68 protein-coding genes and 2 pseudogenes (1 of these 70 only partly in view) are annotated in these 53,943 nt (G+C 63.4%); 3 read left to right on the forward strand and 67 right to left on the reverse strand.

Features of this window, described 5'->3' with window-relative positions; genetic code table 11:
- Positions 1 to 1,062: 1,062 nt before the first annotated feature.
- Together IMW82_RS13280 and IMW82_RS13285 are read left to right on the forward strand one after the other, a co-directional pair.
- Entirely contained in the window at positions 1,063 to 1,836 is a 774-nt protein-coding gene (locus IMW82_RS13280) for a hypothetical protein (RefSeq protein WP_211004827.1), read from the forward strand.
- A 351-nt stretch (positions 1,837 to 2,187) separates the two neighbouring features.
- Positions 2,188 to 2,628: a hypothetical protein gene (locus IMW82_RS13285; RefSeq protein WP_211004828.1), complete on the forward strand. Its 441-nt coding sequence runs from the start codon at positions 2,188 to 2,190 to the stop codon at positions 2,626 to 2,628.
- Positions 2,629 to 2,705: 77 nt separating this feature from the next.
- Here IMW82_RS13285 and csrA read toward each other — a convergent pair whose 3' ends face one another.
- The 8 genes from csrA to IMW82_RS13325 form a co-directional block, all read right to left on the reverse strand.
- A complete protein-coding gene (gene csrA / locus IMW82_RS13290) occupies positions 2,706 to 2,906 on the reverse strand; it encodes a carbon storage regulator CsrA (RefSeq protein ID WP_211004829.1) in 201 nt (66 codons plus the stop codon).
- Positions 2,907 to 2,981: 75 nt separating this feature from the next.
- A complete protein-coding gene (locus tag IMW82_RS13295) occupies positions 2,982 to 3,656 on the reverse strand; it encodes a hypothetical protein (protein ID WP_211004830.1) in 675 nt (224 codons plus the stop codon).
- A gap of 59 nt (positions 3,657 to 3,715) precedes the next feature.
- The gene (locus tag IMW82_RS13300; RefSeq protein ID WP_211004831.1) at positions 3,716 to 3,976 is read right to left on the reverse strand and encodes a hypothetical protein; all 261 of its coding nucleotides are present in this window, start codon (positions 3,974 to 3,976) and stop codon (positions 3,716 to 3,718) included.
- Between the two features lie 36 nt (positions 3,977 to 4,012).
- Positions 4,013 to 4,507, reverse strand: coding sequence for a DUF1643 domain-containing protein (locus IMW82_RS13305; RefSeq protein ID WP_211004832.1), 495 nt, complete (start codon positions 4,505 to 4,507; stop codon positions 4,013 to 4,015).
- 324 nt (positions 4,508 to 4,831) lie between these two features.
- On the reverse strand, positions 4,832 to 5,134 hold the full coding sequence (locus tag IMW82_RS13310) for a hypothetical protein (protein ID WP_211004833.1): 303 nt from the start codon (positions 5,132 to 5,134) through the stop codon (positions 4,832 to 4,834).
- Positions 5,131 to 5,571 (reverse strand): hypothetical protein, encoded by a 441-nt coding sequence (locus tag IMW82_RS13315; RefSeq protein WP_211004834.1) that lies wholly within the window; start codon positions 5,569 to 5,571, stop codon positions 5,131 to 5,133. The genes IMW82_RS13310 and IMW82_RS13315 overlap by 4 nt, the downstream gene beginning before the upstream one ends.
- A gap of 388 nt (positions 5,572 to 5,959) precedes the next feature.
- A complete protein-coding gene (locus tag IMW82_RS13320; protein ID WP_211004835.1) occupies positions 5,960 to 6,577 on the reverse strand; it encodes a hypothetical protein in 618 nt (205 codons plus the stop codon).
- A 69-nt stretch (positions 6,578 to 6,646) separates the two neighbouring features.
- Complete coding sequence (locus IMW82_RS13325) at positions 6,647 to 8,290, reverse strand: ankyrin repeat domain-containing protein (RefSeq protein ID WP_211004836.1); 1,644 nt, start codon at positions 8,288 to 8,290, stop codon at positions 6,647 to 6,649.
- 387 nt (positions 8,291 to 8,677) lie between these two features.
- On the opposite strand from IMW82_RS13325, the gene IMW82_RS13330 reads away from it, so the two are divergent.
- Entirely contained in the window at positions 8,678 to 8,881 is a 204-nt protein-coding gene (locus IMW82_RS13330) for a hypothetical protein (protein ID WP_211004837.1), read from the forward strand.
- A gap of 99 nt (positions 8,882 to 8,980) precedes the next feature.
- Here IMW82_RS13330 and IMW82_RS13335 read toward each other — a convergent pair whose 3' ends face one another.
- The 59 genes and pseudogenes from IMW82_RS13335 to IMW82_RS13625 all read right to left on the reverse strand — a co-directional run.
- Positions 8,981 to 10,237: a DNA methyltransferase gene (locus IMW82_RS13335; protein WP_211004838.1), complete on the reverse strand. Its 1,257-nt coding sequence runs from the start codon at positions 10,235 to 10,237 to the stop codon at positions 8,981 to 8,983.
- On the reverse strand, positions 10,234 to 11,448 hold the full coding sequence (locus IMW82_RS13340; RefSeq protein ID WP_211004839.1) for a phosphoadenosine phosphosulfate reductase family protein: 1,215 nt from the start codon (positions 11,446 to 11,448) through the stop codon (positions 10,234 to 10,236). Before IMW82_RS13340 ends, IMW82_RS13335 begins: the two co-directional genes overlap by 4 nt.
- 58 nt (positions 11,449 to 11,506) lie before the next feature.
- Positions 11,507 to 12,454 carry a hypothetical protein gene (locus IMW82_RS13345; RefSeq protein WP_211004840.1) on the reverse strand — a complete coding sequence of 316 codons (948 nt, stop codon included), beginning with the start codon at positions 12,452 to 12,454 and terminating at the stop codon, positions 11,507 to 11,509.
- A gap of 66 nt (positions 12,455 to 12,520) precedes the next feature.
- The gene (locus IMW82_RS13350; RefSeq protein WP_211004841.1) at positions 12,521 to 12,763 is read right to left on the reverse strand and encodes a hypothetical protein; all 243 of its coding nucleotides are present in this window, start codon (positions 12,761 to 12,763) and stop codon (positions 12,521 to 12,523) included.
- Positions 12,764 to 12,795: 32 nt separating this feature from the next.
- Positions 12,796 to 13,311 (reverse strand): hypothetical protein, encoded by a 516-nt coding sequence (locus tag IMW82_RS13355; protein WP_211004842.1) that lies wholly within the window; start codon positions 13,309 to 13,311, stop codon positions 12,796 to 12,798.
- Between the two features lie 83 nt (positions 13,312 to 13,394).
- A complete protein-coding gene (locus IMW82_RS13360) occupies positions 13,395 to 13,835 on the reverse strand; it encodes a hypothetical protein (protein WP_211004843.1) in 441 nt (146 codons plus the stop codon).
- Positions 13,836 to 13,967: 132 nt separating this feature from the next.
- Positions 13,968 to 14,174: a hypothetical protein gene (locus IMW82_RS13365; protein ID WP_211004844.1), complete on the reverse strand. Its 207-nt coding sequence runs from the start codon at positions 14,172 to 14,174 to the stop codon at positions 13,968 to 13,970.
- Position 14,175: 1 nt separating this feature from the next.
- The gene (locus IMW82_RS13370) at positions 14,176 to 14,574 is read right to left on the reverse strand and encodes a hypothetical protein (RefSeq protein ID WP_211004845.1); all 399 of its coding nucleotides are present in this window, start codon (positions 14,572 to 14,574) and stop codon (positions 14,176 to 14,178) included.
- A 2-nt stretch (positions 14,575 to 14,576) separates the two neighbouring features.
- A complete protein-coding gene (locus IMW82_RS13375) occupies positions 14,577 to 14,906 on the reverse strand; it encodes a hypothetical protein (RefSeq protein ID WP_211004846.1) in 330 nt (109 codons plus the stop codon).
- 54 nt (positions 14,907 to 14,960) lie between these two features.
- The gene (locus IMW82_RS13380) at positions 14,961 to 15,290 is read right to left on the reverse strand and encodes a hypothetical protein (protein WP_211004847.1); all 330 of its coding nucleotides are present in this window, start codon (positions 15,288 to 15,290) and stop codon (positions 14,961 to 14,963) included.
- Between the two features lie 440 nt (positions 15,291 to 15,730).
- Positions 15,731 to 16,759, reverse strand: a complete 1,029-nt coding sequence (locus tag IMW82_RS13385) for an ATP-binding protein (RefSeq protein WP_211004848.1) — start codon at positions 16,757 to 16,759, stop codon at positions 15,731 to 15,733.
- A 39-nt stretch (positions 16,760 to 16,798) separates the two neighbouring features.
- Complete coding sequence (locus IMW82_RS13390; RefSeq protein ID WP_211004849.1) at positions 16,799 to 17,278, reverse strand: hypothetical protein; 480 nt, start codon at positions 17,276 to 17,278, stop codon at positions 16,799 to 16,801.
- Positions 17,279 to 17,319: 41 nt separating this feature from the next.
- A complete protein-coding gene (locus tag IMW82_RS13395; RefSeq protein ID WP_211004850.1) occupies positions 17,320 to 19,272 on the reverse strand; it encodes a hypothetical protein in 1,953 nt (650 codons plus the stop codon).
- A gap of 2 nt (positions 19,273 to 19,274) precedes the next feature.
- A complete protein-coding gene (locus tag IMW82_RS13400; RefSeq protein WP_211004851.1) occupies positions 19,275 to 20,219 on the reverse strand; it encodes an ATP-binding protein in 945 nt (314 codons plus the stop codon).
- On the reverse strand, positions 20,216 to 20,770 hold the full coding sequence (locus IMW82_RS13405) for a hypothetical protein (protein WP_211004852.1): 555 nt from the start codon (positions 20,768 to 20,770) through the stop codon (positions 20,216 to 20,218). The genes IMW82_RS13400 and IMW82_RS13405 overlap by 4 nt, the downstream gene beginning before the upstream one ends.
- Before the next feature lie 216 nt (positions 20,771 to 20,986).
- Positions 20,987 to 21,712, reverse strand: a complete 726-nt coding sequence (locus IMW82_RS13410; RefSeq protein ID WP_211004853.1) for a hypothetical protein — start codon at positions 21,710 to 21,712, stop codon at positions 20,987 to 20,989.
- A gap of 275 nt (positions 21,713 to 21,987) precedes the next feature.
- Entirely contained in the window at positions 21,988 to 22,209 is a 222-nt protein-coding gene (locus IMW82_RS13415) for a hypothetical protein (protein WP_211004854.1), read from the reverse strand.
- Positions 22,210 to 22,279: 70 nt separating this feature from the next.
- Positions 22,280 to 22,639 (reverse strand): hypothetical protein, encoded by a 360-nt coding sequence (locus IMW82_RS13420; RefSeq protein WP_211004855.1) that lies wholly within the window; start codon positions 22,637 to 22,639, stop codon positions 22,280 to 22,282.
- Positions 22,640 to 22,774: 135 nt separating this feature from the next.
- Positions 22,775 to 23,014, reverse strand: a pseudogene (gene thyA / locus IMW82_RS13425) (thymidylate synthase); the annotation flags it as partial.
- Positions 23,015 to 23,094: 80 nt separating this feature from the next.
- On the reverse strand, positions 23,095 to 23,364 hold the full coding sequence (locus tag IMW82_RS13430) for a hypothetical protein (RefSeq protein WP_211004857.1): 270 nt from the start codon (positions 23,362 to 23,364) through the stop codon (positions 23,095 to 23,097).
- 69 nt (positions 23,365 to 23,433) lie between these two features.
- Positions 23,434 to 23,529, reverse strand: a pseudogene (locus IMW82_RS13435) (thymidylate synthase); the annotation flags it as partial.
- Between the two features lie 442 nt (positions 23,530 to 23,971).
- Positions 23,972 to 24,505: a DUF2786 domain-containing protein gene (locus tag IMW82_RS13440; RefSeq protein WP_211004858.1), complete on the reverse strand. Its 534-nt coding sequence runs from the start codon at positions 24,503 to 24,505 to the stop codon at positions 23,972 to 23,974.
- The gene (locus tag IMW82_RS13445) at positions 24,502 to 24,666 is read right to left on the reverse strand and encodes a hypothetical protein (protein ID WP_211004859.1); all 165 of its coding nucleotides are present in this window, start codon (positions 24,664 to 24,666) and stop codon (positions 24,502 to 24,504) included. The genes IMW82_RS13440 and IMW82_RS13445 overlap by 4 nt, the downstream gene beginning before the upstream one ends.
- A 120-nt stretch (positions 24,667 to 24,786) precedes the next feature.
- Positions 24,787 to 25,329, reverse strand: a complete 543-nt coding sequence (locus IMW82_RS13450) for a hypothetical protein (protein WP_211004860.1) — start codon at positions 25,327 to 25,329, stop codon at positions 24,787 to 24,789.
- Between the two features lie 2 nt (positions 25,330 to 25,331).
- Positions 25,332 to 26,393, reverse strand: coding sequence for a hypothetical protein (locus tag IMW82_RS13455; RefSeq protein WP_211004861.1), 1,062 nt, complete (start codon positions 26,391 to 26,393; stop codon positions 25,332 to 25,334).
- Positions 26,394 to 26,484: 91 nt separating this feature from the next.
- Positions 26,485 to 27,228: a class I SAM-dependent methyltransferase gene (locus IMW82_RS13460; protein WP_211004862.1), complete on the reverse strand. Its 744-nt coding sequence runs from the start codon at positions 27,226 to 27,228 to the stop codon at positions 26,485 to 26,487.
- A gap of 455 nt (positions 27,229 to 27,683) precedes the next feature.
- Positions 27,684 to 28,304 carry a hypothetical protein gene (locus IMW82_RS13465; protein WP_211004863.1) on the reverse strand — a complete coding sequence of 207 codons (621 nt, stop codon included), beginning with the start codon at positions 28,302 to 28,304 and terminating at the stop codon, positions 27,684 to 27,686.
- Between the two features lie 2 nt (positions 28,305 to 28,306).
- On the reverse strand, positions 28,307 to 28,882 hold the full coding sequence (locus IMW82_RS13470; protein WP_211004864.1) for a hypothetical protein: 576 nt from the start codon (positions 28,880 to 28,882) through the stop codon (positions 28,307 to 28,309).
- A 20-nt stretch (positions 28,883 to 28,902) separates the two neighbouring features.
- On the reverse strand, positions 28,903 to 29,646 hold the full coding sequence (locus tag IMW82_RS13475; protein WP_211004865.1) for a hypothetical protein: 744 nt from the start codon (positions 29,644 to 29,646) through the stop codon (positions 28,903 to 28,905).
- A 243-nt stretch (positions 29,647 to 29,889) separates the two neighbouring features.
- Entirely contained in the window at positions 29,890 to 30,153 is a 264-nt protein-coding gene (locus IMW82_RS13480) for a hypothetical protein (RefSeq protein ID WP_211004866.1), read from the reverse strand.
- Between the two features lie 128 nt (positions 30,154 to 30,281).
- Positions 30,282 to 30,545: a hypothetical protein gene (locus IMW82_RS13485; protein ID WP_211004867.1), complete on the reverse strand. Its 264-nt coding sequence runs from the start codon at positions 30,543 to 30,545 to the stop codon at positions 30,282 to 30,284.
- Positions 30,542 to 30,916, reverse strand: a complete 375-nt coding sequence (locus IMW82_RS13490; RefSeq protein ID WP_211004868.1) for a hypothetical protein — start codon at positions 30,914 to 30,916, stop codon at positions 30,542 to 30,544. The genes IMW82_RS13485 and IMW82_RS13490 overlap by 4 nt, the downstream gene beginning before the upstream one ends.
- 219 nt (positions 30,917 to 31,135) lie before the next feature.
- Positions 31,136 to 31,420, reverse strand: a complete 285-nt coding sequence (locus tag IMW82_RS13495; RefSeq protein WP_211004869.1) for a hypothetical protein — start codon at positions 31,418 to 31,420, stop codon at positions 31,136 to 31,138.
- Between the two features lie 64 nt (positions 31,421 to 31,484).
- Positions 31,485 to 32,672: a site-specific DNA-methyltransferase gene (locus IMW82_RS13500; RefSeq protein ID WP_211004870.1), complete on the reverse strand. Its 1,188-nt coding sequence runs from the start codon at positions 32,670 to 32,672 to the stop codon at positions 31,485 to 31,487.
- Between the two features lie 22 nt (positions 32,673 to 32,694).
- The gene (locus IMW82_RS13505; RefSeq protein WP_211004871.1) at positions 32,695 to 33,033 is read right to left on the reverse strand and encodes a hypothetical protein; all 339 of its coding nucleotides are present in this window, start codon (positions 33,031 to 33,033) and stop codon (positions 32,695 to 32,697) included.
- A 40-nt stretch (positions 33,034 to 33,073) separates the two neighbouring features.
- Complete coding sequence (locus tag IMW82_RS13510; protein WP_211004872.1) at positions 33,074 to 33,439, reverse strand: hypothetical protein; 366 nt, start codon at positions 33,437 to 33,439, stop codon at positions 33,074 to 33,076.
- A gap of 153 nt (positions 33,440 to 33,592) precedes the next feature.
- Entirely contained in the window at positions 33,593 to 34,279 is a 687-nt protein-coding gene (locus IMW82_RS13515) for a hypothetical protein (RefSeq protein WP_211004873.1), read from the reverse strand.
- Positions 34,280 to 34,387: 108 nt separating this feature from the next.
- Positions 34,388 to 35,488, reverse strand: a complete 1,101-nt coding sequence (locus IMW82_RS13520; protein WP_211004874.1) for a glyoxalase superfamily protein — start codon at positions 35,486 to 35,488, stop codon at positions 34,388 to 34,390.
- 225 nt (positions 35,489 to 35,713) lie between these two features.
- A complete protein-coding gene (locus IMW82_RS13525; protein WP_211004875.1) occupies positions 35,714 to 36,118 on the reverse strand; it encodes a DUF3037 domain-containing protein in 405 nt (134 codons plus the stop codon).
- An 18-nt stretch (positions 36,119 to 36,136) separates the two neighbouring features.
- Positions 36,137 to 36,811, reverse strand: coding sequence for a hypothetical protein (locus IMW82_RS13530; protein ID WP_211004876.1), 675 nt, complete (start codon positions 36,809 to 36,811; stop codon positions 36,137 to 36,139).
- Positions 36,811 to 37,332 carry a hypothetical protein gene (locus tag IMW82_RS13535; RefSeq protein ID WP_211004877.1) on the reverse strand — a complete coding sequence of 174 codons (522 nt, stop codon included), beginning with the start codon at positions 37,330 to 37,332 and terminating at the stop codon, positions 36,811 to 36,813. The genes IMW82_RS13530 and IMW82_RS13535 overlap by 1 nt, the downstream gene beginning before the upstream one ends.
- A 299-nt stretch (positions 37,333 to 37,631) precedes the next feature.
- On the reverse strand, positions 37,632 to 38,321 hold the full coding sequence (locus IMW82_RS13540; RefSeq protein ID WP_211004878.1) for a hypothetical protein: 690 nt from the start codon (positions 38,319 to 38,321) through the stop codon (positions 37,632 to 37,634).
- Positions 38,322 to 38,416: 95 nt separating this feature from the next.
- Positions 38,417 to 39,454: a hypothetical protein gene (locus tag IMW82_RS13545; RefSeq protein WP_211004879.1), complete on the reverse strand. Its 1,038-nt coding sequence runs from the start codon at positions 39,452 to 39,454 to the stop codon at positions 38,417 to 38,419.
- Positions 39,455 to 39,463: 9 nt separating this feature from the next.
- Positions 39,464 to 39,880, reverse strand: a complete 417-nt coding sequence (locus tag IMW82_RS13550) for a hypothetical protein (RefSeq protein WP_211004880.1) — start codon at positions 39,878 to 39,880, stop codon at positions 39,464 to 39,466.
- Between the two features lie 107 nt (positions 39,881 to 39,987).
- Positions 39,988 to 40,569, reverse strand: a complete 582-nt coding sequence (locus IMW82_RS13555) for a hypothetical protein (RefSeq protein ID WP_211004881.1) — start codon at positions 40,567 to 40,569, stop codon at positions 39,988 to 39,990.
- Positions 40,570 to 40,622: 53 nt separating this feature from the next.
- A complete protein-coding gene (locus tag IMW82_RS13560) occupies positions 40,623 to 40,853 on the reverse strand; it encodes a hypothetical protein (protein WP_211004882.1) in 231 nt (76 codons plus the stop codon).
- A gap of 49 nt (positions 40,854 to 40,902) precedes the next feature.
- A complete protein-coding gene (locus IMW82_RS13565) occupies positions 40,903 to 41,160 on the reverse strand; it encodes a hypothetical protein (protein WP_211004883.1) in 258 nt (85 codons plus the stop codon).
- Between the two features lie 86 nt (positions 41,161 to 41,246).
- Positions 41,247 to 41,687: a hypothetical protein gene (locus tag IMW82_RS13570; protein WP_211004884.1), complete on the reverse strand. Its 441-nt coding sequence runs from the start codon at positions 41,685 to 41,687 to the stop codon at positions 41,247 to 41,249.
- 466 nt (positions 41,688 to 42,153) lie between these two features.
- Positions 42,154 to 42,348 carry a hypothetical protein gene (locus IMW82_RS13575; RefSeq protein WP_211004885.1) on the reverse strand — a complete coding sequence of 65 codons (195 nt, stop codon included), beginning with the start codon at positions 42,346 to 42,348 and terminating at the stop codon, positions 42,154 to 42,156.
- Positions 42,349 to 42,606: 258 nt separating this feature from the next.
- Positions 42,607 to 43,113: a hypothetical protein gene (locus IMW82_RS13580; RefSeq protein WP_211004886.1), complete on the reverse strand. Its 507-nt coding sequence runs from the start codon at positions 43,111 to 43,113 to the stop codon at positions 42,607 to 42,609.
- Between the two features lie 102 nt (positions 43,114 to 43,215).
- Entirely contained in the window at positions 43,216 to 44,211 is a 996-nt protein-coding gene (locus IMW82_RS13585; protein WP_211004887.1) for a hypothetical protein, read from the reverse strand.
- Between the two features lie 83 nt (positions 44,212 to 44,294).
- Complete coding sequence (locus IMW82_RS13590) at positions 44,295 to 45,695, reverse strand: hypothetical protein (protein WP_211004888.1); 1,401 nt, start codon at positions 45,693 to 45,695, stop codon at positions 44,295 to 44,297.
- A gap of 191 nt (positions 45,696 to 45,886) precedes the next feature.
- Positions 45,887 to 49,090 (reverse strand): DEAD/DEAH box helicase, encoded by a 3,204-nt coding sequence (locus IMW82_RS13595; protein WP_211004889.1) that lies wholly within the window; start codon positions 49,088 to 49,090, stop codon positions 45,887 to 45,889.
- 295 nt (positions 49,091 to 49,385) lie between these two features.
- Positions 49,386 to 50,030, reverse strand: coding sequence for a hypothetical protein (locus IMW82_RS13600; RefSeq protein ID WP_211004890.1), 645 nt, complete (start codon positions 50,028 to 50,030; stop codon positions 49,386 to 49,388).
- Positions 50,031 to 50,089: 59 nt separating this feature from the next.
- Positions 50,090 to 50,755, reverse strand: coding sequence for a hypothetical protein (locus IMW82_RS13605; RefSeq protein WP_211004891.1), 666 nt, complete (start codon positions 50,753 to 50,755; stop codon positions 50,090 to 50,092).
- Positions 50,756 to 50,857: 102 nt separating this feature from the next.
- A complete protein-coding gene (locus IMW82_RS13610) occupies positions 50,858 to 51,928 on the reverse strand; it encodes an ATP-binding protein (protein WP_211004892.1) in 1,071 nt (356 codons plus the stop codon).
- Between the two features lie 306 nt (positions 51,929 to 52,234).
- Positions 52,235 to 53,062 (reverse strand): hypothetical protein, encoded by an 828-nt coding sequence (locus IMW82_RS13615; RefSeq protein WP_211004893.1) that lies wholly within the window; start codon positions 53,060 to 53,062, stop codon positions 52,235 to 52,237.
- 144 nt (positions 53,063 to 53,206) lie between these two features.
- Entirely contained in the window at positions 53,207 to 53,773 is a 567-nt protein-coding gene (locus tag IMW82_RS13620) for a hypothetical protein (RefSeq protein WP_211004894.1), read from the reverse strand.
- 31 nt (positions 53,774 to 53,804) lie between these two features.
- Positions 53,805 to 53,943 carry the final stretch of a hypothetical protein gene (locus tag IMW82_RS13625; protein ID WP_211004895.1) on the reverse strand. The gene runs 500 nt beyond the window's last position, so the window shows 139 of its 639 coding nt (coding positions 501–639); its start codon lies off the right edge, out of view — the gene reads right to left on this strand; the stop codon is at positions 53,805 to 53,807.

Here is a 53,943-nt window from a genome sequence, read left to right on the forward strand (position 1 = left end):
GGTGGAGGGTCGCCGAGCCTGCCTGCATCAGCCTGGAAGTCAAAGTGGAACAGCAGGCCCCAGGGCGGCTGCAATCTTGGCCCTGCTCCCGCCAGCGTGGTCTGTCGTGGTTCTTGCCGCCCGTTGGAAGGTCATGGTCATCGCGCTGCGGCAGGCGTCGACACCGCCGCATGGCAACCCTGCCACGTGACCCGGCCCGGGTCACTCACGGGTCAAGCGTTTCGGTTGAGTCGGTACAGGTCGCTCGGACGTACCGATCTGGACTACGTGTTTCCGCCTGACCCGGCCCGGGTCAGCACCCCAATCCAGGGAGGGTTCGCCATGACGTAGCGCAGATCGCTCGACAACAACTGGCGTACCCCAGAAAACGAAAAAACCCCCAGGCGCCAACCAAGGGGTTCATCGAAGGCGGTATCCAGGTGGAGCAGGGAAAGGACAACGCACAGGTGACACTTGCGACCTTACTCTGACCCATCCGGGCCGTCAACGGGTGCGCTCTGCCTATCAATTTAGGAGAGCCCCATGTTGAACTCATCAGCACGGCAATCAGCCCGTGTGCAAACGCTTCCATCCCCGGTGCAAAGCGCCGGCGCATCCTCGGCTCCCGTCGAGGCCGTCATCTCGTTGTTCGATCACCTCGTGCGCGCAGAACTCTCGGGTGCCGCTTACCGCGTGGTCCTGGACACGCTCGCACGCCTCCTGCGCCACGGCATCGACACCGAAGCCGTTCCCGTCGACTGGATGGCCGATCGCCTCAATGTGTCAAGAAACACGATCGGTGCGGCGTACCAGGCCGCGGAGGAGGCGGGTCTCGTACGACGTACAACCATCGCAGCTCGCGGGGCTCCTACCCGAACCAGTCTTGCGGGGATGGCGCTCCGCCTTGCGCAGGTGGCCCGTGACCCGGGCCGGGTCAGCGCGGTAGGCGGTTCTCGATTCGCTCGTCGCAACGGTTCCTCCGATGAACGGCACCACGGGACTCGGCAACGGCCCCGAGACACAGGTGACCCGGGCCGGGTCACTCCGCACTTGGCTGGCCCGTGGGCAGAGGGACGGCAGGGAGTGAACGGATTCGCAGCCCTGGAGCATGTTGCGGACGCTCCGGCAGCGGAATACGTACCGACTGGAGAAATGCCCGATGTCGAGAGTGAAGCCGACCGGCCGCGTGACCCGGCCCGGGTCATTGACGAGGTCGCAGAGCCTCTCTCCAACTTGATCGGTGCCGTGGGCCGCTCGTTCCATTCGGCCCCGATTCTGCACGACGAGGGACTAAACGAGCACGCGAAAGCACAGGAGCATCAGACCGAACCGTCCGACCCGGCCCGGGTCACACTGTCGCCCGTTGAACTTATGGAGGCGATTGGCCGCCTTCCAGCCGAAGCACGGCTGGCCGCCTCACAGACACGAGGTGGCAGCCCCCTGATCGTCGATCCGTCCTGGGCTCTGTCTGACGACGACGTGGCGCTGCTGCGTCGTCTGGTTCCACCAAAGGAACGTCCGCTCCCCAGCAGCACCGTGACTCCCAAGTCCACCCGTACGGGCGTCATAGCGAACAACGTGGTCGCCTCGACGCTCTGGCAGAACATGTACCAGCTGGAAGCCATTGTCGGGAAGGGCAGGGCTCTCGTCGTCGCTGACGAGATCGCCTTCCAGGTCATGCAGAAGCAATTGGGAAAGGGTGACCTCGCCGGCGGCGTTCGTGCCGGGCTTTCGCTCGTCTCGAATCACCGCTGGAAGACGCCCCGCGGTTTCACTGCTGACTGGCAGGGAGCGGTGGAACGCGCCATCCGATCCACGACCACTTCAGCGTGCGACGCACAGAAAACTGTGCACTAACCCAGAGGCTCTTGCTCTTGCTGTTGCTCTTAGGCTCTTGATCTATATCTCACTACCAACCAAACGAGGTTTGCCGTGAAACATTTTGAGCCAACAGCGGTTAGGTTGTTGATTAATAAATCATTTTCAGAGCGTGGAACAATTTGTGACCGTTCCATGTGGAACTCGACCCCCCGTCACCAAAGGCACCGACTGACGCGTAAGTCATTGATCGGTGAACGCTTTACTCGTCAACGGCCGGTAGACTGGACGGTTGTCCACTCAAGTCCTCGATTGTCGGTCACCGTCTCCCCCGCACAATCGGTATGATAAACCGTGCATTGACCGCATACCTCGCCCCGAGAACCCGCCATGGCCCAGCCCAGCATCCCGAATCGGACCACGATTTTCATCGGCCCCCACCTGCGAGATCTGCTCGCCAGCGGGCGAGTGCAGGGCGACAGCGTCTCTGGCCGCATCGACAGACTCGCTGACCGGTACGCATCGCTGATTCGAGAACTCGTGCCGGCACGATGGTCCGTTGCTGATTGGCACTGCCTCACGACAGTGATCCGCGACCTGCGGGTTGAACGCGCGACGGACGCGCTCCTGGTCGGTCTGCGGCTCCGCCAATTGTCGAAGGAGCGTCACGCTGCCACCGAAGTCGGTTCACTGGCCTACCGCTTTGAGGGGCTGCGATTGACCGACCAGCTGGCGGTCCTGGACGTCGCCGAGCGAGCCATCGCCGCCGGCACCACAACCGTCGAGTCGTTGGCGGCCTTCCTCACGGAGCAACAGGTGGCCACGGGCTGACGCCACCGGCACAGAGCCCAGAGGTCAGCCGCGGAAGTGAAGTTTGCTTCGCCGGCCCGATGCGTCACGTGCCGACGTCAGTCCTGGCGAGGTGACTTGCCCGCAAGATTCTGCTTCTCGTCCCGGATACGCTGGTAGATCTCCTCTCGGTGCACCTGCAGGTCCCGTGGAGCGCGCGTACCGATTCGCACCTGATTGCCATTGACGCCGAGCACGGTAATCGTCACGTTGTCGCCGACCGTGATCGTCTCGCCGACACACCGGGTGAGGATAAGCATGGACAGATCCTTGTCACGTGGATGAGGCGTCGATTATGCGCGAGCACGCGCGCCCACTCCAGCCCGTCACCGGCGTCAGGAACACGTCCGGGTCATCGCGACCAGACTGGCCAGGTCCGCAAGACCCGATTGGTATCGTCGACGCAACTCGGCCGCCAGCTCCCCGTACGTTGGAGACACGATTGAGCGATCGCGGCCGGCCATCAAGTCCGAGCGGGGTGGCGGCGGTCCTGGCCACGGTTGTCGGGACGGAATATCGCAGTCCATGAATAGAACCGCCCGAGGGCGATCGAGGAAGATCCGGAACTCCGCGTTCAACTCGACGGACCCGGTCGGAAGCCCCTCCCTGGGTTTCACAAAGACCGACACCGAATTCGAACGAATGGACTTCACCCAACTCAGCTCGGCGGCGGCGTCCACCAGCAGCACATGACCGGCAGGGAGAGGTAAGGTAGGAACCCACTGCGAAGCCAGGACCTCGAACACGCGACTGCCTTGTGCGTAGAGCCAATCAATCAGCGTCCGGAACAGATCCCGTCGACTGAATCGCGCAGGCATGGCCGCGACAGCCACACCACGATAGGTGACCGTGGTGGCTCCGCCTCGCGTCGCCATCGTTATGCCGCTGGCAAGATAGCTTCGTCGCACGAATTCCCCGCTGATGGCCTCGACAGCCTTCCAGGTCGCGTCAAGGCGAGCAAGGTCGATGTCGTTGGTACCGAGGGGTACAAAGGCGAGTTGTGCGTTCATGGCGGTCGCCGCATGAAAGATGGCGTCTCGTTATCGCACCCCTCGCCGGCGCGCAAAGTTCATGACTTGATGGTCTGGCGTCCACGCAATGCGTCAATGAGGTCGGCCATCGTCCAGGCGGCCCACGCCAAGGCGACAGTCACGCCCGTGTCCACGGCAAACCAGGCGCACGTGTGCCACGGACCGACTGGGCCTAACCAGGTGGTCGGCTCGCGGGCAACAACGATGCATCCGGCGATGACGGTACCGACGACACCAACGATGGCGACGATCGACAGGATGATGACGAGACGCGAATGAAGTGAGACGGTGACACGCATGCGACAAATCCTTCTGGCGACGAGTAGTCGTGGTGGTTACGGGTAAGGGGAGGGCAGGGTGGTGGCTCGTACATACAGCGGGTGCCTAGGACTCCCATCAAGGTTGCGCACCAGGCAATGAAGGTTGGGTATCAGCTCGGTGACCTGGTCGGCTCGGGACAGGTGTGACCCTTCCTTGCCCCAGGCAGCGACGACGAGCGAGGCTCGACTGGCCAGTGCGACGAGCCATTCGTCATTGAAAGTCCCGACAGGATCCGCTGCGCGTTTCATGACGTCAGGATCGGTTGAGCAGTATGCAAACAGGTTTGCGACGCACAGCGCTCCGAAGCCCCAGCGCTTCGCGAAGTCGACCATGCGCCGAACGCTCGGGTCATCCTCCAACTCACCCGCGGTCGACGGGTTGAGACAAATGAACAGGACGTACCGACTGTCGAGCAGGTCTACCTCCCGCCAGAGCGCATAGCGGTACATCCGATCCGGAGAGAAGATGGTGGCGCGAATCGACGGATCGATGGGCGATATCGACATCATGCTCATAGCGCGAGCGCACCAACCTCTTGAGTAACTTCCTGTCTCCGCTCGTCACGCGCCCGGTTCTGCTCCCACGATTCGGCAGAATCGATGCTTACCGTACCGGCGAGGCCTGTTCGCAACAGATCGGCGTCTTCCCAGCGGGAGAGCCGGCCAACTTCCGTGGCCCGTCCATCTATCCATTCCAGAACCACCCATTTATCCACGATCAGCCTCCTTGGCCATTGGCAGGCGTATCGTCGCCTGTCGAGGTCTCGCATTGCGAGACCCAAGACGACTCGCCACACCCACTGCAGAAAAGGTCTCCGTTGGATCCGCGGCGGTTCATGCCGGTTCCAGCAGTGGCACGTCGCCATCTACCCATGGCTTGGTGCGCCAGACGCGGCCGTTGTAGGAGACGCGGGCCACATACTCGGTGCCAAGGTAGATCTGGCCTTCCAGCCATGTCGACATGCCCGCACCGGAGGAGTCGCGCTCGCCTTGATAGACGGCCGAGGCGTCGTACAGGTCGCGCACCGGGATGCGCCTGTCGGCGATCGCAAGGATATAGGGCAGATGGGGATGCGGTGAGGCTTGCATCGCCGGCGGTGCATTCACGCCGGCCGCCGCCTGTTTTTGCTTGCTCACCTCTGTGCTCCTTCTTCCGTGCTTTTCACGGTGCCGGCCGCCTCGCGGATCGTCTCCCACAGCTCTCCTAGCACGGAAACCGCGTCACCTCCCGAGACGTCGTCATCGTCATCCTGCTCGGCGTTGAATCCCTGCAGGTCGGGCGATGTCATGAGGCACTGACAGACGCTGAGCGCGGCGGTGAACTTGCCCGGCGTCGCCGTCCGCAGTTGCGCCGGTTCCATGCCCTCGACGGCTACGCAGGCAAGACGAGCGCGTTCCACCGCCGACACTTCGCCATCGAGCGCGCGCTGGACGATCAGCTGCACGACATCAAGGCGATCGACCGGCAGCGGGCCTACGGCCATGAGGACAGGGTTGTCCCACTCGCCTTTCAAGAGGGCATCAATGGCTAACAGGGAATCGGCGGCGCTCAGGGCAATGGCAGCAGTGGACATGATCGGTCTCGGTGCGAGGTGGTACACCGATGTAACCATTTTCCTGATGGCCTGAAAGATCGGTCAAAAGCCAGATCCACGGCATCAAACGACGTCCCACTAGTTGCGACGTTTCCGAAACCGGCGAGGTCGCCCCACGCGGGGTCCTCCTACAAACCTTCAAGCATCGCCGATGCCCCCCACCGCTCAAGACCGGCGAAGACTAGGCTGCGCGCGAGCCCCATTTTCAGCGCAACGATATCCCTTCGGTACGCGGTAGCAAAGTATCGACCGTCGTCCGCGAGTACGCTCAGGTCACGTGGGTAAGTGGAACACTGACTTGCATCGCGTAGCGTGGCTGCTGTCTGGGAGATGGGGTCGCGTGCTAATGAGTGTCACCCCAACAGACTCATGACCGCTCCTGCTGCGTTTTGACTTTACCTGCAATCGCATTTTCCAACGCCGACTGCATTGAAGTAGGCAGCTGCGTGAGCCGTTGAGTGTAGTGAACCGGATCATCCGGCCTTGCCGACGGTCTGGCTGTGAAATCCTTCGTGCCAATGGTTCGCGACTTGTACACCCCCGTCTTTACCGGAGGTGGCGGAGCCGGCTTGTTCGGGCATGCCCCTGGAAGCTCCGCAAGCTCTATGTCGCGCCCGGTGCGCGCGTGATGCTCCCGTCGGCGGAGATACAGCTGGTGCATGCACGACAAGCAACAGTCGATGTTGTTCTTCGTGTTGCGGATGGCCTTCGTGGTGCGGAGGCTGTACACCCCGCAACTACAGCGCACTACCCATCGGTTCGGAACCAATGCAAGGCCGATTACGGTGAGGCGTCCAAACTTGTAACCAAGCAGATTGCGAATGCTGAGCGGAATCTCCGCGAGTGACCGCGTTGAGTAGGCCACTTTCTGATCGACGTTGGATTCGCCTTTCGGAACGTGCTCGTAATGTTCGCCGCTGCCTACGACTTCCTTGGTCACACGGTTGACCGGGCGACCCCCGGTGTCGTAGATCGAATTCACCATGCTGTTTGCCCTCCGCTGCGCGTTACATCCTGCAAGGCACTGGTTAGCTTAGCGAGCGATCCGCAATCGTCAAATGGTACGGCCACGCGCTGCCAGCCACGCGAGCACTGATGCTGGCGCAAGCGATGACCGCAGCATGGCCTGTGCGTTCATGACGAACGGGTTGGGAGGGTTGTCGATCTCCGCTCCCGCGTCGAGCAGCGCGATGGCGGTTTTAGCATGGCCCCGGTTGATGGCGAGGTCGATAGGACGCCAGCCCAAAGACGTAGGATCGTTCACGCGCGCGCCAGCCTCAACCAGCGCGGTCACTGCGTCCGTCGCGCCACAGGAGGCGGCCGTGCACAACGGCGTCCATTTCTCGCCATCGCGCATATTGGGATCTTGTCCCGCTTTGACGGCGGCCACGATTCCGGGCACGTTGTTGCTGTCCGCTGCTACAAAAATCGGGACGCCGGCCTCGACACCGCTCTCACCCCCAAGGATCGTTGCCAATTGCTCCAGCTGTTCTTGGGCTCCCTTTCCTGTGTAGCCGCCCTGAATTAGGGAAGAGACAACGAAGTCGTTGAGCCGGCCGCTGATGAGTTCGTGCTTGGCGTCCTGCATGATTTCCTTCATGTCCCCCGGAAACAAAGGCATGGCCATTGCATGATCGGCGTACATCGCTCGGTCCAGGCGCGACATTCCCTCGTGTGGCAGATCAAGCTCAAAATGGTTAGGGACATCGCCTAAGTGCTCCAGCATGTGACCGCCGTCATCCAGATAGTCGACCGAATACATCTGGCGCGTTTTCAGGTTGACGCCGCGACCACGGGTGCCGGCGAGGACACCCTGCCGATCTGCTCCCAACTGCAACCATAGTCCCGCATGCGGATTATCATGTCCCTCGCTGAGGTCACCGCCGAAGTGGCCCCAGAAACGCGTGATTTCCGCAATCCGTCCCCAGTTGATGTCCGCGACTTCATCCACTGTTGGGCGAACGACCCAACCATAGCGCCCCATCGACCAGTCATCCGGGCAGCTCATGCACTCACCCAGTCCATAGGGCGAATCGATCGCCTCGCCCTCGCCCACACCGTTGGCCTCGAACAGGGCCAGCGCCGTGTCGCGTTCTGCCCAACTGGCCAGGTTGACGCCCATCAGGGTCGTTCCACGGGCCAAGAGCTCCGGAAGCATGTCAGCCTGCAGCAGTGTCTTGTAAACATCCGCCATAGGAACGAAGGGGATGTAAAGGATGTCCGGCGAATGCCCTTCGGCCAGGTAGTCCGCTAATCGCAACACGCGCGAGGTGCTTGGAGGCATAGCCAGCAGCGCTCGGTTGAGCGAGGCATCATAGGTATCTGTCAGGCCGGTGGCATCCATGGTCGGCGCCAGCAGCATCGTGAAATCAATGGCCACCGTCTCGCCCAGAAGATCCCCCAGCAGGCGATACCAGCGGCCACCATCGGCGATGGCGAATTCCTCACCCGCCATCACGACCACGCGAAGCGTAGGGCTACGGTCGATGTCCGAGCATGACTTCGCGATAAGGTAGGCAAGCGCAACGACGGGGGCCAGCCTGAAGTGGTTGGCCGTGCAGTCATTATGACCCTCCATCCGCAGGTGGCCTGACTTGATCAACGCACGATGGTGTCCCGCCTCAAGTTCACGCAAAAGGTGTTTCCAGGTGCAGTGACGAAGGACCGGGAACGGTGAGTCGTGATCGTGGGTGAACATCACAGGAAGTACCTCAACAGGAAGGGGAGGACTGGCGCATGGAGACTGGGTCGTAGCTGTCGAGCGAGACTAGGTGAACGGTGTCGAGCGAGAACCCGCTCACCATGCTGGTGACGCGCCATTAGAGTCAGACATTCACCGTACCGGTTCGGATCATAGTAATAAGTCGGGGACACGCGTCACAGCCCGTCCCTCCTACGACTGAAATCCTCAAGGTGTTGCGCCAAGGCGCGCAGGAATATCCCTGCCTCGGAATCATCGTCCGGCATCACGTCGCACTCGACGCCGCCGGGGCCCCACAGGTGGAACGCGTCCTCCTGGCTAACCCATCGCCTTGCTGACCACCCGGCGGTCGGGGCGTGTCCGTGCGAATCATGTGCCATCGTCGTGTCCTCCGTAAAAGCTCAGGCGATCTGCCACGGCGTGAAGTCCAACACGTTCAAGCGCGGACAAGCCGCCGTGTTCTTCGAGCAGCCGATAGTCATCGTCGGTGGGTATCCCAAGACCATCGTGGTCGTTGTCGGTCGCGTCACCACGTCCCCACGGTTCCTGCAGGCGTCGAGTACAGGATCGGCCAACCCGGGCGATTGATTCGGCCATCACGGCATCACTCATCGACAAGTGCCCAGAGCGTGCACCGTGCTGGCCGCTTGCAAAGGTCGCCCTGAATTGACAGCTGCCCCATCATCCTCAGGCGGCCTTGCATGGCCAAACCTCGACGTCGTCAGGCATCGAAAAGCCGTCGAAGTCACGGAAGCGCTCGGCGGCCGGACGAAGAAAATCGAGCATGTGCTCGGTGACCATCCAGCGCCTGCCGAGCCTTTCGGCTGCAATTCCGGTCTTGACGGTACCGCCAAATGGGTCAGCGATTATGTCGCCGGGTTCGGACAGGAATCTGATGAGGAAGTCAGGAACCGACAACGGCATGGTTGCCCCGTGCGCCGGCAGGCGGAGTGCGGCCGCGTCACGTCGGTACCGAAGCGTGTCGGCACATCGGCCGCCGTACTGCAGGACGTTGCGAGGAATCTTGCCGGTGGTCGGGTTGCTGAAGCTGCCCGGGCGCACGTGATAGGCACCATCGCCATAGACCGCATCGCGGCGCTCACCGCCTGCGTCGATCAGTCGGCGGTGCTTCTTCGTGTGAGGCTGCAGTACCCGCCGGTTGTCTGCATGAACCAGCTCCGGTGAAGGGGAGAGCCAGTAGATGAACTCATACGTAGCATTCAACTGCACGCGCTTCACCGAGGCCCAATGGGTGGGGGCAGGTGGCTTTGATCCGTTATGCCACACGAGTCGGTCCAGCAGCTTCAGGCCCAGCCGATCGTGGAGGGCGAGCAGGACGCGCTCGTTGACCATGGAACGGGCGGGGGAGTTGGGAAGAAAAATGTCTTGCCCAAGGTTGAGGCAGATACTGCCGCCCGGCACCAGGTGTCGCACGATGGGTTTGAGGCTGGCGACGATGAAGTCCGTGTAGTCGGCCTCCTTGGGGTTGCCGTACGAACGGGGGACCGAAAGGCAGTAGGGCGGGCTGGTAATGCAGAGGGTAATAGGGCTATCGAGTCTCTCGAAGGTGTCGATGCAGTCGCCCCAGATGGCGACGCCCAACGTCGTCGAGAACGCGACGAGGCGCACACCTGGCAACGCACGATGGAGTCCGCTACCTGTGCGATCGGCGAGTTCCCACACGCCACGCTCGCCGGGCACGCGCCGCAACACGCCCATGTGCTTGAGGGTCTGCTGGTGCCAACGCACCGCCCTGTGGAACAGGTTGCGTGGTTGCGCCGATGTCCCGACCGGTCTGCGGCCGCGCCGCTCACCTTCCGGCACTCCAGCGCGATCGCCCGCGGCGATGTACAGGCCTTCATTGTCAAGGCGGCCGCCGGCGGCGTCGGCATAGGCGGCCGCGACGGCCGCAAATAGCTGAAGCTGGGTCGGGACAGCGCTCACGACACCGTCTCCACGGGAAGCGATTCTGGCCGAGGCCTTCGATCCGTCATCCCATCAGCGATATCTTGTCCGGTGCGGCCCGGCAGATCGATGGCCACACCTTTCATCGCGCGCACCGTCATGCTCACCTTCGCGAGGCGTGTGGTGAGCAGGTCCGAGTACCGGGACCGAATGGCCTCAGCGTCGGTGTACTGCACCGGCAGGTGCACGGCATCGCCGACCTGACGGCGCACGTCGGCCAACAGTTTGGCCTGTGATGCGTCAGGGACAAACGATGGCCAGCCCTTGCTGTCGAACAGGAGCTCGGGAGGGATCTTCGCCTCAGCGGCGCGGCGGGCTGTAGCCGACGTCTTCGCCAGCGAGATCCTCGTGCGCAGGTCCTCGCCGATTCGATCCGGAGCAACGTCGGCCAACCAGCGATTGCCTTGGAAAGCAAACGTCGAGCGGCACTCAAGGTCGACCAGAGCCAAGTAGGTATCGAGGTGCTCGTCGAGCTTGGAGGCAATGGTCAGGTCCGCCAGTGAACCCATGATGCAGAAATTGCAGCTCACTCTGCTGGACCCGTGGACTCGGTAGGCGACGTGTGGCGCGAGACCGGCACCATCAATTTCGGCGAACACATCTTCGATGGACCACGGCAGGATCGCGTGCCAGTTCACGCCGACATGTTCCCGGCGAGTGAGCTTCGTCGCTGGCGAGCTGGCAGCCTTCTTGGCGCGCGCCAGACTTTCCTGTGCGCGCACACCGTCGACGGATACGATGGGGCCCGTTGGGAACCGCTTCCGCAACGCGCTACTGATCGGCGAAATCTTTAACTCAGACGTGCAAAACCTCAATTTCGGTGAAGCCCAAGGTAGCGTGAGCTTCACGGTTTCAAGCTCGACGTAGGCGCGCGATCGACTGAGCCAACGGGATTCCCATCGGTCTAGCATGTCGCCGGCCGCACGTCGCACGACGAGCAGCTCCCACCCAAGGTGCTCGGCCAGACGTTCACATACTGCCAGTGAGTCTTTCCATTCCACGCGGCCGAGATCCGCGTGAACCAGGATGCGAGGTCCACGATGATGGATGGCATCCAGGTGCCTCGCCACAGCGAGGGCGACCGCCTGGCTGTCTTTGCCGCCGCTGACCCCAACGGCGACCACCGCATCGGTCGCGAGTAGTGCCTCAATCTCGGGTGTCAGAGCGACGTGACGACTGGAACCATCCATGCCGGTGTCCTAGGTAGGGTATGGCAACAGTCTTTCCCCGCAGCTCGTGTGGAAAAGATCACGCGCACATCGGGATGACGTGGTCGGCCGCACGTGCCGGCCGCTGCTTCTCATACCAGTCGCGCATCACTCGAATGCGATGCGCCATGCTGCAGGAGCCTCCGGCGTTCCGTGCTGCGACGCGCGCGCTGAAGTCCCACGCCATGGAGTCAAACGAGGCTACCTCTGGAATGTCCGCCAGTTCGGCCATGGCGGCACCTTTGACTCCAAAGAGGTGCACGACAGCCCTGGACGGCAGCCGCGGAAGGATTTGATCGAGTACCGACATGATTCCCACTTCTCGATCACGCAGCGATCGCCTGCACATGCTCCCGATGCCGATCAGTGCAGGCGCATCAAAGCGATCATCGTGTCGCGCCCATACCTCCTGCATGAGATCGAGGCTGCGAACGTAGTCGTCCGGGTACCAACCCTGAAGTACCGGCACCGGCGGCGCGAGCCAGAAGGCACCGAGGTCTTGCCAGCGCGCCACGAGCGTCAGGTGTGCGTCGAGCATTGCCGCTGTCGCCTCGATGCGATACCGGCGCACTTCGTCGTCGTTGGCGATCTCCGGTTCGACACACATGTCCGGCTGTGATGCCCACGCCGGTCGAAGTACACCAATCAGGTTGACATAGTCGGCAAGCGACCACGGGAAGACGCCAAGCATTCCTGGTTGTCGCCCAAGGCGCTTCCAGTTGAGCATCGCCGTGAAGCCCGCCGAGTCGAGCGCAAAGTCACAGTCTTGCAGCGCGCTAAAATGGCCGTCAGTGCGGAAGCGAAGCGCTCTGCGGTCCCAAAAGGCGGATGCCGACACCATGACCGGGAGGCCCGAGTTCCATGCGGCCTGACACAACGCGCCTCCGGTGTGCGGAATGCCAATACGCAGCTGAGGAGTCTCTCCAGGGTGGGCATTGGCGCGCTCTGGTGTCGGGCTAAGCCAGGTTAAGTCGGCACGACTTGTCATGGATCCTGATTCCAATGGGTGAGCGTATTGCCGCAGCTTGTCTTCGCGCTCCAGGCGGTCAGGACATCACCGCTGCTGCGCGCCGTGGACTCTTTCGAATGCCGCTCGCGGATCCTCGGCGGCCAGCTTCGCCAGCTCCGGCGCCAGTGCATGAAGTGCATTCCATGCCTGGGCGACAGCTTTGTGACGTTCCTGGAAGTACTGAATGGAGACCAACTCCTGCAGTGCAGCCTGGAGGCGTTCGTCAGTCATTTCAGCCACATCGGCGCGGGGCACATATTGGATGCCGTCGATGACTACGTGGGGCATGGTGTTGTCCGCTTTGCCTGGAAGCCGCGTCTTCAGACCAAGCTTGCGCCGTTCTTCAACGCTTCGAGTGTCTCGGTACGCTCGCGTTCCCTATCTGCTTGCCGCGCATATCGCTCAATCGCATCGAGATCGCGCACACGCAACTGCTTACCGTCACGAAGCCAGGTCGCGACCGCCTTGCGAAGCTCCGGGTGGGCCTGGCTCCATTCCAGAGCGTTCTTCAAATAGTCGTTCCCCAATGCCCCTAAACTCAGATCGTCCGGTTCCGGGGGCATGCGGTACGCGCACACCGCAAACGCCACGAGCGTCGTGATCATGAGGGTGAGGCAGACATACAAGGCCACAGGGGTGTGCGAACTCTGGTTGGTGGCAGCGTCGATTGCCGACGAGCAGACTCCCATGGTTACGAACATCGAAATTGCGATGGCCGCCCCCGCGAGAAATCGCCACCCGTCAGCGCGATTGAACGCGCTTCGTTGCTCCGAGAGCTTCAGCTCCAAAGCGGCTACTTCAGCGTCGCTGTAGCAGTGATGCGTGAACGGACCCATGGCATTGCTCCTGAAGTGGTGTGCCGGGGCGGGGATGTCGCGCTCCGACTGTTGCGATGACTGCAAATCGCCTGCGGCGTCCATCATTCCGCCCACGGATCCCAACGCTGGACGGAGACGTCGCCGTTGACCACACCCAGGACGCGCAAGTCCGTCGTGTCACGCACGCACCAATCCGCACCGGTCTGCTCGAGTGCCTTCTGGATGGCGGTATCGGCATCCACCACGGAGTGCACGGAGATGTGAGTGGTTCCGTGGCCGTCCGCCTGCTGAATGAAAACGGTAAACCGTTGCGTTTGACGAATGGGCGGTTCAGCCAGGTCCTCAAGGGTGTTCTCCGCCACCGCGTCGACGGCTTTGATGGCCTCACCGAGTTGGGTTGCAAGGGTCACCCCATCGGGGTCATTTGCCGACCGTTGCTGCAGGTGCGCCGTCGCGTCGTTGGCGAGGTTGACGAGGCGAGCCAGTGCCGCACGGAAGGCAGGATCGGCGAAGGCCGTGGCGGCGGTTGAGATGTCAGTCATGGCGTGGTCCTGTTGGTGCGAATTCCGTTCTTACTGAGTGAGACTGCCATGTCCTGGATTGGAGCCAAGATCGGCCAGGTTTTCTAGAAGTCGTCGGCGTTCGGCATGTGCGCTCAACCCCTCTTCGGCCGACTATTTGACGTCCATGACAGCGTCGAGAAGTGCTTTGCCGGTATCGGAGATCTCGTAGTCACCATCATCGAGCTCATGCATCCAGCCACGCGCTACCAGGGCCGCGAGTTCGGGAGCTTTGAGGTCCGTTGCACCCCTGTGATCGAACTGGACCGATGCATACATGAGGTGGCGGAGGTCGGTCTGTTCTGGCGTGTACTGGCTCATGTCAAAGTCCTTTTCCGGCGACGCCGGCGCGTTGTGTTGGATTGCTGCAATCGGGTTGGTCATTGGGTCCGCGGTCGTCATCCGCGAGACCCGCCCGGGCGATGCGCTCGACCTCATCGCGGTAGCGACCAGGTGGGAGGTTCGCTGCGATGGGCTCCAGCAGCACCAACTGTTCGAGTGCCTCTCTGGCCCTTCTTTCCCGGCGCACAAGATCGTCGACGTGGTTGACCACCTCTACCGCTTCCCTTTCAACGGAAACACTGTCTACGTTGGCCACTCTCTTCAACTGAACCAGGAGAAGAATCCGATGGCGGATCAGCGTTGGGACAAGAAGGTTGACGGTGGCTGGCGAGTTCCGCTCGGGCTCTCGGGTGGTGGTCGGGGGCTCGTGATTCTTCATGGCTATGTTCCGGCGTCAACGGACCGCCTTTTTGTCCAGAGGCGACAGATGCCTTCCGCCGTCGCAAAGACGGCACCCCAGTAAACGACAACGAGAAGGCCGAACAGCACAACAGCCGTGGCGAAATGAATCGACGCGGCCGGTTGCGGGAGATGGGTGTCAAGCCATGCAAACACGCGGTTGCCGGCGACCGGCCAGAGAAGCGCGACGGAGGCCAGTGTGCACAACGACGACAACCCGGTGGCATCAGTCGGCTCGGTGTCTCCGGCGTCGACGAGAGCAAGCAGAACGGCGACCACGAGAAACACACAGGCCCAGGTCCAGTAGAGCATCGCGGGATTCCTTCCTTGCGGATCTGATTCCGATCTTTCGAGGCATCACCCAGGTCAGTCGGGCTGACCCTGCCGTCCAGAGCGGCTATGGAGGACGCCGGGCATCATGAGCCCCCCCATCGTTGTGCCGGCAATCAGCAACATCAGGGCCGCGACGACAAGCAGGTGAACTTGTGATCCCTGTGCAGGTAGGGCGCTATCCAGCGCGCGCAAGAGGTGGCGGCCAGCTACCGGATACAACGAAGCTACCGAGCCCATGGCTGCGGTGAGGCTTAGCAGTACGAGCCCCATTTCGGTCGGGGCCGGTTGGTCACCACGGGATGCCCGCATGTAGATGACGTTGGCGACGATCGCGAGGATGACAGCAAGGCACCAGAAGAGCATGTCGATGTTCCTTATCGTGTTGAAGTGATCCGCGCGCGGGACTGATGCGGCGGCTGAGTCATTCAGTGCTTGATCGAGGGAGGCTCACTTCCCTGACGACGGAGCACGAAGCCTTTCCTCGGGCGCAGCGGTCGAAGGTCTGTCCCTGTCCGAAACGGGTCTTGGGCTGATCCAACGATCGAGCGCAAGGCGAAGAATCAGGCAGGAGATGCAGCCCATCTCGACAAGGGGAAACACGCGTTGGCCAGGCCCGAGACAAAGGGAAACCATGGCGAGCACGCACCACAGTGCGCCAAGAATCCACAACGCGTTTCGGATTGGTCGCTTCATGCGAACCCCCACAGTTCCTCGATCGCTTCACTTTACCGGCGGCACGCGACCGCCCTGATGGCGCAAACCCGCCGTTTTTTGACCCATTTCTGGCGGTTTTCGGCGGTCCGTCAGGACGACGTCGCAGGCAGCGGAGGGCCGAACGGTAGTTCGCCGTTGGCACTGGATCCGTCCATGTCCTGCAATTTCCCGGCGATGCTGCGCAAGGCATGTTCCCGGCGCACGGCCAGGCAGGCCTTGGCGACTGCATCGAGGTTCTCGGCCACGCCGGTGGCGGCGATGGCCTGAGCATGTCCTCGCATGTCAATCCCGTTGCAGCGCTCCGGGGCGAGTTCTTTGTTGGCGCAAGCCAGGCGTAGGTCGAACGTCGGGGACGGGATCTCGATCGGCGTGTCGAAACGGCGGCGGAGGGCTTCATCGACAAGATGAAGCGCATTGGTCGCACACACCAGCACGACATGTGACGGCAGCCGATCGATGGTCAACAGGAGCTGATTCGTGACGCGACGCAGTTCACCCACGTCGCCTGCCTTGCCCCGATCCATGCCGATGCCGTCGAACTCATCCAGGAACAGCACGCAGGGTCCGGTCGCGGCCCAGGTGAAGACCTTGTCCAGGTTCTTTCCGGTGGCACCCAGGAAGCTTTCCATCAGACCGCCATAGCGGACGACCAGGAACGGGACATCCATCGCATGCGCCAGCGCTCCGGCAAGCATCGTCTTGCCGTTGCCAGGCGGACCGGAGATCAGCACCTTGTGGCATGGTGGAACGGACCAGGCGGCGAGGTGGTCCCGATTCGCCTGCTCGGCAAGAAGCCGGTCGCACGTCCTGCGCACCCCGTCGGGCAACACGACATCGTCCAGACTCAGTTCGGAACGGCGAACGTCAATCAGATCCGAAGGAGCTGCAACCAGGGGCTTTGCCGTCAGGGGCTGAGATCGCCTGATCGACTTGGCCAACGTGGGATGGCTGCCTTCGAGGATCGTGGCAACGTCTTCAGCCAAGCCGGCCAACTTTGCGGCGTGGCCCCAGCGCGCCGCGTCGAGGATCGCCGGAACGTGCTTGAGCGCGAGGGTGGCGGCGGGTGGTTGCCGCCGGGTGGATTGGGGGGCGACGGCAGGGTCGGTTACGTGCGTCATGCGTTGGTGCTCCATGGGTGGTGTGCGGCTTGCGATGCGTTAGTGGGGAACCGGTCCGTACTCGATGCCGCGTGCTGTGTCGGTCAGAAACCGCTGCAGCACTGCCAGGTCAGGCCTGCCGCAAAGCGCACCGTCGATACCGTAGGCGTTGGTGTACCAGGTCACTTCAAGATCACGCTCCCAAGTGAGCAGAGTTCCGTCGATTGAATACGAACCGCTCGCCAGTAGCTGGGCGAGAAGCGCCGTGGGCGTAGGCAACCCCAGAGCCTGCCAATCGCTGGCGAGCAGGGCCGACTCCACGCGATCCGCGTCCCTGGTGTGGGCCTGCCCGGCATCGAAGGATTCAGCCAGTTCAGCGATATCCGCCAACAAGGTCGGGCAGGGTGCGTCCTGGTTGTCGTTGCCGGCTCTCTCTGCCAGTACACGCGCCCGTTCATAGCCCACACTGGCCCGACTGATGAGTGAGGCGATGTGGGCGAAGGCCCACTCGGCACGCGCATGGATTGCCTGTTCGATCATGCTCCACCGTTCTGGCACGCGTCGCGGTTCGATGGGCTGGCTCAAAGGGAATTCCTCGACCCGTGGGCGGTCGTCGTGACGCGACGACCGCGAGGCCGGTACATTGGAACCTCTGCTTTGAGCCAGTCCGGGCGAAGATCTCGAACAAATCGCGCGTTGGCCCAATAGGCCCGCGCCTGGGTCTTCACGGACTCCGGCTCGTAGACCGGCCCGCGTGACGTTCCCGCCGTCGTCACAAGGCCCTGTGCGGCCCAGTTCCCAAGGGTTGTTTTGGACACGGCCGCCAGCCCTGCCGCTTGCGAGCAGATCATCCAGTTGCTGGGCGGCGTCCACTCAGCCGAACCGGCGATGGCCGCTTGCCGCAGCGCCTCGAGGCCCAAATCGGTCAGGTAGGCGCGAGAACTCCAGCGAGTCTTGTGAAGTCGTGCGACACCCTCGGCGAGACGCTGCTGGATCCATGTCACGGATTGGTCGAGCATGGCCGCTGCGTCTTCCACGGTGTGGCCGTGGTTCGACTGGCGGCGCTTCACGAGCGCCTGGACTGTGACCAACGGTATGCAGGCCGACTGCAGTCGCCATTGCACACCATCGAGCAGGTCACGCAGTTCGGGCACTGACACGCCAACCTTGGCCGCTGCCTGTTCCTCGGTGAATCCGATTTCCTCGCGCAGCTGCGCGACCTGACGCCACGGCACCTGCGTCGTACCGCGCCCCGGTCCGGCCGGTTCGATGCGGGAAGTGAGGCGCTTGTCGACGATCATCGCCGCCAGCTCGTCCAGACTGAAACCGTAACGGTCGCTGGCGGTAGACAATGCGACCCATTCGTGGGCTCGCTCACCGGACTGAGCGCCGCGTGCGACCCAGAGCGTTGCATCACTCTGGGACACGAACTGTTTGCCGTTCTCGATCCGTGCTTTGAGCTGGCCGTTCTGGATCGCGCGAATCACATTTGAAAGACTGCGCTTCGCCTTGCGAGCAACGGCCGTGGGTGTAAGCCCCGGCGACCACTGCCGGGTGAGGTGTCGTTTCGCGCCCAACTCGAGAGGCGGGTAGCGCTCGACGAACTCGTCCCACGACGCAGGGGCACCGGAGGCACCCCATATTCTGGCGCACGTCTCGCACGTGGGCGGATGCTTGCGCGGCTCCCACTTGCGCCACGTCTGGCGCAGGTTGGTCATCAAGGGTTTGCCCTGCCACGGCATGGGCCTGCCGGCCCGGCGATCGGCGAGCATTTGCTCGGCAACAACCTTGGGCAGGTACCAGGTACCACGGATACTGCTGGCCTGGCCGGGATGCGCGTGGAAGAGTGCCGCTTCCGGGACGTAGCCGAGTTTGGCGAATTCGGCGAGTTTGTCCGACTTGATGGCCAGCGACTGTTTGAGGCTGGCGAGCGACACGAAATCATCGGGAGGCGGACGGCGACCAGCCATCCACATCTGCCAAGCTGCATGGGGAATCACCAGCAGCCGGCCGACTTTGCTCGCCTTGAGTTCGCGCCGGCGAATGGCATCGCGCACAGGCTCTTCGGTTCCCAGCTGGCGTCCAGCCTCCGAGACCGTGATGCCTCCGAGCACATCGCCGGTCTGCAGGCCGCTTCGGGCCAGTGCACACGCTACTGACGCCTTTGTCCGGGTGGCGGTCACGTCGGAGGTGATGGTGCGCAGCCGTGCCGTGAGTGCGACAGCAATGTCGTCGACACTCATCTGACCGACCAGGGTCGCCATCAGCGCGATCTCGGGGGCTTGCCACTCATAGCGGCCGTTCATCACGCGCGGCACCGGCCAATCAGCTTCCGCCGGTGCCCGGCCATGCCAACGCGCAAACAGCTCGGCAAATTCGCACCGTTGCGCCGCCATCTGTGGGCGGCTGGTGCTGTGCCGGATCCTATCGACGACCTCGACGGGTTGGCCAACCACGGCAGCGAGGTCGTAGGCGCGCGTGCCGCTCGGCGCTGCCGCAACGAACGCTACCCAGGGTTCGGACCGATCCAGCATTCTCACCGACCATCCCTCTCATCCGCGAGCGCGCGCCGGCCGGAGGCGACCTGCACCGGCGTCAGGCCGGCGATCGTTGCAAGGAAGTCGATGACCTCATCACTGATCGCGCTCAGGCGGTCGGATGACATCGAAGCCATGGCCCGATCCCACTGGGCGAAGTTCGTCGGAAACATCGGGGCCGACGGACGTGCGGCGATCGCCACGCCTTCCATGGCCTTTGCCAGGGGCAGGCGGAAGCGATCCAGGCCGCGACGGCTCAGGCAGAAGAATTCCCCCGGTGCCAGTGAGGCCAGATCGCCGTAGGCGACACGGTGCGAACGGAAGAGGGGGGACAGGTGCGTCCACACGGTCGAATCGGTCTGCTGGCCGACGAGCGTGAGATTCATGTTGCCGAACAGCGTCCGATTGATCGAGCCTGTGAAGCGGTGCGCTGTAATGACGATGTCCAATCCACGCTTGCGGCCGCGCTGCGCCATGTCGTTGACGATGTCAGTCGTTTCGCCCGCCGCACCACTGTTCCGGCCCGCGCGCGGCACAGAGAAGATCTGCCCTTCATCCATCATCAGGACGATCGGCTTGCGGTACGCGTCAGCCGCCTCGGAAATCACCTCGCCATAAGGGATGAAAGCCGTGGCGTCGGGTGCGTCGATCACCACGATGGGCTGGTCGCGTTTAGCAAGGCATTCAGCGAGCGCTTCCGGCGAGGCGACGGGCTCCCGGTACAGCCCTCGGATTTCCTTCTCGGGATCTACCAGGATGGCGACCCAGCCCTGCTCGGCCAACTGCTCGCAGATGACGAGTCCCGCGTTCGTCTTGCCGCTTCCGCTCGGACCGATGGCGATCATGCGAAGGCCGGTCGTGGCGTAGTCGGTGAGATCTACTGGCGCGCCGCCGAGATTGAGCGTCGCACCCAGGAGTTCCTTGCGCTGGATTACGCCGGTCATCGCCCAATCCCTCCGTTGGTGGTGTCTTGTGCCGACAGGATCGTCTCGCGCAGGCGCAGCGCCTGTGCGGGCGACAGCGAGAAGATGACCGCGAAGTCTTCGACGATTGCCGGCGTGAGCCGCTGCAGCAGCCCGTCGCGCCGGGCTTTGGCCAGCACCCGACGCAGGCTGGCCCAGTCGCCGCCACCGCCGGCATCGCTTCCCGCATCCCTCAGGGCATCGGACAGCATCACCTCGGTGTAGCGGGGAGCATCCGGCCCGAGGTCGGCAACCAGTCGATCGTTGAGCAGCTCGAGGAGGTGGTGCGCCGGCAGCATGTTGCCCATGCGGCGGATCAGTGAGCGATCGGCGACGGTGAACGGCCGTGGCTGAGCCGGCAGGGCCGACGGGTCGGCCGCAGAGAGACGACAGCCGCACAGGCAACAGCGTGCGGTCGGTGCGCCGCCGACAGCCGGTGGGCCGAGGCGGCGAACCTCCGGGCGGACGGAACAGTCCTCACACACGTCGTGGCGGCGTTGCACCGATACGGGCTTGAGCATCACCGCGCTCATGCGGCTACATCCTGGATGTCGGAAGGCATGACGTACCTCGTGTCGAAATGGGTCTCCGGATACTCGGCCATTCGCCGCGCGCTCAAAGTTCACGCGCAAAGTCGCCGAGGGGTTGGGTCCTATCCCATCCTACGAGCGCGGCGGTGACCTCCAAGGTGCGAAACCCGGCCATCATTGGTCCCATTTCTCCGACTTCTCAGGACGGTGTCGCTCGACCTAGACGCTGGCTGGTTCGATGGCGCTGCGCGTGGTCTCGGTGGGGTGCATGCGATCAGCGAGGGTGGTCTCCCACACCGCGAGCACCCGCCGGCAGCGCGACAAGTCGAACCAGTCGTCCGTGCGCAGTGCTTGTTCCATGTCGATCCACGAATCGCCCCGCGCGATCGGAAGGATGCGCTCGAGCTCGCTGGCCAGGTTGTCCGGGCCCAACCCACCGGCGAAACCGACGGCCTTGGTTGTCGCCGGCCGACGCCATTGCGAAGGTCCGACGCCCCGACCACCGGAGGCGTCAACCAGCAGCTGATGATTGCCGGCGGTCCCAGTGAGCGAGAGGTCAGTGACGCGTGGGCTGTACTGAGTGATCAGCTGGTGCACCTGCGCAGCCAGAAGAGGCAGCTGCTCACGCGAGACGTCGCCGTTGACCTGAACCCGCCTCGCGTGACGTACCAGGGCATGGAGCTCACCAGCCTGCAACTGCGCGCGCGCCAGGAGACCGCAGACGTGAATGGCGCACCGGCCGGCCAGCTGCCGAGCCGCAGTGTGGATCCAGTCGAGTGACGGGTAGCGCGGTCGCCCTTCCGGCGTTGCGCTGTACAGCAGGCCAATCTCCAATGTCGGATGATCCGCCAGCAGCTGCAGCAACGCGGCGATATCCGTGCGTTCGTCAGCACCGGTGAGGGTGATGCCGAGCTTGGTCGATAAGGTATTGCCTTGGTTCTGCATGGGAGCGTCCCTCTCTCTGTTTCGACGACGACATCCTGCCGACTGATCCCTGGTCGAAAAGAACAGGAGTCATTCGGCGACTCCAAGCCATTCATTGGATCGGGCCGGCGCTAATCCCGGCGCGTTGAGGCGTGTAGTTCAGCGATTACGTTACCGGCCTCGAACCGTCTGTGTTTCTCGCTGCACGTGGGGTGGCCAGCACATCCACCACCCCTGCCGATCCACTCAATGGCCTGCGTTTCCGTCCCGACAGACAGCGTCGCCGGGCGCGCGAACTACGCCGAGGTGGTGGCGCTGTCGATGATCGAGGAGCCATTCGGCGAAGTGCCGGGGTCCAAGAGCATGACGGCGCATTGGCCAAGGCTGGTTTCCTCAGCTTCAAGGTACGAAGACGCCTCCTCATCACCGAGACCATCGGCGATGGCCCTGTCGTGAGCGGCACGGCGGAAATCATCCGGGTTGTTCACATCAAGAAAGATGGTGACGGCAACCTGCACGGCTTTCTCCTGGTTGGGTACCCGTGATGGGGTAATAGATGACTTCCACGACGGCGTGGCCGGCGGATGACTAAGGGTTCTTTCGCGGACGCATCGCAAGGATCTTGCTGACCGGAAGGCCAAGCTCACGAGCGAGAACAGCGTTCTGTTCCTCATGGGAGGAGGCATTGAATCGCAGCACCTCCAACTCCGTGCGTACGTTCTTGAACAGCACGACGGCGCAGATGATTACGCCAAACAGTCCACCGGCGACCAGAAATTCGGGCCCTACCAGTGGTTCGATGCCGGGTAGTTGAGCTGGCGGATGCAAGAACATGGCTACACCAGTGATCAGGCCGTCGACTCCCGTGAGGAGGAAGCCGATCGCGACCAGTGACTCAAAGCCGTGATGTTTCCAGAGCGCGCGGATGATCGTGGTCAGTTTTGACATGGCTTTTTCCTTGTCGGTTGGGTCTTCGTGTAGACGATAGGTGGCGAAGGTCTCAGGAGCTGGGATGCTGGTTTTCCAGCAATGCTACAGGCGCTTGCGTGGGCCGCTCGTCCGCGAGCGGGAGTCCCCGGTCTGTCACACGGCTACTGTGGCTCTGATGGCCGGATGTGGCGTGTAGCCTTCGAAGCTGATGTCTTCGAATCGGAAATCGAAGATCGAGTGGATATCGGGATTGAGCTTCAGTCGTGGCAGCGGTCGCGGCTCCCGGGTCAACTGCAGGCGAGCCTGTTCCACATGGTTGTTGTAGATGTGAGCGTCGCCCAGCGTATGGACGAGATCACCCACGCCTAGTCCGCAGACCTGCGCCACCTACAACCGCCTGCAGGCGGTCGCACCACCTACGCCCGATTGACGCCCGTCTCGCCGGGTTCGGTTCACGAAAGCGGGTTGCGTCGTTACCATGCCGTGGAGTCAATCAGCGATTCTTTGGTGAAGTTGTACAGCTCGTCGAACGAAAGTTCGTGGATAGGCTTGCCCACCTCGATGGCTACGTCCAACAAGCAAGCAACTTCCTCGCGCAGTTCTCGCACCTGGTTAGTCGCCCACTCCAACCCTTTGAACTGGTCGGTGGTTTCGCAGCGGCCGAACAGCTCGGCTTGGTCTTTCATCGCGATCAGGGCACCGCGCAGGTTCGTCCACACAAAAAGCCGGTTCGAGAGATTCATGGTGTTTCCTAAGGGACAAGCTTAAAAGCGCTTTGTTGATGGCCAGCCGAACAAACAGCATCGGGTAAGCCAGCCGAATATGCTGCGGGTACCGGTGCTGGTGCGATCCGCCGTGTCCGTTCCGTGCTCCAAGACGTGGCGGAGAAGATCGAGGTATTGGCGCATGGTGGATCCTTTGTGGGCCGGTCAACGGATGAGGGTGTGCAACAGAGCACTCGATCAGTGTGCAATGAGTCGGTCAGGGGTCAACATCAATGCAAAATCGGAGGCGCAACCCATCGAGGCTCGTTCCTGAATCTTCGTGTCCTTCCGCGATCCCATCCCAAAACACGCACACATTCAGCCCTGGCTGGGTGACTTCCGTGCGGCGTAGGACAACCAGGACTGCCTGGCACAAATGAGCCCCAAGGCGCCATTCGCAAAGGACAGTACGATCCACCACCCATGCGGATGGGATCGAGCGCTGAGCGCGCATGAAGTGAGGTTGAGTACCGAGCAGGCCGCCGCAAAGGCAGGCGAGAGTTGCTTGATCTGATATGTGAGTCCCGTAGGGTCAGTGAAGTGGTCAGGCATGCGCGATTTCCTTTCGCTGGGTAGTCACGTTGCGCTACTCGAGCGCCTTGTGGATGGGTGTGCGATCCATGGTGGTCATGCGGCTGAAGAGCTGGACGAGCTCCTCGGTACTCCGATCACCAGGGGACGCGTGGTCTGGCTCGTCTGTTGTGGACGGATACAGCTCGTTGACCTGCACGAACGCCTTGTAGGTGCATTCCAGCTCTCTCGCCAATGCCCGTCGGGTCACCTCATAGATCAGGGTGACTTCGGCGCATTGCGCGGCAGTCAGCCGGTAGGCCCTGAGGCCTCGTTTCCCTTTCCGCAAAAACGTCTTGACCTCGACCTGGTCGGTCACCGCGGCGACGACCTGGCGCACGAGCCGTTCCTCAAATGGTCCCTCGACGGCGAACTCGTAGAAGCTGACCTCCGCCATTCCCGGGGAAGCGAGGTCGTCGATCGAAAGGCCGTGGTGGCGAAGCAGCGTGTCCAGGTGCGCCTTGGCGTTTTCCCGTTCCCCTTCAACGCCCCCTTCCGCCAGGGCGAGGATCTTCCTTAGTCGCCGCAGGACGGCGTTGGTGCTGCTCATCGCGGAACACGCAGCGTTGAGTGCCTGAGCGCTTCCTCCCGTGCCAGCGTCTCGGCGTCCTCGACTGCGGCGCCTTCCGTGGCCGTCGCGTCGGGTTTGCGCATGTGCGGGTGGTCGGTCGCCAGTACCGGCGTCGTCGCCGGATCGAATGTGGTGTTCATGTGCGCACGCCGGCGGAGGAGATCATCAAGACCGAGCAGTTGCGATGCTCGTTTGCAAGGCAAAGTCTAGTGGCGGCGCTCCGCGGAAAGATCGACGAAAAGGCATCGTTTTGGCCGGGTTTACTCCGTCCCATGAGCCCTGGTGGCGTCGCGCGGTTCGTCGCCGGTTCCTCCACACCAACTACAGGAGACCGCATGCGCCGTGGTTCGCCCGCGACCATCGCAGCGGGTGCAAACCGGCGCGGCCTGCCCCTGTGGACGCGCGCAATCGCTTGGGACTTGGTTACCGGTCAGGTCACGGCGGGTCTGCGGAAGGGTCTCTTCCAGGAGGGAATCAATCGCGTCCTGCGGGACCCGGTAGCCTAGCTCACGAAGGCTGAGGAGTCGTTTGACGCACGCTCCGGCATCGGCGTCATCAAACGTCGCGCCGGCGTGCGGCAGATCAATCGGTACGAACGTTGCGGTGTCGACCCGGCTCTGCAACTCGGCCGCGTACTTCACATAGGCGTCGATGTTCTCGCCGTCGAAGGGCACGGGCGCTGGTAGCGGATGGTCGAAGACATAGCGGCGCGCAGCTACGTGCGTGACGAAGCCTCCGCCGAGGCCCGCGTACACGTAGGCGTCGGATTGATACTGGTTACAGGAAAAGCGGCAGTAGCTCATGGTCAGGCTTTCCGCTGGGCCGTCGGCGCTGCCGATCGTGGTTCCCGGAAGGTTCCGTTGGGGCGCTGGGCCTCACGCAGGATCTTCATGGCCATGCCGGGCTGCCGATTGACGAAGTGGCCTACGCCGAAGCCGGCACTGCGGGGTTCCTTCAGTGTGCGCCGCGCGAGTGGATCCCCATCAGGCACGCGCCCGTGCGCATTGATCTGCGAGTCCCTGACTCGCACCGGGGTGCTCAGGTCTTCGAGCGCCGTGGCGGCGGCCGCGTAGTAGCGCTTCAGCGGATCGGTGTCCGGCCAGTTGCGCCAGTCGGCATCGTGGACAGTGTGCGCCGGGTGCGGCTCGATCGCTTTGAACTCCCGATGGATGGTTTCCACGAAAGCGGCGACCTTCTGCAGGAGGGCGTACAACTCGTCGCTCCAGTTTGCAGGGCGTTCGTCCTTGAGCTCGAACTGGACGAAGTGCATGTCCTGAATCGACATCGCCCAGTCCGAGGCATCGCCCTTCGCCAGCGGCTGGATGCCAGGTTTCGTGCGCCAGAATGCGAGCCAGTCATCCATCCAATCTGGCAGTGGCCCCGCGGCCTCGACCCAGGCGACCAGGTTGCGCGTCCATGCGGCCCGAGGCTCGCGCTCAAGTTTGTTCCACGCCTCTTCGGTGACCTGAAATCGCAAGGACAGTCGCGGCCAGTCGCCAACGGACGGTGAAGCGACCATCACCAGGTCGGGCAGCGGCGTGGTCAGGACGTAGCAGGCGATTTCCTTGTAGTCGTCCGAGCCTGCATTGGGGAAGCCAAACCGCCGAAACAGGTAGGTGAACAACGCGCCGTAGTCGCAGGCGTTGCCAAAGTGTTGGTCGAGAAGCCCCGGGCCATAGAGCCCCTTGGGGTTGGCCTGAGGGTTGGCCCATCCACCGATGGAGTCCTCCGGCATGGTGGTCCATCGGAGCTGGTACAGGTTCGCGAGCTTGAGACGAAAGCGATGAGCCCGGCGTGCAGGCGTTGCCGGGCCTTCACTCACGTTGAGCGTCGGGGTGGTGGATTTCTCGGAAACAGTGCGGTTCATGGACGTAGTCGCTGGCAGTTGGATGCGAGGAGTGTGGCTACCGCAGCGCCGAGGCAAAGATCAGGTCGCTTCGGCGCACGTTGCAGGTCATTCAGCCGTGGGCGGTGACCATGACAGTGCTGACGAACGTCCCCGACGCCTTGAACGATCCTTCCGGCAGCAGCTCGATGCTGGCGAGGCGCGCTCGGAAGGCTGTCGTCAACGCGTCCTGTCGGAACGTGATGCCAGCACCCATGATGGCCACGAGCTTGCCTCCCGGCTTCAGGAAGCGCAGTGCATGCGTGAGGTGGTGAATGTCGGCCCGGCGGGCAAACGGCGGGTTGGCCAGCACCAGATCGACGGGGAACGGTTCGACGGCAAGGAAGTCGCCTTGTGCGACGTTGTTCGCGCCAAGCAGCTTCACGAGCGTCTTCACCCGACCCGCTTCGATCTCGACGGTGCGCACATCGGCACCGCGAGAATGCAGGACCGAGGCAATGGCACCGTCGCCTGCAGACGGTTCCAGCACGACTTTGCCGCGCACATCGCCGGCGATGTCGACCAGGCGCTGGGCCAGCGCGGGCGGTGTGGGGAACCAGCCGAGGTTATCGGGGCGCTCGTAGCTTCCGGTGTCGAGAGCGTCTTCGAGGCGCTCGCGGCAGTCGCCGCCGTCGAACACGTGCGCACCTGCACGGCGATCCCACCTGCCGCCCAGCGCTTCAAGGACCTTGTTGGTCATGGCGTAGGTTTTCCGGTCGAGTTGGGACGGCAACAGAAAGTGGTTTGCCTCGGCGGTACCGGCGGCGAGCACGGTCAAAATCTCGGAAGGAATGGTGCGCTGGCTGGCTGCGGCCATGTGGAACTCCGTCAGGGTGAGTGGATGTGCGCAACATCATCTGAGCGCACGCCACGTCGCAAAAATCGACGCGGTTTCTACGATCACCCGGATGGAGTGCCCTCGGTTCCTGTTCGTTCGGACGGGAAGTGGTGGAGTAAACGGCGAACCTTCGACACTGCCGGGCACAGGCCGCCGTTTGGCGTCCCCCGCGGGCCAGCCGTGAGTCGATACCGCTTGCTGGGTTGAAGCTGCGAAACGTCCATGGATGTCCCCGTTGGTCGAGTCGTGAGGCGACTGACGTTGGCAACCGGACGGGATAGCGCACAGGCGCAGCGTCGTGCTCCATGACGCAGGCGATGAGCGCCACGCTCACCGCCGACCCTTCCGGTTGGGTCGCGTCGATCATCTCGCCACAGGCGATCTGTTGCAAGGCAGTGGCACCGTCGGGGAGACCGTGGTGCCACTGACCTTGGTCACGCCGCCAGCGGCAACACGTTGCAGACCACCTCCTGCAGGGTTGGCACCAGGCGAAGCCGCTGGCGCTCCGGCATGAATTCAAGATTGGCTCGCAGGGCGGCGAGGATGCTGGAATTCATGGCGTCAGCGGTCCTGTCGGCGGCCTCCTGTCGCGGCTCGGGTGCGCCAAAGTCGAACGTCAGCGTGACACTCGCATCGCTTTCGTCGTCGCAATACTCGGGCTCGCTGCCGTCGATGCTGAGGCTCATCTCCGAACCGACGAGGTGAGTGAGCCATTCGCCGCTCCCGCTGTCCTGGTGGAGATCGGCGGTGGCATGCACGGCCAGCCCCAGATGCGTAGCGATTTTCCGTGACTGTCCCAGTGCGTCACGATCCACATTCTCCAGATAGACCACAGCCCCGAGACCGTCGGATGCAGTTCCGCTCCACTGATGCAGAGCGCCCACGTGCAGCGTGTGGTCCTGGAAGACCGACGGGACGTTGCCTGCCTCTTCCACGTCGAACGCGTCGTCGGCTGGAAAGTCCCCCTCGGTGATGAAATGGACGACACGCCAGATGAGGCCCCACTGGACAGCCGTCAGGCCGTGATCGCTCGCCATCTTGTCGGTTGCAGACATGGTCATGCCTCCTCGTTGGAGTGGATGGAGTCGCTGCGCACCTCGGTCGGTGCCGGCGGCACATCGGCACCGGGCTCCGGCGGTGCGGGTTCGGCGATTGGCCGCCATTCCAGCGAGCCGTCGCTTCGCGTCGCGTAGGCGTAGACGAGCACCGACTCGGCAATCTGGTCGAGCAGGTCGCGTTCAATGCCAGCACGCTCGGTGAGCCATGCCACGTAGTCGTCGTGGTCTTCGATGGCATCGAGCATTTCAAGCACCCGTGGATCGTTGGCGAAGTGGCTGCGCTGGAGGTCGATCGCCTCGTCCCACTCGTCAACGGCAGCGGGCGGGTAGAGATTGGTTCCATCGGTCATCGTAATCGCCAAGCTTTGAACGACAGGGAAGTAGCCGCCCTGATCGTCGAAGTGAAACTCAACTTGCCACGACGCTTCGGCGGCTCTGGAAAACGCCATGTCCACAAGCTTGGCGATTTCACCGGCAACTTCCTCGGTCAGGGTGCCGTAGAGCCCGATGAGGGCGCTCAGACGGGCCCGAGGTTCGTTGCTGGTGAGCGAGGTGGTGAGGGTGTCGTCGAACATGGGTTCTCCTTCGGTGGTGGTCAGTGGGTTCGTAGCTGGTTGCCTTCGCTGAACACGATGGCGTCGGGGTGGATCGAATCGCGCAGCGGCCACCACCACGGCTCTACGGTCAGCAGATCGTGCGAGTCGCGTCGCCCGTCGTTGGCGGAGACGTGAACCTCCAGCGTCGTCGGCGACGCCAGCAGCGCGCGCACGACGTCATCGCACCGGCCTTCTCGGCGCATGACGATGTGCAGGTGTGAGAGGTCGATGGCCAGAGGCACGCCAGCCGCCAGGGCGTACTCGTAGTCGGCCCAGCAATCCATGAGCTGCCCGCGCATCGCGTCGGGATAGAGACCTTCCACGCCGACAGGACAAGGGAAGATGTCCTGCAGGCGGCGCACGTTGTCGATCATCTGCGCCATCGTGGCGTTCGCGCGGTAACCGGCGTGGACCGTATAGGCGGGCGAGGCCAGGCGCTTGCAGACATCTGCCACAGCGTGGAAGAGGGGAGCGGCGGCTGCGGGGTCGGACGACGCATCGAACACGCGCAGACGCGGCAGCACGCGCACGTTGGCATGGGGGCGGAATGCCGTCTGCGGCCACCGCTCGCGTAGCGTCTCGCACAGGGCCGCGTCGAGCTGGCCACGGTTCTGCGGGCACAACTGGATGTGAGCGTGGTCGAGGTGGCCCAGTAGTGGTTCGGCCATGCCTGCGACGATGCGCTCAACGGCATCGACGACAGGAAGGCCGGGGAGGGTAGCGGTGGCGGCGCAGACTCGCATGGGCATTCCAGTGAGGAGATGCCCAGAGCGTCTCAAAGACCTCTGCGACAAAAACATGCAACAGGTTTTGTCCGCCCTCATGCGGACCGAACAGGCGCAGCGCCACTCAGCGCCGGCCATTTCACTGTCCTGTAAGGACGTGTTCGAAAGTGGCTGGCACGGAGTGCTCGTAACGACTTACCCACACATGCTGAAAGCCCGCCGGGTGGCGGGCTTTCAGAGGCAGCTACCGACGCGATCGGCTTAGTCGTGGCACGGCGAGCCGGTGCAGTAACAGAAGTTCTGGTGCGTGACGTGGCTGCAGTCATCCGGTGCCTGGATCTCGAACGACACGGAACCGGACGGACTCAGTGCCGGCAAGTAACCGACGGGCAGCACCTGCGCGCTGGTGCCCGTCGTTGCCGGGTTCGCGGCGTGCGCGGGAGTGGCGATGCTCGGCAATGCTGCAGCCAGGCCCAGAGTGAGGGCCAAGGCGAGGGCGCTGGTACGGAAGAGGTTCGTTTTCACGTGCTTGCTCCAAGTTGATGTCGCGTCGTTGCGACACATGCAGTGAACCGGAATTGCCGGGCGACCAAAGATGCGGAGGCTTCCGACTTTTCTTTATCTTCGACGGCGCAGTGCGGCCGCCGGCGCGGCTATCGCAGCGGGACGAGTTCGCCGGCGTGCAGCGCAAACTTCGCGATCGTCCGGCGACCGCCCACGACCGCCCACACCTCCGCGCCGGGCCTCTGGTGGAGCGTCGCCAGTGGGCACATGACGGCGGTGTAGCTGGCGCGCGACGTGGTGAACGTCGCCACGGCAAGATCGGCATCCGATGACAATCCGCAGAAGGTCAGTTGGCGTCCGTCCACCGTGAGGTGAGGGCCGTGGGCCTCTACGTAGGCCTGCAGCTGATTCATGCCAGGGCACTCCTTGCGCCAGCCCGCGCCACCCACATGCCCTGAATGAGCTGGGTCACGTCACGACTTGCCGGCTGGGCGTCATGGAAGGAGACCGCGGCGTGCGTGGCGGCCAAGGTGAACTGGTGCGATTCGGCATCGCGCGTCGTGTCGATCCCCGCGGCGGCAAGCAAGGATTTCAGATCGCGTTGGGTGCCGTGCCAGACGTGCCAGCTTGGATCGCTCAGTTGCACCTTGCCCTCGTGGCCTTGGAAGGTCCGGCGCACGCAGATTCGCAGGACGACATCGCGCTTGCGTGGCAGTGCCGCGCGGCACGCAGCAACGACGGCGTTGAGCGCACGGAAGGTATGGGTGGGTTGTTCGCGATGCATGGGAGTCACCTTGGCTTGGACGATGAAAGTCTCACCCGCCGCGGGCGACGGCAAAGATCGCCGGCCTTCCGAATGCGCCCACTGGCTGCTGTTGATAGACCGTGGTCGGTTGACGACCGGTGACTGAGATCGCAGAGCGCCCGCACCAGCTCGGCAAGCGTGCAAAAAGAAGGCTCGCCTGCGGGCGAGCCTTCGAGGGCTACTCGGTACCGAGGCTGGTTAGCTGCCCGAACAGCCGCCGCAGGAACACCAGTTCTGCGGAGTGATCGGATCGCAGGGGTTGCTGCCCTGACTCTGGGTGTTGCCGCTGAACTCGGCGAACCCGTGGCCAATCACCGGCCCATAGGTCGCGGGCATGGACAGGGAGGTGCCCGGCGACGGGGTGGCGGCGAACACACTGGCGGTCGGGGCGTTGGTCGGCATCGCCACGCTGGGCATCGCCATGGCGGCACCCACGACGAGGGCGAAGGCCATGGCAGCACTGCGGAGGATGTTCTTCTTCATCGGGCTTTCCTGGGTTGGCGTCGCGAAAGTGCGACGTCCTCAGTAAAGCCGTAACCCAAGCCAGCTAAAGATCACGCTGGTTTGCCGACCACATCTCGCCAAACAGGTCGGCGCACTGCGCGACTTCCGCCTCTGGAGCCAGCGTCAGCGCGCTGCGATGGACCTTGCGCGCCTCAGCCTGCCACACCGCAAGGCTTTCTTCGGTCACGCCTTCCAAGGGGGTGATGGTGTCGGCAGTCGCTGCCGCCAAGCGGGCCGCACGCAGGTCCTCATAGAACAAGTCCGCGCCGACAAACGCGCGCCCCGCTTCGATCGCCGCCACCACCGTGGAACCTGAGCCGACGAACACGTCGCAGATGAGATCGCCAGGCAGCGAGTAGAGCAGGATCACGCGCTTGGCCAGGCGCACCGGGAACTGCGCCGGATGCGCGCCGTGCGCTCGATCGGGATGATTCGCACGGACGCTCGGAATGTCGCTCCAGACATCGGTGGGCCACGCGCCCAGCGGGTGACACGACAGCTCTCCCTTACTCGGACCCTTGTAACTCCGCTTGCCCGGTTGCTTCTGCGGCTGGCGCGCGGCGTTCGGGTTAAAGGTCGGTACCGGACCCTTGCTGAAAATGAGGATCGTCTCGTACCTGTCGGCAAGGCGGCGCGACGGCGTCAGGCCGTGAGGTTGCGTCCAGACGACGCGGTTCTGGAACGTCAGTCCCGCGCGGCGCATGTCTTCGAACAGCAAAACGTCCATGGGGTAGAGCGTCCCCTCTTCGTCAAGCGTCTTCCCCACGTTGAGGCATACGACGCCACCGGGGCGAGCCGTGCGCGCCAGCTCGCTGATCACCTGCATCATCCAGCCGTGGAAATAGGTCATACGCAGCGCGTCAGCGCCCGGTGCCGCGCCGTACTTCTTCCCAAGGTTGTAGGGCGGGCTGGTCATGTGGCATTGCACGCTCTCATCCGGGAGGCCCGCAAGGAAGTCGAGCACGTCAGCCGTCGCCGTCGTGTCCAGCATTTCCCGCAGGAACGCAAGCTGCTGCTGCCGGCGTTCCGTCGCGCGCTCGGCGATCCGCGCTTCGGTCTTGCGTGCGCCGGTGCGCAGCGCCGCTCGATAGATGGTGCCCTTCGACAGTCCGGTCAGGTCCTGGACTTGCGCGTAGGTATGCGTGGCGAGCAGCGCCGCCAGCGAAACGTCGTCGTGCTGTGTGCCGTCCGATGGGGATGGGCACACGGAAGCATGGGTGGCGAATTGCACGGGGGTTTCCTTGCCTCTGGGATTAGAACGAACCTGTGTCGACGAATCGATGAAGGATGGGGAGCAACGCTGCGACCTGTTCGCGGCTCAAATGCATGCGCGTGGTCAGGCTCACTTCCGGCGGGATCGGATACTCGACCCAGCCGAAGGTCTTGTCGGTATCGACGCCGAGGTTCTTGGCGTCGCTGTGCAGCACCTTCGGGCTGGCATCGTCGACGCCCAACCAGATGGCCTCCAGATTGGCGAGCGAACTCATCTGGACGCTGCAGCGGTTGCCATTGAAGTCGGCAAAGGTGCCAACCGGAAGGCTCCGAGGAGTGGTGCCCATGACCACATGGGCCGCGCCGCGTTGCTCAGTCATCGTGAAGTCCTTGAATCGTGGGGTGGTGGTTGCGCCAGAATCAGAGATCCGACGCCGCCGAAATCAGCGTGGTGGCGAGGGTGTTGACGAACTCGTCCGTTGCTTCGTTCCCGTCCAGAAGGTGATCGGCCAGTTGCTCTCCGAAGGGCTCGGCGACCTCGTAGACGAACACCGCATGGAAGTCGCGGTCGGCCGCCATGGCGTCGAGCAACGGAGCGTGGGTGATCACGTCGCTGATGAAGTCCAGCTCGCCGGCGGCGGTCTGGCAGCCTGTCCGCTTTCTCGCATCCAAGGCGCGCCCCGCGCCAAGCGCCACGTAGGCCAGCGTCAGGGGATCGCAAGCGGAGGCCGCGACAGCGGTGGAGTTGGTCGCGGCATTGACGTTGTCACTCGGCGAAGTCGGCATCGGGTGTCTCCTTGGAAGATGCATCGAGTATCTGATGCCGATCCCCGGACAAAAGATGCGGAAGGTCGCAAGGAAGGTTCCCCGTTGTACGGCACCCGACGACCGGTACCTTCACGCTGGCGGACCCATTGGCCATGTCGCCACCGGACCGGTTCAGGCTAGTTCCAGGTGCTGGACAGGGCTATCGGAGCGTGGCGCGGCGGGGCTGCGGAAGCGTAAGTACGTGGCACTGACCGTGGAGCGAAACCGATTGCGACTGCCGCGCTCGGTGAGGAATAGCCGTACGGCGCCGGTATCCGGGAACACTTCCTCCACGATGCCGGTGGAGTAGACCGTCCCGTCGATCTCGACGTCGCGCAACGTGGAACCTTCCGCGAGGTTCAGCGTTGACAGTCGCGTGACGGCACGTGCGATGGCACGTTCGCGCTCAACATCGTGGCGCGCGCGATAGACCTCCATCCCGATCATGCGATTGGCGACTTCGGCGAACGTCGGTGGAGCGCTCCAACCATCGGCTCGCTCGTGGATCTCGCCCATGCCGTCGTGGATCAAGGCGTTGAAGTATTCCCTGCCGCCAGCCAGTGGCTTGCGGACCAGCGCCCACGCGCCGCGGGGAGCACTGAGCAACGCGGCGCGTCGCGCGTCCACCCGGGGCCTCGCGGCAAGCCACGTTTCCTCGGCGCTCAGGACAACGTCGGGTAGGCGGGACTCGGTAGCGGGGGCAGTGGCATCCCATGCGGGTCGGCACGCCTTATCGAAGGCGTCCTGATAGAACACACCGACATCAAGCGCCGTCTCGACGGCGGCGCGCAATGCAGGGATGGACAGCAACGTGGTCATTGCGTGGGGCATGAACTGGCTCCGACAGTGAAGGTCGGAGCCAGTCTCTCGTGGCGGCGAAACGGGACAAGATGCTGGCGAATCTACCCGCGGAAGGCGGCAGAGATACTAATTGCTTGACGCCGCGATGAGTTCCAGCCACGCCGCGACCGGTGCATCCTTCAGAGCTGCGCGCGCGAGAGCGACCGCCAGGTCAGGCTCGAGCAAGGCATTGATGATCGGAACATCGCTGATGAATGGCAAAAGGTGATCCTTGATCATGAACGCATCACGATGACTCGTGGACTCTCGGATGAAGCGAACCACCTCGCAGGCAAAACCATCACGTTGCAAATCCATTTCCACCGCTGCCTGCGCTTGGCGTCCTTCGGAGACTGCGATGACCGATTGGATGATCGACTTGAGAGTTACCCCGTTGCTCGTCGCCCCAGGGACATCGTCACCAAGAGCGTCCAACGCGTTTTCGTAAGCCCCGAGAGTCAGGTAAGCGATGGCCGCATCTTCACTCAGGTCCACATCGGGATCGTCGAGACTGTACATGTCAGCCAGCGCGAGATATCCAGGTATAGCGAAGTAGTCCTCATTCTCCAGGGCTGCCAGGGCGAGGCCATAGGCAGCAGCTGCTGCTGCGTCCTCAACCCGCAATTGTTCCCGCAATGATTCGGTGGCTTGATTGTCCTCCATTCCATCCAAGTGACGGATGAGGAGCTTGCACCTTGCGAGTATGGGTTCGAGCCAACGGACATAGGGCGCGTACCGAGTTACGTCCTGATCGGACGGCGTCACGAGTGCAGCCGCGTCTAGCATGGCGAGAGGCAAGTCGGGACAGAGCGTCACTATCTCCGCAAACACGCCTTCGATGGGAACCCCGCCCACTTCGATATGGTGGCCGAGCAGGTTACGGGCGCTGGTGTACATCTCCAGCGCGCTAGTCACCGCCAGGGACGTTGGCACAACCGTCACCTCGGCATGTAGTGCCTTGTCGAGCGCATCCGCCAAGCGGTCCCGCTGGGCTTTGCCTGTGGACACATTCTTCGTGGCAAGTGTGCTCACCGAACCTTTGAGCGTGTTGTAGTTGGGGAAGCCGTGCATCTTCGCCACGGCTTCGAGTGCGTGCGCATGCTGAATTTCCGAGCCGCCTGCCTTGAGGAAATCGCGAAGGCGGGTCGCCTGTAGCTTGTACTGAGACAGTTCCGTGTTCTCGTTCATAAGACACCTCTATCCTGGAGGCTCATGGGTGGCGCCCGTATTACCACACAGCCTCCAGCATGGAAGTGTGGGGTGTAGAAGGTTGGGTTTGATCGCCTTTTGCCGGGGCGCTGATGCGCTACGGGCGGACAGGTGGCGTGGCCTGTGTTTGATAATAGTGTTTCCGCAACGGAATGCAATCGGTGGCACCGCGCTGGTAGGGATTCACCGTGAGACGCGACGCAGTCAGGGCGCTACAAGCTCACGAAACAACGCATCAAGGTCATGTTCGTAGCTCAATTCTGTGGCCACAAAGGTGTACATTTTGGAGGCGTAGACATCAGGCGACACCTCCAAAGCCATCTGCCGTTCCTGCGGTGCTTGTATGTGGAAACACGTGTGATCCCAAACAGCCTGCAGATTGTCAACAAGTGACCGATCCAGCAGAGGCGCGACAGCGTGCACCTTGACCCATTCGCGTTCCGACAAGAGGCGGATGTCGAGTTGGTCTGGCTTGTAGACAACGATTCCAATATTCACAACCTCGCCGCGCCGGACATTGGGAACAAGGCGAATGACAGAATAGAAGTGGTCCGTCTCCAGGCTGGTTTGCCGTGCAGCCCTTTTGTTGTTGGTACGTGAGGCATTCATCGAAATGAGCATCCTGGTTCATCGGCGGTGGTTGCGGATCAGCTCCAGGCCGTCGGCTACAGATCGTTTGTTATCCCAGAATAGGAACTGGTAGAACGTGCCGAGACGTATCACGTCGTTCAAGTGATGAAGGCTGACCTTATTTGGCTGGCGTATTCGCAGGGCGCGAGCGGCGCGCGAATACGAAGCTGAGGTCCGATGCCTGCAAATCAATGGATCCTCATCTTCCCGAACAGCGCACAGGTGCGGAATTTCAGATAGTTCGAATGCTATGTCGATGTCCCCGAGAACCGGAGTCTCGCCGAGCCAAGATCCGAAAACAGCCAGTTTCTTTACCCGATGCTCGTACCGGTCTGGCTGGGCGTTTACCTGGTCAACGGCCCCCATGATCTTGACCAGCAGTTCGTTGGCCTCAAGTCTTGGGATGCCATTGGAAATCTTTGCGCAGGCCAGTTGACCAAACAGTCGCGTGTAGTCGTATCGCCCAGGTCTCGCTCGAGAATGTGCAACGAAGTCGGCTTGGATCAGCTCACGTAGGACCGATTGGCCTTCGGGAGCGGGTGCTCCAAGGGCCTTGAAGAAGTCTTCCTCGCAGAAATCGGCCTTGCCGGTGTTGCTCCAGAGCTGCTGGGCACAGTCTTTGAGAATGCCCGGTGCTACACCGAACACCAGCTTGTCTGGATGGAAGTGCATTAGGCAGTCTCCTGGCGGACTTGCAGCACGGGTCGCCACTGACCATCGAGGTGTCGGCGGGTGATCGCTGCGACGCGGAAGCTCAGCTCCTCGTGGCGGTCCCCCAGTGTGCCGTCGTTGCGTAACCGTCGCCCTTCAAACGACCACCACAAATCCCTCGTTCCCCTTCGCCAATCGTCGTCCAGTGAGATCCTTAGAACCTGCAGTCTCGCCTCGACGCCAAGACGGTCGATGTGCACGACGCTGTAGATCGCTAGATCGGTGTTGCGTTGCCATGCCCTGGCAGCGATCTGCTCAATCCGTGTGCTGATCGCATCCCTTGTCATGCGCCTCCTGTCGTCCTGGATAGTACCCGGTGTGGCACCGCAATCGATCCGAAGGTCGGAACGTCGCCGCAGAAGACGGCCAACGGCAGCCAATTCGCTGCTAGCCAACATACCCTGCGGACAGAACCCGTAGACCGGTTGTTTCTTGGGCGTCTGTACCGTGAAGGCGATGCGGTTGGTTGCCGAGCGGGTCATTGTAGATTCGTTCCTAGGGAAACGCTGAGCCAGCTTCAGGCAGGCGGCGATCGCCACGTATCTGCGTCGAAGCCTATACAGGCTAGAGCCCCTTTGGGCTCGGGCGGTGTGGGAAAAGGCGCTGTTTCGGGGGTCGTTTCTCCGACTTTCGTCGACTCCGAAGTTTGGTCGGTTGCCGTGAGCGTCGTGCACAGTGCCCACGTGGTCTCGAGTGTCCGCTAAATGGCGCGATATGACGTCCCGCTGTCGTCGATCGCTTGTAGTCGGCTGACCATTTAGCTCTGTGGGCGGATCGGCACTCATCCCGTGGTGGTGGTGAGCGGCTTGATGGTTACGGTCATCTCCACGGGATCGGGCGTTGCAATATCCAGGACCGACGCGCGCAGCTGGCAGCGCTCCAGCGTGCGTGGCTTCACGGCGAGAAGCCGGCAGGTCCCGATGCGTTCGTCGACCGACAACACAGTGGCGCTCAGGAAGTGCCGGTGTCCAATCGTGAGGTGGCGCAGGATCGCACCAGGACAAATCCCGATCGCGGAGATCGCGGCTGAGACCCACTGCCGAAATCGCTCGCCCTGCAGGTGTTGCCGAGCGCTGTGGACTTCGTTCTTCACCAGGTGATCCAGCACCTCGCCGAAGGTCGGCGCCGACGACCAGTCGACGCATTCGAGAACCCCGCCGCCGGCACTGATCAGCGAGTGGAATGTGCTGTGAGCAGAAGGGCGCTGGTTGACGATCGTGGTCCACGTGCCGCGGCGGCCAGCAGCCACGGCAAGGCGCGTGGCCTGTTCCAACGCGAACTGCGCATCATCGTCCGAACGACGGTCGATCACCGCGTACGGCAAGCGATGCTCTATGGCTGGCAAGGCCGCGCTCCAGGCGACCGTGCAGGCGTCGACGAAGGCCTCGTCCGGCGTAATCCCAGCGTCGAGGGCGGCTGCGACCGCCAAACGCAACGAGGGTATGGCGAGAATGGCGGTGGCTGGGCGCATGTGTGGCTCCGACAGAGAAGGTCGAAGCCACGGTGGCGCATCGGCGACGTTGCAAAAGTTCGCGGGGTTACGGTGCCCGGGCGATTCGCCAGGCGTCAGGCTGGTTTGGTACTGCGCGCATCGAGCGCGTTGCCGGCGTCGCGCAGCTTGTCCGCCATGGCGACGAAGCGGGCGCGATCGTCCTCGCCCGTGCGCACGCGGCAGTGTTCGTCAACCACGCCGTGGACGCGCGCCCAGTGGTTCCAGGCGAAGCTGCGTCCGAGCCCGACCGTGGTCTTGGAACTCGGGAAGCGTTCGGCTCCTTTCACCAGGTCTTCCCACGTGTCGCCGAACTCGGCCACGTCGAACCGACTGTGCCGTCCCGTGAGGGCGACGCGTTCCATGTGGAGCGCCTTTTCCATGAGATCCGGATGGTGCGCGGCGAGCCAGAAAAGCTCCCATGCCTTACTGGCGGGGCAGTAGAAGCACGCACTTTTGATGGGCACCATGCCCGGTCCGAGCACTTCGGTGATTGCCTTGATGCAGTGATGGCGCTCCCAGCCAAGCAGCTGCAGCGGATAGGCGTAGTCGAACTCGTCGGTACCCGACGCAAGACTGCCGGCGCGGCGGCGATCGGCCGGGCCGCAGTCGTAGCCAATGAGCTTCGTGATGCGTTGCCCGGTGGCCTTCGCCTCCGTCCACAAGGGGTGCGGCGCGCATGCGTTCGGACCGGATTTCACGCCTTTTAGCAACTGGTCCTGAGGCCCTTGCTTCCACTTGATGGAGCAACTCTTCATCCCAAACGCCAGCGAAGGAAGCGTTTCATTGGCAAGGCAGTTGCCGTAGAGGTCCTTGTAGCCGGTCGACGGCAGCGGTGTTTTGCGAACCATCGTCACCGCAGGCCATCCCCATGACTGCAGTACGCGACTCATGGCGTCGACGTGCGCAAGCGTCTCAGGCTTTTCTCCGCCGGTGTCGGCAAAATTTACCAGTTGCACCGGAATGCCAGCTTCATGCAGCGCCACCAGCATCGCGGTGGAGTCGACGCCGCCACCAAAACAGACGACAAGCAGGCGTCCTTCGAGGGTCGCGCGCAGGGTCTCCTTCTGCGCGGACGTCAACGCTCCGGCGATCGCATCGTGTGCCTGATTCATGGCGGTGCGTCAGGCCGAGTAGGCGCGACGGTAGGCACCGGTGGCCAGTTGCTCGCAGAGGTGCTCGCGCCCCGCGGCGTGATCGGCCAGCGCGCAGCGGATCTGCCGACGCATGACCGCCAGCATTTCCGGCGATGGGGGTTGTGCGAGTTGCAGATCGAGAAGCCGCAAGGTGCCCAGCAGGACAGCCTGTGCTTCGACGTCGAGCTGCGGGAGGCGGGGGCTCGTCGAGCTCGTTGCCGGCGGAGCGTCAGGGGCTTCGGTGGCGTTGAGGTGGTCGGCGATGCGGCCGGCGCGATCTTGACCGCCGTAGCAGTCGCACACCACGTCGTCGCCGCGCATGACGCGCCAGCCGGAGGTCAGGACGCCCTTACCAAGATTGCGGGTGTAGCTCTGGGCGGCGTAGTTCGCGTGGGTGGTGCTCATGGCAGCTTCCGTGGAGTCGGTGTGCAATCACCATGCACCACTCCCTCTGCCGCCAAAGTTGATCGCTGTTCTGCACGCAGCAGGAAGGTTGGCGGCGCTCGACCGGATCAGGTGGACGGAAAAGCCTGGCACGTCGCGTACTTGGGTCGATCCTTGACCTGTTCGAAAAGGGCGCGCAGCTCGAGCGGATCTACCGTCTCCACCGGTCCCGCGATGAGATGGGCCGAATCCGCCACAGCGATGCTGGTGGACCCCACCGCTTCGTGCTCGTTGACGTACTGGATGCCGGCGTAACCTTTGGTCTTCAGCCATAGCCCGAAGCGGTCAAGCCGCACGGGACGATCTTCATGGCTGCCGCTGCCGACGTGACTCGCGAGGGCAACCGAGTCGTCTGGCGTCTTGAAAAAGCGCTTGTCCTTCGACAGCCTGCTCACCCAGACTCGAGGATCCGGCGAATCGAATTCAGGCACTTCCAGCAGCGTCAGTTGAATCGGTACCTTGAAGGTGAAGATCCTCGCCTCGCCGCGACAATCGTCCAGGCAGTAGCGATCCGTCAGCAGTTCGACGGCCGCCTCGCGGGTACCTAGGTGAGTGAAGGGAGAAAAAGGCGCGCCCTGCGGTGGCGGTGTGAACGTGCCGTGGTACCAGATGCTCGATAGATCCGCCGTCACATCGTCTCCTTGGCTCATGCTGCCGTGGCCATTTTAATGGCGATGGCCGCGCGGCGTGACGCGCCGGTCAGTCAGGCCGGAGTATCTCTCGTTGGCAAGAGCTTCCTGCCGTCGTCAGTGAGTTCGAGCGCGACCTCGCCGGTCGCCACGCGCAGCGGTCCGCATAGGACTGGCGTCGACTTCACAAGGCCTGCGCCAATGGCGGCCTGAACGCGATCTGACAGGGGCGGGTTGGCCAGCGCCATGCGGCCTTTGGCCTGGATGGTCTCAATCTGCTGGCAAAGGGTGGCGAACGGTGACATGAAGGTGCTCCGATCAATGGCGACGTGTTCGTGGGGACGGGACTGCTGGCTACGCAGCGGCGGTGGCGTCGTCCACCGCGGCCTTCGGAACCTGGAGGATGGACCCCAACGACGGGCACGCCCCATGCACCATGGCGACGCGGCCAGGAAACTGCGCCGCCAGCGCCGCGAACTTCGCGAGCTGCTCAGCAACCGTTGCCTCGCAACGCGGCGACCCTGCAGCGCGAAGGCGTTCGTGGTTCGCGACGTACTGGCACTCGCAGAGCGGCGTGCCGTTGATGGTGAAGTGAGCAAGGTCGGTGCGCATGAGGTGGGTGTCCTGTGGTGGTGCCTTGTTCTGGCTGAGTTGACCGTCAGCCTCAGATAGCGCCGGCTGCGATCGTTGGTTCGCGACTACAGCGGCCTGCGTTCCGTCGGAGCCATGAGGTCATGACCGCTTTCGTCGGCGCGGCCGTCTGCATCGTCAGAGAAAAAGCGTCCGGTCGACAGGAAGACCATGTGTGGGTGTGGATGCCCAGCGATCAACGCCTCGATCCCGCCGTGGTTCTGGATAGCCCTGACCTCGTATCCGCGTCCGTCCCGGGTGGTGCCCTTGTCGCCCACCTTCCAGCCACCGAAGGTCGACGGCGTGTCCGCATGCAGCTCCGCGAGGACACGGCGCGCTTCGGCGACGTCAAGGCCCAGCCGCGCCTCGAAGTCGTCAAGCATCGGGAAGCATTGGAGTGGATCGGCCATCGCTTCGATCTGCTCACTGTCGAGCACGTCGTAGCCGCGTCGGTTCAAGGCGAACTCAAGGAGGAGCGTTGCGTATTCGAGTGCGTAGTTGCGCTGCATGGTCGGAAACCTCGGATGCGAAGGCTCTAGGACGGTGCGTCGGACAAGGCCGGCCGGATCATGGCGCGGGCCGCGGGGGCCAAAACATCCGTGAAGTTCTTCAAAGGCCACCGCGTGGCGGAGACGGACTCGCATCGGAACCTTTATGTCCCGTGGCGACTAAGTTGGCGTCGAGGTCAGCGGGGCAGTTGTTCAGTCATTGGCCAGTAGGAGGTGCAGTAGTCGCCGTCACAGGCTTGGCAGTGCTCACACAAGCATTTCCAGTCGGTCTCCCACCGATAGATCTCGCCTCCGCTGGTCACGAAATCGTGCGGTCCGGTATGTGCATCCGCAAGAGCGCAGACCTCCACGGCGAATTGACCGCAGGTGGAAGAAAGGTCGCTCCGGGGCGGTGGCTACCGCTCTACCTGCGAGGGTATGCCTGTGTGCGGTGGAGGGTCCGAGTCCGACCGAACTTCGCGCGCACCTAGTTCTGGTCATCCACGAAGAAGACGGAGTCCGCGCCATGGTCAAGGCACTCAGCCTGGGGGAACTTCTCAAGCACGGCCTCGATGGTCAGCCGACCGTGCCATTCCTCCATCTTGAGCCAGGCAGCTTCCTCGCCCGTAACGACCGGAACGCGATACAGGCGGGTGGGGGTGCAGAAGTAGATGGCGCTCACGGGGCAGTTTCTTTGTTCGAGACAACGGCGGATCGCTGGCCGGCTGCGAGACACGACAGCCGACGCCGGCGATGGGCAGGACCCAGGGTAAGTGCGGGCCGAGGTTCAGCAAGGCCACAGTGAGGAGTTGGCAGGCACGATGGCGCGTTTGCCCGGGCCAGAGTGCCGGGAGGACGCTGCCCTGCCGCTAATCGCGTGACGCACAGAGCTGCCCGACCAGGGAGCGCGTGCTCGCCGAGGTCGGGACGGCGCGAGTTGTTACCGCGCGCACTGTTGTTCGATCCGCCAAACGCCTTCGTCGTCTCCCCGTGGCGGGGATGACTGTTTGAGGAGGCCACCGCCATGGCACTGGCCCCAAGTGATCGCAGCCGCCCGGGTGAAGAAGTACGAGAGGGGGTTTCCGGTGAAGGCGTGAGTGCCCCGGAAGAACGGTTCAACGGCCGTCCCACCCGCGGATGTATCGGCTGCCACAGGCGTCTCGCGTAGATCGTCATTCATCGGTGCTGCGCTTGGTCGGTTCGACGTCCCGAGGATGGACCCTGGCGTGTCGAACAGCCCACGCGGCGGCTGGCAGCGGTACTCCTCGAAGTCTGCCTGCGTGGCCTCGCGCAGGACGTCGCGCGGGCCTGCCGTGAAGCATCCGTCGAGCGGGTTGCGGCCGCCCTTGGTCACCGGTCCGGATAGAACGCCAAGACGGGTGTCGCCTGCCGCCTGATAGCACAGGGTGTTCTCGTTGCAGACGAAATAGCGGCTGGTCGTGGTCATTGGGGACATCCGGGCGAGAGTCCCTATCTTCGTCGCGCGGTGGCCGAAGCAAAATTCGGCCGGGTTCTGGGCGGCACTGGCGCATGCCAGCCCTGTGGTCGACTACCTGCTGCCGCCCGTCCCGGAGTCGCCATGGCCACGCTTCCAGACGGAACGTGGCGCCTTGATCACGGGGAAGCTTAGCGCCAGCAGCCCACCGAGGCCGACGGCCCCGCACGCGAGCGCGGCCACGCCAAGCACGCCGAGGTGGCTGTCACTCAACGCAGTGAGAATGCCAGCGGCCACACCGCTGGCGAGCGCACCCCAGGCAAGACGGAGAAAGCCGGGCCAGTGCGGCGAGCTGTCGAGGATGTCGAACGGCTCCCCGTGAAGTCGGTCGTATTGCGCGCGTCGGTGGTGCTGCCACGCTTCCACGTCGAGAGCGGACGGCGTTCCATGGGCGTAGGACTGCCACGCATTGGAGCCCAGCAGCGCATCGATCGACGGCAGACGGTTCGGCCACGACGCCGGGTGGATGCCGTAGGCGCGCAGCAGCGGCAGGGAGAGGGCAGGGTGCGCCAGCACGGTCAACCAGCGTCCGTCGAGCAGCAGGGTGTAGAACGTCCCCGCGCCGGCGTAAGCCTCCAGCAACTGGAGCCGATCGGCGCGTGGGAACCGCAGGATCGCCATCGAAGCCGGCATGAGCGTGGCACCACAGATGTCGCGGAGGTAGCGGATGCGGTTCTTTCCTTCGTGCATGGCACCGATGCCCATGTCTGGTACCCACCAGCCTGACGCACCATCCGAATCGGTGCGATCGGCCCGGGCCGGCGATAGCAAGTAGGCAGCCAGATCCTCACGGCCAGGGCGCGTCGTCGGTTCCGTCCAGCGCCAGGACATGCCGATGACGCAGCGCAGAGGTACCCACTGTGCGACATCCTCGCTCGACTCGGGCTTCAGAAATGGAAGCGTGCTGGTCAAGATACCGAACGGGCCGCCGGCTACCTCGAGGCGGTCCCGGTCGATTGCCGCAACGAACCGCTCGGCCGACGCGCGAAAGTGCGGCGACTCCGGACGTTCTGCCAGCTCGAGAAGAGACGTTTCGCTGGCAGCATCCATCGGGTTCTCCGTGCAGAGGCGACGGTGCGCCCGTCGTGGCAGGCGGGGCCGAAGGACCCCGCGCGTTTGCCCTTAGCCCGATGTCAGCCCGCCGGACGCACCCTGTCGGCGTCGGTCGGCTTCTGGGTCACCGCTTCCTCGTTCCGGAAGAGGGTGTTGATGTCCACCTGCTCGTCCCTCAACTTGAATCCGGTCTTGGTACCACTGTCGCTCAGGCTGAAGCTGCCATTGGGGAGCGGATAGACGTTGAAGCGCTCGATGCCCAGGGTGCGATGGCGGACATTGATGCGTTCATCGCGGTCAAGCCGGATTGCGTTGAGATCCCGAAACTTGTTCTCCAGCACCACGGCCGTCACGCCCTTGGGATTGGGCAACCAGTCGATCTGCCAGAAATAGTGCTGGTAGTTGGGTCGCCCGTCGCTTCCCCAGACATTGCCGCCGGTACCGGGTGCATCGATCGCCAGGAAGACGGCATGGCCGGTCTTGATGTTGAACAGTGCGAAATCGTTGCTGGTGACCTTTCCTTCGGCGATCTTGAACAGACCCTTGAATCCCTCGATGGGATCGTGCTTCTCGGCCTGGCTGATGTAGCGCTTCAGGAGCACGTAGCCGGTCGCGCCGACCGAGCCGCGCTGATAGCTCGCCAGCATGTACTGCGGCGGCAGGGCCTGCGATACCACCGGCTGGCCGAACTCGTAGCTGAAGATCGCTGTATCGCGCGCCATCACGACGCCATGGCTCGTCGGAATCAGGATCGCCCCGGCGACCGTCTGCCCGTCGACGGAGGTGAAGTGCTGACCCGTCGGGTCCATGTAGAGCGTGCCAACCGTGATCGGCGGCAGCGTCGAATGCATGTTCGTGAAGCGCACGTCGAACTGGCCGGGTGCGACCACTACGAAATACGTGACGTCTCCGGACTGACCGTCGCCATCCCACTGGACGATGCGGCCTTCGTGATCGATTACCGACTGACCGTCGGCAACGAAGCCGTCGGGCCGCCACTCGAAGTCGGTCGGCGCGCCCTGCGCGTGACGCGCATTCACGGCAGCCACCAAGTCAGCGGCAGGGTTTCCGCCTGCGTCATCCGCCCGCTCGCTGGGCATGGCCTGGGGGGCGAGCGACGGCGTTTGCGCGGCCGCGCCGCCAGCACCGGGCGAGGGAGCGGCCGGGGGAGCGGAAGGCTGGGTTCCCATGGCGACCTGCACGCGCTGAGCCGGCGTCAGACCGCCCATTTCAGACATGGCCTGCGCATCGGCGGAGCGCGCCTGCATCTGGCGGTACTGCTGCAGCATCGCTTCTTCGCGCTCGGGCGTGAGCGTCAGCCCGCGTGCGTGGTAGGCGGACTGCAGGTGCTCGACCAGCTGCTGCTCTTTGGCGTTCTGCGGGCCGGAGGATGGCACCGCCTGCGGCGTATCGGCCAGGGCAGCCGTCGCGATCGCGAGGCCGGCTACCAGAATGAATCCCTTCCACGTTCCCTTGCGCATGGCATTTTCCTTGTCTTGAATGGATCGACGAGTTCCCAGTGAATGACCGCAACTACGGCCAGAAGTGGCACCGGGTATTCTGCCCCAGCGCTCGCTTCGTGGTGAAGCATAGCCGAGTCGCCGCCATGCAAAAGATGCCGCGCCAATACGGCAAGCCGGGCCGGGGCGCTCATCCCTCCCCTGGCCGCCGGTCAGGCCGCGAAAAGGTGATCGATGTCCGCTGCAGTCCAGCCGCGGCTGGCGTCGCCTTCACCGCTCAGGATCGCCTGGGCCAGCGCCGCCTTGCGCGCCTTGAGGATCTCGATCCGTTCCTCGATGGTGTTCTTGGCGATCAGGCGGTAGACGTTCACCGGCCGGATCTGGCCGATGCGGTGCGCGCGATCGGTGGCCTGGTCTTCGGCTGCCGGGTTCCACCAGGGGTCGTAGTGGATGACGGTGTCGGCAGCGGTCAGGTTCAGTCCCACGCCGCCGGCCTTCAGGGAGAGCAGGAACACCGGCGTGTCGGTGGTCTGGAACTGCGCAACCACCGCGTCACGCTTGCGCGTCTCGCCCGTCAGGACACAGAAAGCGATGCCCTCAGCTTCAAGGCGCTTGGCGATCCGATCGAGCATCTGGGTGAAGCTGGAGAACACCAAGACCTTGCGACCGCCATCTGCCGCTTCGTGCAACAGTTCCATCAGTGCGTCGAGCTTGGCGCTGCCCTTGACCTGCTTGGCCGATGCCATCGGTGCCAACGACGGGTCGCAGCACACCTGACGCAACTTCAGCAGCGCATCGAGCACCACGATGCCGCACTGGCTCAGGCCGCGCTCGCCGATCGCCGCCTTCACGGCCTCATGCTGGGCGGCGCGGATGGTCTCGTACAGAGCGCGCTGCGCCGGCTCGAGTTCGACGACGGTGGTCGTGATCGTCTTGGGCGGCAACTCCGTGGCGACTTCCTCCTTCGTGCGGCGCAAAAGGAACGGCGCCTTGCGCCGGTTCAGCGCCACGCGGTGGATGTCCGAATCCTCCTTCTCGATCGGCCCGGCGATCCCTCGCTGAAAGCCCTTCTCGGATCCCAGCAGGCCCGGTACCGCCAGGTCCATTTGCGACCATAGGTCCAGCAGGCGGTTTTCAAGCGGCGTACCCGTCAGGTTGAGGTGCCTATGGGCACGAAGGCGTCGCAGCGTGCGAACCGTGAGCGTGCGAGGGTTCCTCGCATTCTGGGATTCGTCCGCGACCACCAGCGCAAAGTGCTGCGACTCCAGGCGCTCTATGTCCTTGATGGCCGTCCCGTAAGTCGTGATCAGGATGTCCGCCGACCGGGCGCGCTCATGGACGAGGCTGCGCCCGGTACCGTGCAGGACCTCGACCTTGAGGGTCGGCGCGAACGTCTCGCACGCGGCAGCCCACGTACCGGTGACTGACGTTGGCACGATGACCAGTACCGGTTCGTCGAGTCGGCCGGTGTCTTTCAGGTGCAGGACGTGGGCAATCACCTGCATCGTCTTGCCGAGTCCCATGTCGTCGCCGAGGATGCCGCCAAGGCCGGCGTCCGCCAGGGCATTGAGCCAACGCAGGCCCTCGCGCTGGTAATGGCGCAGTTCGCCGACAAACTTCGGTGACGTCACAGGTAACGGTTCTGCCTCAATGGCGGCAAGATGGCGCAGGGCAGCGCGCATCTCCTTCAGCACGCGCGGCGCGTCCGCACTGACCCGGTTCGCCAGCAAGGCGGCCTGGATACGAGGCATGCGCACCTTCCCGTCCGGACGACGACCTTCGCCACCCAGCCATTCGGCAATGGGCGCGAGAATGGCCCGCAAGTCGACCAGAGGAATTCGCACCAGCGAGCCGGTTGGTAGGCGCAGCGTCCAGCGGGCTCCCGGTGGTTCGTCTTTGCGTGGCGTCATCGGGAATCGCCGGTCCGCCAGCGTCGCGGCCATGACGTCTGCCAGTGAGTACCGTTCCCCCTCAACCTCGAGGCCGACGTCCAGATCGAAGGCGTCGTCGCTGGATACCGAGATGGCGTGATAGGACTGCGTGGTGGCGAGATCCTGCACGGGAAACGCATCGACCCGGATCACCTGCATTCCCGCGGCCTCGCACATATCAAGGGATTGCCAGAAGTGCTGCAGATCGTCGATCGCCGCGCCGCCACCATTCACGCACGCGCTGTCTTCGCCGGCGAGACCCGTACCACCGAGCTGGCGGCTGTACGTGAACTGGAACCCCGCAGAGACGATGCGATCGAACGTGATGGCGTGGGCGTCGTCGTCCTTGTGAATCCGGTCGACACGGGACGGTGTCCGGATCGTCGCCACACCTTCAGCAAATGCCGATGGCGGTACCTCGACACCACCGTAGTCGAACGTCAGGGTAGCTACCGGGAACGGCTCTCCTTCGGTCTGACGCACGAGGCGCGCACGCAAGATTGGCGTTACCGGGCCTTTGATGTCGCGGATGGCAGGAGCGTCAGAAGGCAACGGCAGGACATCGGCCACCCCCTGGCGCGTCATGTAGGAACGGGTCGCGTGAACCTGCGTGGGCAAGATCGACACGTCGGCCTGATTCAACCGCGTGATGAGTCGTTCGTCGCCAAGAAGGCGGCGCATGACGCGGGTGCGACGGTTGAATTCCCAGAGGCCCTTCAATCGGAGGACCTCGGTGACCTCCTGGCCATCCGGATCTACCAGGACCAGGCTCTGCCCACCGTCGTCGTCTGGTCGCCACCTCGGGGTCGGAGTAATCGGTTCACCATAGATGAGTGGGTTACTGCCGAACTGGCGCATGTACACGCGCTGCGTTGCGAGCAATTCCTCGAAGACCCCCTCCTTGGCGTGGCTATCGATCAAACCATGGTTCCCCAAGGAGAGCCGACCTCGGGTGTAGTCCTGCCGAAGCAGGGCGACTTTGGCGGCATCTTCCGGCGTCAGAGCATCCGGCGTGAGGTCCATGAATTCGCCAAGCTTGGTAGGGCGATAGCCAGGAGGCATGGGTTCATAGAACGCCACGCTCACAGGGACCGAGAAGTTGGTTGATGGTGCAGCTTTGTCCGTCTTAAGGACCAGACCAAACGTCGCGTTCGGCTCAGGCGGCCGGCGCTCAGTCCGGACATGTCGAACGTCTTCGATCAGCCCTGCGCAGGTGGCCACGAATGTGGCAGGGGACGATCCAGCGGACAGCTCCCTGAGTGCAGCCTCCCAGAGGGCCAGGGCGTGGTGGCAGGGCAGGTCCTTGCATGGGCACTCGAATTCCACGATGGGATCGAGAACTGATCCGAAAATGCGTGCCGCGACGGTGATATCTGCCCCGTACCCCTGGTGACCGACCTGTCCCGTCAGCACTACCACACCATCTTCCCCCTCACTCTCACGGAGTGTCAGTTTGGTCGCGCGCAGGGGATAGGACGCGTACATGGGCGTGTACCTGGAGATCCGCGAAGGACGACGTTCGACAGAAGCTTTGAGGTCTGTCGTGATCTGCCACCTCGCTACCCCTTCGGAGAATTCTCGAATCTTCAACGGACTCACTCCAACTGTTCTGAGGTTCCACCTGTTGCCACATCGCTCCGAAGCCAACCGGCCGAACCAATTTCCCCGGATCACGCGATCTTCGCCCGAATCCAAATGCTGTGAAACAGGAGCAGCAATTTTGCGATGCACCATGGCGTCGTCCGGTCGCGACACGAGACGGTGTCCGCGGGTTGGCTGATCAAGTCTCGCCAGTGCGCTGCCGCAGCTGCTCAGCCAAAGCCTCGATGTCGGCCAGGAGCGCGCGCGCCTGCGTATCCGGCATGCCCGGCAACTCGGCGGCCAACGACGCGAGCATGGCCTGGTTGATCGCCTGTACCTCGGTCTGCTCAAGACGCGCTCTCGCCCGACTGGACCCGAACTCGAACTGCAGGCGCACGTGGGCATCGAACGACTCGCCAATGCACAGGGTTTCGGTCGGTCGGTGACCAGCAAAGACAACGGTCAGCTCAGCGCCGGTTGCCAGTCCAAGGATCGTGCCGGCGTCCCCGCGCTCCGCGTGGCAGCCGAGGTGGGCGACCATGGTGAGGTCGAGATGCTCGGTGACCGTTCGAAGGCGATCCGGGGCGGCGAAGGGTGCGCACGCCAACTCGACCGCCCAGCTATCGCCCTCAGGGTCTTCCGCTTCCACGGGATGCGCCCGCACCTCGGTGAGCCTGGCTGCGGTCGCGACGGTCGCCGGTACCGTCCCCGGCTTGGTGTCGCCCACTTGGCCTGGATCGAGCCGACGGCCCGTGAGGACGTAGAACACAGCGTCGAGCACCAGGTTCCAACGCGCACCGGCGACGTCCGCAGGCGCAGGAGTTGGGCTGTCGGCAGGTGACATGCAGGCCTCCGTCGATGGGGTGTCCTGGTCGGCACGGGACATACTTTCGCACGAACGCGTCAGGCTGCTGCAGGGAGCCGCGCATCCCGGAAGGACAAGTCACAGGCCGACACCGTGTACTGGACACGCCGGCGGGAGCCCCGTTTGGTGAGGGTCAGGCCGACCTGCCCCGCGCCGCGATCGACTTCGACGACCACACCGCTCGAATAGGTGTGTTCACCCAGGCTCACGCCTCGCAGCGTCATGCCGACTTTCAGCTTCAGGTCTGCCACGCGTGCCACAGCGGCAGCAGTCCTGCGCTCCTCCTCCACGTAGCGGCGCAGACTGTAGACCTCGTCCTCGATCAGGCGAGTGATCACCTCCGGAAAGGTCGGCTCCTGAAGCCAGCCATTGCGCTCACCACGCACCTGCCCCAGGCCGTCGGCAACCAGCGTGTGGAACAGGACACCGTGCGGCCCGTGGCTGCGGATCACCACCCAGGTACCACGCTCGCTCGGCACCAGTTCGGCACGCAGCTCGTTGCAGCGGTCGCGGTACGTCTCCCAGGAGACATCCGGCGGCAGCTGCACGTCCGCAAGCCGCGCTTCCCGAACGGGCAGGGTGCTGTTCCACGTCGAGCGGCAGGCTGACTGGAACTCATCGGTGAAGCGGATGCCTGCATCGAGCGTGGCTTCGACCGCGTCACGAAGATCAGAGAGGGGCAACAGGTGGTTGCAATCGCGCATGGGGTGGCTCCGGTGTGGATATCGGGAGCATTCTGGTCCCGACGTCGACCTCGCAAAGATCAGCGCAGTTGAGCCACCCGTCGCGATGCCGCCGTCCGTGGACTAACTTTTGCCCGCGGCGCGCCTGATGACCAACGGTCCGACCAGTTCGGACAGAACGATCTGGAATCCCTGATCGGCCAGCTCGTAGGAGCCTTGGACGCCCATGGGATCCACCGTTCCGGCTTGGATCAGGCGGCGAACGGCCGACTGCACGCGCGACGCGCTTGGTTCGCCACCCGTGGCCATGAAGCCGCCCATCACCTTGCGCGCCTCGGCGGTGTAAACCGAGCTCTCGCCACTGGTCGCCAGCCACAGCACGACGGCAAGATCGTCGTCGCCCAGGCCGTCGATGAGATCGGCGTATTCCCCGTGCCGCATGCCCTCCAGCCAGCGGCGGTGCGCGGCGTTCACGTCGGCGTCGCCCGCCACCAGCATGTCCCTGACGATTTCGTTGAGGAATTGGGGGGTGTAGCGCAATCGTGGGAAGAGAAGCTTCAGTGCGTCGCGATCGACCGTCAGGCTCGCCACGTCGGCAAGGTAGTCGGCTCGGGAATCGACAAAGTCGTCGCCGAGGTTGGGGAGCGCAACAGATTCCGCGGAGCGGAACAGCGGAGCCTTGGCGCGCTGGAAGAGGCGGTTCAGTCCGTCGCGGGACGACCCGGTAAAGATCACACTCAGGCGATCCTCCAGGTCCTGCAGCACCGTACGGAACGCTGCGATGAAGTTCTCGTTGCCCGGCTCCGCCAGTGCCTGGAACTCGTCCAGCGCGAGCAGCGCGTGCTGGCCATGGTCCGCAATCCGGTGCAGCGCGTTGGCGAGGCGGTTCTCGAGGTTGGCATCGGGAATCGTCGGTGTCTCCGACGACGGCACCCACTCGCCCTCGATGTCGACGCCAGGCAACTGGAACTTGGTCCGGACGGACTTCAGGTTGAGCTTGGTACCCAGGACGCCGGTCTTCTTCTCCGCGTAGGCGATCGCCTCCAAGCCTTCCACCAAACCCTTCGCTGGCTCCTTTCGGTTGCGCCACAGGTCGACCCGCGCCGCGAACCAGCCCGATTCATGGACGTTCGGGAGCAGCTCGTTTCGCACGAACTGGGTTTTGCCGTGCCGGCGAGGGGCAAACAGCGTCACATTCGCACCTGACAGCAGCAGGCGGAGGATTGACTGAAGGAGGTCGGGACGGGGGAAGTAGGGTAGGCGATCAGGTAGAGCCATGGCGGTGCACCTCTGGAATTAGCGGCATTTCCGCGTATCGCATAATTGTAGCTGGACTCAGCTAATTTTAGCTCAGATGCCGAATCCGTGCTAATTGCCCCAATGACGGCAGTTACGGCATGTGCGGTCCGCACACGACTGGTGGCGGCATTCAGGAGACCATGGGAGGGTGACACACACGCGACATCGTCCAGGGGCGACAGGCACCCGCGTGCCCCCAGGTCAGGCGGCGAGGAAGTACTCCGCTGCGTGCTCGGCAGCAAACAGGTTCAATGCCTGCGCCAATGCCTGTGGGACGTGGTACTTCACGCTGGTCTGGTACGGACGAATGGCGATGCCGCCGACCTGTCGACGCACGCCAGCGGAAGGTGCCCAGTGGTGATCGTCCATCTCCGCCGTGAACGCTTCGACTTCACTCTGCAGTTGAGACGCAGAAAGGGAAGGGTCAACCAATGGGAGGCACTCGACCAGCGCCGCGAGGTGGGCACGGATCCGGTCACGGGCGGAGTACCCATAGCGCGCGGGTTCCCACGTGTGATCGACATGGGTGCCGCAGACCAGCACCACGCAGCCAGCTACCAGCGCACCAGGGACCTTTCCCCGCAAGCCGAAGGTACTGGCAAATCGGTGAGCGGCCTGCGACAAGCTGATCGCCTCTCCGCGACTCGCATACTCCGCCCACAACCGCTCAACCACGTCGAGACAGGAAAAGGGTTCCGTGTCACGGAGTTTCTGGCGACCGAAGTACAGTTCCCGATAGGGCTGCAGGTCGATCGCGATCGGCGTTCCCGTCGAGGACAGCGCCAATCCAACCAGGCGGACCATCTCGGCGAGGAGGGAATCCGGCACCTCTCGCAAAGCGCTATCGAGCTTCAGCGATGAATATGGCAGGTGCACGCCACACGGATTGGCGGACACGGTTGCGTTGAAGTTCACCACGGTGCACACGAGCCGAGAGCAGGCGGTATCCATCGAGGCGGCATAGGCTCGAAGCACCGCGTAGCGATCCGAAGCCGACTGGCCGGCAGTAAACGAGGGCGTGGACGACATGCTGACTCCGCGTGGCAAGTGATGCGCACACGGTAGGCGGTATGCCAGGGGATCAAAGTTGCGTTCGAAAGGGTCTGGCCGCGCCGGCAGGCTGGGTCAAATCGGACTCTCTGTCCTGTGCTGACTGGTGCCAGTGATAACGGGTCAGCGCAGGCGAGCGACGTCGGCCGAACAGTCGGCACGGTAGGCGCACTTGCGGCACATCGCCGGACTGCGTGCGGCGCGAGGTTCGACCTCACCGGACTGAATCCCCTGATACCGGTCAACCAGCGCTTCGAGTTCGCAGTCACCCAGCAAGGGAAATCGGAGGTAGACCGTCGGCAGGCTCTCGCGAACGATCCGCAGGTAGCCATACGACGCCACCTCGTAGCGACTCAACGGGCCAGGCCGGCCATGGCGAAGCACGGCACCTTGGACCGATACCTCGATCTGGTCGTATGGCGTGACGCGGGTACGGCGACGGCGCTTGGTGTCCACCGGTACCAACCGTCCGTCCGGCGTCAGGAACACCTGGTCGAACCGAGCACCCAGCTTGCGCGGAACGTCGGTGCGCCTGTACTGCTCTGAGAGGACGAGCTTCCCGTCAGCGAGCTCCGCCGGCATACGGTTTCGCTCGTCTGCTTCGTAATCGCGGTCGGCAGGGGACCGGTGATCCCGTCCCAGCAGCCACCAGGCGACCACCAGCAGCACGATCAGCAGTAGCAGAGTCATTGCGCCATCCATGGTCACAGTCGTTCTCCCTTCACGCGTCCGGGTGGTCGTCCCAGGCGGTGTACGCCACCGTCCACGCCGACGCATGCGATCCCTTGCGGACCAGCTTCAGGTCGATGCGATGGTCGGCCAGCCACGGAAAGCGGTTCAGCGCAATCTCCCGTGAGCGC

This window comes from Rhodanobacter sp. B2A1Ga4 (assembly GCF_018101315.1).
Lineage (GTDB): Bacteria > Pseudomonadota > Gammaproteobacteria > Xanthomonadales > Rhodanobacteraceae > Rhodanobacter > Rhodanobacter thiooxydans_A.

Coding starts and splice junctions, on each gene's coding strand:
- IMW82_RS13400 (WP_211004851.1), bottom strand. CDS start 20,219: ATGACCGGCGTAATCCAGCGCAAGGAACTCCTGGGTGCGACGCTCAAT.
- IMW82_RS13550 (WP_211004880.1), bottom strand. CDS start 39,880: ATGAGCACCACCCACGCGAACTACGCCGCCCAGAGCTACACCCGCAAT.
- IMW82_RS13590 (WP_211004888.1), bottom strand. CDS start 45,695: ATGCGCAAGGGAACGTGGAAGGGATTCATTCTGGTAGCCGGCCTCGCG.
- IMW82_RS13475 (WP_211004865.1), bottom strand. CDS start 29,646: ATGCGAGTCTGCGCCGCCACCGCTACCCTCCCCGGCCTTCCTGTCGTC.
- IMW82_RS13585 (WP_211004887.1), bottom strand. CDS start 44,211: ATGGATGCTGCCAGCGAAACGTCTCTTCTCGAGCTGGCAGAACGTCCG.
- IMW82_RS13450 (WP_211004860.1), bottom strand. CDS start 25,329: ATGAGCTACTGCCGCTTTTCCTGTAACCAGTATCAATCCGACGCCTAC.
- IMW82_RS13365 (WP_211004844.1), bottom strand. CDS start 14,174: ATGAGCCAGTACACGCCAGAACAGACCGACCTCCGCCACCTCATGTAT.
- IMW82_RS13305 (WP_211004832.1), bottom strand. CDS start 4,507: ATGATGTCGATATCGCCCATCGATCCGTCGATTCGCGCCACCATCTTC.
- IMW82_RS13395 (WP_211004850.1), bottom strand. CDS start 19,272: ATGCTGGATCGGTCCGAACCCTGGGTAGCGTTCGTTGCGGCAGCGCCG.
- IMW82_RS13510 (WP_211004872.1), bottom strand. CDS start 33,439: ATGCCGACTTCGCCGAGTGACAACGTCAATGCCGCGACCAACTCCACC.
- IMW82_RS13355 (WP_211004842.1), bottom strand. CDS start 13,311: ATGGGTCCGTTCACGCATCACTGCTACAGCGACGCTGAAGTAGCCGCT.
- IMW82_RS13380 (WP_211004847.1), bottom strand. CDS start 15,290: ATGCTCTTCTGGTGCCTTGCTGTCATCCTCGCGATCGTCGCCAACGTC.
- IMW82_RS13535 (WP_211004877.1), bottom strand. CDS start 37,332: ATGACCCGCTCGGCAACCAACCGCATCGCCTTCACGGTACAGACGCCC.
- IMW82_RS13455 (WP_211004861.1), bottom strand. CDS start 26,393: ATGAACCGCACTGTTTCCGAGAAATCCACCACCCCGACGCTCAACGTG.
- IMW82_RS13410 (WP_211004853.1), bottom strand. CDS start 21,712: ATGCAGAACCAAGGCAATACCTTATCGACCAAGCTCGGCATCACCCTC.
- IMW82_RS13565 (WP_211004883.1), bottom strand. CDS start 41,160: ATGCGCACCGACCTTGCTCACTTCACCATCAACGGCACGCCGCTCTGC.
- IMW82_RS13315 (WP_211004834.1), bottom strand. CDS start 5,571: ATGTCCACTGCTGCCATTGCCCTGAGCGCCGCCGATTCCCTGTTAGCC.
- IMW82_RS13620 (WP_211004894.1), bottom strand. CDS start 53,773: ATGACTCTGCTACTGCTGATCGTGCTGCTGGTGGTCGCCTGGTGGCTG.
- IMW82_RS13375 (WP_211004846.1), bottom strand. CDS start 14,906: ATGCTCTACTGGACCTGGGCCTGTGTGTTTCTCGTGGTCGCCGTTCTG.
- IMW82_RS13540 (WP_211004878.1), bottom strand. CDS start 38,321: ATGCGCCCAGCCACCGCCATTCTCGCCATACCCTCGTTGCGTTTGGCG.
- IMW82_RS13320 (WP_211004835.1), bottom strand. CDS start 6,577: ATGGTGAATTCGATCTACGACACCGGGGGTCGCCCGGTCAACCGTGTG.
- IMW82_RS13465 (WP_211004863.1), bottom strand. CDS start 28,304: ATGTCTGCAACCGACAAGATGGCGAGCGATCACGGCCTGACGGCTGTC.
- IMW82_RS13580 (WP_211004886.1), bottom strand. CDS start 43,113: ATGACCACGACCAGCCGCTATTTCGTCTGCAACGAGAACACCCTGTGC.
- IMW82_RS13405 (WP_211004852.1), bottom strand. CDS start 20,770: ATGAGCGCGGTGATGCTCAAGCCCGTATCGGTGCAACGCCGCCACGAC.
- IMW82_RS13545 (WP_211004879.1), bottom strand. CDS start 39,454: ATGAATCAGGCACACGATGCGATCGCCGGAGCGTTGACGTCCGCGCAG.
- IMW82_RS13525 (WP_211004875.1), bottom strand. CDS start 36,118: ATGAATGCCTCACGTACCAACAACAAAAGGGCTGCACGGCAAACCAGC.
- IMW82_RS13615 (WP_211004893.1), bottom strand. CDS start 53,062: ATGTCGTCCACGCCCTCGTTTACTGCCGGCCAGTCGGCTTCGGATCGC.
- IMW82_RS13470 (WP_211004864.1), bottom strand. CDS start 28,882: ATGTTCGACGACACCCTCACCACCTCGCTCACCAGCAACGAACCTCGG.
- IMW82_RS13300 (WP_211004831.1), bottom strand. CDS start 3,976: ATGCGTGTCACCGTCTCACTTCATTCGCGTCTCGTCATCATCCTGTCG.
- IMW82_RS13515 (WP_211004873.1), bottom strand. CDS start 34,279: ATGACCACGTTGCTGTCCATCCCTGCATTGCGCGCCGCCGTCGAGACG.
- IMW82_RS13505 (WP_211004871.1), bottom strand. CDS start 33,033: ATGACTGAGCAACGCGGCGCGGCCCATGTGGTCATGGGCACCACTCCT.
- IMW82_RS13560 (WP_211004882.1), bottom strand. CDS start 40,853: ATGTCACCGTTCGCCACCCTTTGCCAGCAGATTGAGACCATCCAGGCC.
- IMW82_RS13530 (WP_211004876.1), bottom strand. CDS start 36,811: ATGCACTTCCATCCAGACAAGCTGGTGTTCGGTGTAGCACCGGGCATT.
- IMW82_RS13495 (WP_211004869.1), bottom strand. CDS start 31,420: ATGAAGAAGAACATCCTCCGCAGTGCTGCCATGGCCTTCGCCCTCGTC.
- IMW82_RS13370 (WP_211004845.1), bottom strand. CDS start 14,574: ATGAAGAATCACGAGCCCCCGACCACCACCCGAGAGCCCGAGCGGAAC.
- IMW82_RS13520 (WP_211004874.1), bottom strand. CDS start 35,488: ATGAACGAGAACACGGAACTGTCTCAGTACAAGCTACAGGCGACCCGC.
- IMW82_RS13285 (WP_211004828.1), top strand. CDS start 2,188: ATGGCCCAGCCCAGCATCCCGAATCGGACCACGATTTTCATCGGCCCC.
- IMW82_RS13385 (WP_211004848.1), bottom strand. CDS start 16,759: ATGACGCACGTAACCGACCCTGCCGTCGCCCCCCAATCCACCCGGCGG.
- IMW82_RS13445 (WP_211004859.1), bottom strand. CDS start 24,666: ATGAACACCACATTCGATCCGGCGACGACGCCGGTACTGGCGACCGAC.
- IMW82_RS13420 (WP_211004855.1), bottom strand. CDS start 22,639: ATGTCAAAACTGACCACGATCATCCGCGCGCTCTGGAAACATCACGGC.
- IMW82_RS13360 (WP_211004843.1), bottom strand. CDS start 13,835: ATGACTGACATCTCAACCGCCGCCACGGCCTTCGCCGATCCTGCCTTC.
- IMW82_RS13350 (WP_211004841.1), bottom strand. CDS start 12,763: ATGCCCCACGTAGTCATCGACGGCATCCAATATGTGCCCCGCGCCGAT.
- IMW82_RS13340 (WP_211004839.1), bottom strand. CDS start 11,448: ATGGATGGTTCCAGTCGTCACGTCGCTCTGACACCCGAGATTGAGGCA.
- IMW82_RS13485 (WP_211004867.1), bottom strand. CDS start 30,545: ATGAATCAGCTGCAGGCCTACGTAGAGGCCCACGGCCCTCACCTCACG.
- IMW82_RS13325 (WP_211004836.1), bottom strand. CDS start 8,290: ATGTTCACCCACGATCACGACTCACCGTTCCCGGTCCTTCGTCACTGC.
- IMW82_RS13460 (WP_211004862.1), bottom strand. CDS start 27,228: ATGGCCGCAGCCAGCCAGCGCACCATTCCTTCCGAGATTTTGACCGTG.
- IMW82_RS13295 (WP_211004830.1), bottom strand. CDS start 3,656: ATGAACGCACAACTCGCCTTTGTACCCCTCGGTACCAACGACATCGAC.
- IMW82_RS13390 (WP_211004849.1), bottom strand. CDS start 17,278: ATGATCGAACAGGCAATCCATGCGCGTGCCGAGTGGGCCTTCGCCCAC.
- csrA (WP_211004829.1), bottom strand. CDS start 2,906: ATGCTTATCCTCACCCGGTGTGTCGGCGAGACGATCACGGTCGGCGAC.
- IMW82_RS13440 (WP_211004858.1), bottom strand. CDS start 24,505: ATGAGCAGCACCAACGCCGTCCTGCGGCGACTAAGGAAGATCCTCGCC.
- IMW82_RS13555 (WP_211004881.1), bottom strand. CDS start 40,569: ATGAGCCAAGGAGACGATGTGACGGCGGATCTATCGAGCATCTGGTAC.
- IMW82_RS13490 (WP_211004868.1), bottom strand. CDS start 30,916: ATGCATCGCGAACAACCCACCCATACCTTCCGTGCGCTCAACGCCGTC.
- IMW82_RS13595 (WP_211004889.1), bottom strand. CDS start 49,090: ATGTACGCGTCCTATCCCCTGCGCGCGACCAAACTGACACTCCGTGAG.
- IMW82_RS13430 (WP_211004857.1), bottom strand. CDS start 23,364: ATGAATCTCTCGAACCGGCTTTTTGTGTGGACGAACCTGCGCGGTGCC.
- IMW82_RS13345 (WP_211004840.1), bottom strand. CDS start 12,454: ATGACAAGTCGTGCCGACTTAACCTGGCTTAGCCCGACACCAGAGCGC.
- IMW82_RS13600 (WP_211004890.1), bottom strand. CDS start 50,030: ATGTCACCTGCCGACAGCCCAACTCCTGCGCCTGCGGACGTCGCCGGT.
- IMW82_RS13605 (WP_211004891.1), bottom strand. CDS start 50,755: ATGCGCGATTGCAACCACCTGTTGCCCCTCTCTGATCTTCGTGACGCG.
- IMW82_RS13570 (WP_211004884.1), bottom strand. CDS start 41,687: ATGCAGCGCAACTACGCACTCGAATACGCAACGCTCCTCCTTGAGTTC.